Raw genomic sequence first — 57,671 nt, 5'->3', positions numbered from 1 at the left:
CGACTGCGAAGCTCCAACTATTTTGCTTCCCCTACGCTGGTGGTGGCGCTTACATATTTAACTCTTGGAAGTCTAGGTTCGCGCCTGATATTAACGTGTTGCCTATACAACTTCCAGGACGTGAAAGCCGCTCAACAGAAGCTCCAATGGATACTCTTCAGGACATCGTTCAATCGTTGATTCCCGCTATGGCCCCATACATGCATAAGCCGTTCGCTTTTTTTGGGCACAGTATGGGTGCACTGATTGCATTTGAAACAGCACGACAGTTGTACAGCAAAACTGGAAAGCTACCTGTGCATATCATCATATCTGGTAAATCCGCACCACATCTTCCATACTCCAAAAAACGACTCCATGATTTAGCAGACGATTCTTTCACCGAAGAGCTTCGTTTGATGCAGGGAACACCTGAAGAGGTGCTGCAAAATGCAGAATTGATGCAAATTATTATGCCTCGTCTGCGTGCAGATTTTAAGGTATGTGAAACTTATGTTTATCAGCCGGGAAATCCACTGGTATGTCCGATGACCGTTTTAGGCGGAATGAAGGATTTTGAGGTTAGCACAGATTCACTCCATGCCTGGCAACAGCATACGACATCACCTATGGATGTTCAGATGTTCGAAGGTAATCACTTTTTCATCCATGAACAAGAACAAGAAGTTATGAGCGCAGTCGAGAACATTCTTTCTACATCCTCGCCGATGGCCCACGCGGCAGCAGCTCATACAGCTTACAACACAAGCACCCTACAACCACGATTCAGACAGAGTTGAATGTCCCACACATCACGATACACTTCGTTATTACCATCTCAGCAACAATCGACAACCAACCCACAAACAAGATGCAAATTCCAGCATAGTTCAAAATCGCATTTTATTCTGTACGGATACTCATGCATCCAAACCCAGAGTTTATCTCAACGACGTCCACAGCCAATATAAAAAGTTCCCACTGAAAAAGTGTGGGCAACGAAAAGAGGGATGCCCTTGTTTCGATCAAATTCTGCTTTTCGGAGAGTCGCACGTTATGTAAGGCCGTATAATCTATGGGTTTTCATAACGGTGATCGCCTCCTTGTGTTTGGCAGCTATTGACATTATTTTGGGTAAGGCTATTGAGCAAATGGCACAGGGGACATTCTCCTCTACCCAGAACATGATCTATCTGGTTGTTGGTATGACGCTAATTGGAATGCCCTGTAAGTTTGTGATGAGGTACGCTTCAGCGCGTTTTAGTGTTAGTGCTCTGCGCGACTTGAGAGGCGATCTCGTACATAAGTTTTGCGATTTACCGGTTTCCAGCGTGGAAAGGAAATTTACCGGAGATTTGGTATCCCGTCTAACCAATAATACGGCAGTATTACAGAACTTTTTTATCCAGCAGTTTTCCAATCTGTTTTATTTACCGCTTGTGTTTACGGCATCACTCATATTGCTTTTACTGACAAGCTGGAAACTGATATTGGCAAGTCTTGCGCTCATGCCAATAGGAATGATCATAACATCACTAATGAGCAAGCCGATTGAAAAATATTCCGCAGATCTTCAGGAGAAAATTGCTCATTTGAACGCTGTGGGGCAAGATGCAATCGGAGGAATCCCTATCGTCAAGGCATTCAATATGCAAGCTGTGCTGTTGAAGAAGTATATGGTGATTATGGAGGAGGTCGTCAAGCGCGGCTTAAGGCTAGAAAAGCGCTATGCAGCCATTACTCCAGTAGGTGTGATGATGCTGGCAACACCAATTATTTTGGTCATTGTATACGGAGGATACCTGATACAACAAGGAGAGCTGAATGCTGGAGGCATTGTACTTTTTTTATACCTGATTTCGTTCATATTACAGCCGATTGCCATGCTGCCGACAATCATTTCGCAAATGAAGGAAGCGGGTGGAGCCGCAAAGCATTTGTTTGAGGTGCTGGATTGGCAGAATGAACGTCAGGACGGCGAAATGACCTTGGTAGATCAGAGGCGAGAGAATAGGGCGCCTCATTTGGAAGACGATGCAGATGGGGAAGCCAACCGAATGAGTGAAGGCGGAGCAGAAAGCGATGATGGCGTTGATGGTGTTGCTATAGTCAGCTTTGAGCATTTGACCTTTGGCTACGATGAAGGGAACACAGTGCTGAAGGATATCAGCTTCCAGGCAGGGCAAGGGGATATGGTGGCGATTGTCGGTGCCAGCGGTGGCGGTAAAAGCACGATTTTCAAGCTGCTTTGCGGATTTAATGAACCTGGAGAGCATGCCGGAACCATTCAACTATTTGGAAAGAGTTTGACAGATTGGAATTTAACAAGCCTGCGCAGTCATATTTCGATGGTATCTCAGGAGTCGTCGCTTTTTCCGGCCACCATTGCAGAAAATATCGGATATGGACGTCTGGAGGCGACTCGGGAAGAAATTGTCGAGGCGGCGAAAGCGGCACATGCGCATGATTTTATTGTTCAACTTCCCGAGGGCTATGAAACCCTGTTAAGCGAGCGGGGAGGCGGATTGTCTGGCGGTCAAAAACAGCGTATTTCTATAGCAAGAGCATTACTGAAAAATGCTCCGCTGCTTCTATTGGACGAGCCGACTTCAGCACTCGATAGTCAGTCGGAGGCTCAGGTGCAGAATGCGATGAATGCGGTAATGCAAAACCGGACGGTACTGGTCATTGCTCATCGACTGTCAACCGTACGTCAGGCGAACCGTATTATTGTACTCGATCAGGGGAGCATTGTGGAATCGGGTTCTCATGAGGAATTACTAGGTCGTGATGGTGTGTATCGAAAGCTGTATTTGAAAAATTTTGAAGAAGAACAGCATACGGCGGAAAACGGTAATTCGTTGCCTGAGGAAAGGAGTGAGCGTCGTGACCTTCAAGCAGGGGTTTTATGAATTTAAGCAGTTGATGTCCCTGATGAAGCCGCATCGAAAATGGTATTTTACCGGGCTGGTTGGCAATAGTCTGACCAATGCCAGCATCACGATTTTACTTTCTTTCGTGGTGCATTATTTGCTGAATTTTGCGGTTAATGGCGATGTACAGGAGCTATACCGAGCGGTCTATTTGGTCAGTGGTACATTTTTGGCATTAAGTCTTATTTCCCCCCTGTGCAGCTATATGTATAAACGGTGTGTAAAGCTGGCGATTGCCGATGTACGAATGAAACTATTTGGCCACATTGTCAAGCTATCGTACGAAAAAGCCGAAAAACACCATTCGGGTGATCTTGTATCCCGTATGACGAACGATGTACAGGCGCTGGAGCAGGCTTACACCGTTCATATCCGCTCGATTATACTAGAAATTTCGCTTTTCTTGGGCTCGTTGGTCATTTTGATGGTTCTGGATTGGCGATTTGGGATTATGGCGGTTTTACTTGGGCTGGCTTCAGCCTGGATAAACGCTCATTTCGCGAAGAAAATGCGAAAGACGAGTGAAGAGTTACAGGGACGGATGAGCAGGTTCACGGAACGATTGAGTGATTTGCTTTCCGGTTTGCAGACGGTGAAGTTGTTTGGGTTGAGGACAAAGGTAGGTGGACTTTGTAACGATGCAAGCGAGGACATAAACCGCATCAGCATTCGGCAGGGACGTCATATGGGCTTGCAGGATATGTGCAATTTTGTCATAGAGTTCATCACGCTGGGCGGTGTGCTTGTCGCCGGATTGATTCTGGTATCGCAGAAGCAAATGGAACTGGGGGTATTGGGACAGATTGTGCAGCTGCAAACCGGTATTTCAACGGTGTTTTTGGAGCTAGGGGCGGCTGTAACACTGTTACAAAACTCCTTGGCAGGCTTGGCGCGTATTCGTGAAATTCTGGATGAGTCGAAGGAAGAGGAGCAGTTCCCCGCGGCTAAAAAGAAGGGACCGCTGACTAGGCTTATCGATCCCGAGACGGCAGCTTTATCAGCCCGTGAATCTGGGGGATTCTATGGCGATGTTGAGAGCTTGCGTTCAGACCACGCCATTGAACAGACTCCGGCTGCGCTGGAGCTGCACGACATCACCTTTGGCTATCAGCCTGACCATCCAACGCTGCAAAGGTTAAACTTGGTCGTGCCAGAAGGGCAGGTAACCGCGCTTGTCGGCCCGAGTGGTGGTGGCAAAAGCACAGTCATGAAGCTGTTGCTGGGATTTTACCCACCGGACGAAGGTGTGCTGCGGGTTCGTGGTCGCTTGGCAGAAGAATTTCCGTTGGATGAGGTCAGGGATTTAATGGCCTATGTACCACAGGAGGCTACGCTGTTCCACGGTACAGTAGCGGATAATATCCGTTTTGGCTCACCGGCTGCCACGGATGAAGAAGTAGAGGCTGCGGCCAAAACAGCCTATGCCAGCGGCTTCATAGGCGAGCTGCCAGAGGGGTACGACACGATTGTCGGTGAACGCGGAGCCAATTTGTCCGGCGGTCAAAGACAGCGGATCGCAATTGCCCGTGCTTTGCTCAAAAATGCACCGATTTTGCTGTTGGATGAAGCGACCTCGGCTTTGGATGCAGAATCGGAATATGAAGTCCAGCAGGGCTTAAATGAGCTGATGAAGGATCGTACGACATTAGTTATTGCCCATCGATTGTCTACGATTGAACGGGCGGATACGATCTGTGTCCTTGCCGATGGCGAACTGAAAGAGCAGGGTACCCATGATCAGCTCCTTGCCGAGGGAGGTCATTATGCAGAGCTGTATGAGCTTCAATTTCGAAAGCATCCCGAGGAACAAACCGCATAAATATGCGAATTTCCTTTTTACCAATATCTATTTTGCGAGGAGAGAAACGGATGACACAGCAAGATGTTCAATTGTTTTCGCTAAGCCAGCCACAGCAACGGATTTGGTATACGGAGCTTCTGTATCCTAATCGGAATACATCAACAATTATTGCAACAGTAAAAATCAGGGGAACTGTTCGTATAGATGCCTTGCAGCAAGCAATGAACCGGGTGATTGCCCAAAATGATTCTTTCCGTATCAAGATCACTGCTCAGGATGGGATTCCATATCAATATGTAGAGCCGTTTACGGCGGAAAGTATAGAAACGCTCCAAGTTACCCCGGAAGAAGCAAAGGAATGGTTAAAGCGCCATAATCCACAGCCATTCTCATTGTTGGATTCGCAGCTGTACCGATTTGTTATCTTGCAGCTCGCAGCAGAAGAAACATGGTTTAATTTTAAAATGCATCATATTATTTCAGACGGTGTGTCCATGAATCAGGCCATTAATGAAATCACCGGACATTATATGGATATTGTGCATGGTACAGGTCAAGATGCACCGACCAAAGGCAATCCATATCTGGATTTTATCCAGGTAGAGCAAAGCTATGAGCAATCAGACCGTTATCAAAAGGACAAAACGTACTGGACAGAAAAGTTTGCCGATTTGCCAGAGACTACAGGTTTGAAATCATATAACCCGCTGACACTGAGCACAGCTGCACGCCGGGAGAGCTTTATACTGGAACATGAGTTGTATCGTGGTGTTACGGCTTTTTGCGAGGAACATAAAATTAGTATTTTCACGTTCTTCCTGGCAGCTCTGTATATTTATTTGCATAAAGTGACGGGAGAGCAGGACCTAACCGTGGGGACACTCTATGCCAACCGTACGTCTAAGAAGGAAAAGGATACCATCGGTATGTTCGTCAGCACCGTGGCTACGCGTCTGTTAGTCGAACCAGAATCCGAACTGCTGACCTTCTTGCAAGGTGTAGGGAAGGAGCAGGCGTCCATTTTGCGGCATCAGCGTTACCCATACAACAAAATTATTCAGGATTTGCGTGAACAGCAAAGCAGTCTGGACATTCAGCGTCTGTTTGGTGCTTCCATCCAGTATCGTACATTGAGTTTCTCCCGGTTTGATGAAGCCATTCAGCAGGTAGATAACGATTTCTGCGGAGATACGGTGAACGACTTCGATATTCACATGGTTGAAATGCTGGATGACGATAGACTCGTGCTGTACCTAGATTATCGTACCGAGCTGTTTAGTGAACAGGAAATTGCTCGAATTATTCGACAATTTTTGAGTGTGGCGGAGCATATGGTGCAGGGCCCACACAAGCGGATACAGGAATTGTCGCTGATCAGTGAGGAAGAACGGGCACAAATCGTCGACGTATTCAATGCTACTGCGGTGGAATATCCACACGAAGCAGGCATTCATGAGTTGTTTGAGGAACAGGCTGAACGTACACCGAATCAGACAGCAGTCGTGTTCGGAAATGCCCGTTTAACTTATGGCGAACTGAATGTAAAAGCAAATCGACTGGCTCACACGTTGCGCGGACACGGTGTTACCGCCGAGCAAACTGTAGGTATCGTTGCTGAGCGTTCCACGGATATGATTGTCGGCATGTTGGCGATTCTCAAAGCGGGCGGCGCATATGTGCCGATTGACCCTGATTATCCGGCTGAACGTGTCCGTTACCTGCTGGAAGATTCGAGGGCGAAGTTGCTGCTGGTGCAGCATGCAGAACAGCAACTGGAGGAATACACCGGAATCGTACTGGATCTGAGCGATGCTAAGGTGTACGGGGCAGAGAATGACCAAGGCTTGAATACCGTACATTGGGAGCAAAACGAGGCTTATCATGCGGATTATGCCGATTATACTAATCTGAAAAATGAGATTTTAAATGAATCATCCTCGTCTGTCGTAGACAGCACTGCTGGAGAACAAGAACGTAAATTTGGAAACCGACTAGCTTATTTGATGTACACTTCGGGCACGACCGGACAGCCCAAAGGGGTTATGGTAGAACATCGCAATGTCGTGCGTTTGGTGAAAAGTACAAACTATGCGCAATTAGATGCTGATACACGCATTTTGCAAACTGGCGCCGTTGTCTTTGACGCGTCCACCTTCGAAATTTGGGGTGCGCTATTGAATGGTGGACAGCTCGTGCTGGTAAGTCAGGATGTCATTTTGGACGCTCCAAAGCTCAAGGCAGCCGTGCGCAACCATGGTATCACGACAATGTGGCTGACTGCGCCGCTCTTTAACCAGCTATCTCAGCAGGACTTGGAGCTGTTCGAGGGGGTACAAGAACTGCTGGTCGGTGGTGATGTGCTGTCCGTACCGCACATTAACCGGGTGCTGGAGGCTCATCCGTCCCTGCGGATCATTAACGGCTATGGGCCGACAGAAAATACAACTTTTTCTACAACTCATGCGATTGCCAGCGTGCAATTGGAAGCGGTGCCGATTGGGCGTCCGATTCACAACTCCACAGCGTATGTCGTAGACCGTTCCATGCAGCTTCAGCCTGTCGGGGCATGGGGGGAGTTGATCGTCGGCGGCGACGGGGTGGCACGTGGCTACCGGAACCGTCCGGATTTAACGGCTGAAAAGTTTGTAGACAGCCCGTTCCGCAGCGGAGAGCGCTGCTACCGCACAGGCGATTTGGTGCGCTGGAATGAGGACGGGACGTTGGAATACAAAGGACGGATTGACGCACAGGTGAAAATCCGGGGCTACCGGATTGAGTTGGGCGAGGTGGAAGCACAGCTGCTGAAGCTGGAGGCGGTGCAAGAAGCCGTCGTCATTGCACGTGAGGATGAGCAGGGGCAAAAGCAGCTCTGTGCATATGTAGTCACCCTTGCGAATATCGCGGCTAGCGAGCTGCGAAGCGCCTTGAGCCAAGAATTGCCGGGTTACATGGTACCGTCATATTTTGTGCAGTTGGAGCAATTGCCGTTGACACCAAATGGCAAAGTGGATCGTCGGGCATTGCCGCAACCAGAAGGAAGCGTGGATTCCGGTGAGGATTACGTAGCGGCACGTAATGAGGTAGAACGTACGCTAGTGTCTGTGTGGCAATCTGTACTTGGTATTGAGCATATTGGTGTGCTGGATAACTTTTTCCATCTGGGGGGCGACTCGATTAAGGCCATCCAGGTGTCTTCAAGACTGCTGCAAAATGGTTACAAGCTGGAAATGAGGGAGTTGTTCCAGTATCCGACGATTGCTGAGCTGAATGGACGAGTGCAGCGGGTGAGCCGCGTTTCCGATCAAGGAGAAGTCAGTGGAAACGTGGCATTGACACCGATTCAACACTGGTTCATTGAACAGCAGCCATCCAATCCTGAACACTATAACCAGGCTCTGATGCTGCATCGTGAGGATCGATTGGATGAAACGGCGCTTCGTCAGGCACTGCAACGCATTGTCGAGCACCATGATGCTTTGCGCATCGTATTCCGCCAAAATGCGGACGGTGGGTATGAAGCATGGAACCGTCGCGTGCAAGAAGGAGAATTGTACAGCCTCGAAGTAGTTGATTTTACAAATGAGTCTGACTTTGTTCATTTGCTGGAGGACAAAGCCAGCGAAATTCAAAGCAATATCCGTCTAGATGAAGGCCCTTTGGTGAAGCTGGGTCTGTTCCGTTGCACCGATGGAGACCATTTGTTGGTAGCGATCCACCATTTTGTGGTCGACGGCGTGTCTTGGCGTATTTTACTGGAGGATTTGGCATCCGGTTATGAGCAGGCTTTACAGGGCGAGTCTGTCCGTTTACCCAACAAAACGGATTCCTTCCGTCTGTGGGCAGATCAGCTATCCGCTTATGCGAACAGTGGAGCGTTGGAGAATGAGCGTGCGTATTGGGAGCAGATTGAGCAAGCAGGGAAGAGTCAGACATCCTTGCCTAAAGATTACACTCGTAAATCTCAGGCTAAGCCACAGCTTCGCGATGATCGGACACTGACAGTAGCGTGGACGGTACAAGAAACGGAACAATTCTTGAAACAAGCTCATCGCGTCTACAATACAGAAGCAAACGACCTGTTGCTGACAGCTCTGGGCACTGCAATTCAGGAGTGGGCAGGCATCCGTCAGGTGCTTGTAAATCTGGAGGGGCACGGACGGGAAGCCATTTTGCCGGATGTAGACATTACGCGTACGATCGGTTGGTTTACCAGCCAATTCCCGGTTGTACTCGATATGGGCGAGGATCGGAATGTGGGACGGCGTGTCAAGAACGTCAAAGAAGGACTGCGCCGTTTGCCGCATAAAGGGATTGGATACGGGATTTTGAGATATCTTGCTGACAGGGAAGGGGAAGCCCCTTTTATCAGCGAGCCGGAAATCAGCTTTAACTATCTCGGACAATTCGATCAGGATTTAAAGAATAATGCCTTTCGCATGTCTCCTTATTCCATCGGAGCTTCCATTAGTGACACGTTAACCAAGCGGTATGCTCTGGATATCAACGGCATGATCACAAACGGTGCACTGGAGTTGACGATCAGCTACAGCAACAAAACGTTCATGAAAAAGTCAATCAAAAAGCTGGCTGATCTGCTTCAGGAGAGCTTGCGTGAGGTATTGGCTCACTGTGTGGAAAAAGAGTTGCCAGAGCTGACGCCAAGCGATTTGTCCTTCCAAGGACTGACGGCTGGAGAGCTGGATCATATTGTAGAGCAGACGGCTGCTGCGGGAGAACTGGAAAATATTTATTCGCTCACACCCATGCAAAAAGGCATCCTGTTCCACGGCTTAATGGAGCCGAAATCCGGGGCGTACTTTGAGCAGGCGACATTTGATCTGCAAGGCAGCTTTCAAGTGGAGGCTTTTGCCGAAAGCTTAAATCAACTGGTGGATCGCCATCAAATATTCAGAACTAATTTTTATAGCGGCTGGAATGAGCAGCCTTTACAGGTGGTGTACCGCCACAAACATGCCGGGTTCCGTTTTGAAGATGTGCGTTCAATGGGACAAGGAGAGCAGGACGCATACATTGCTGATTTTGCTGAGCGTGACAAAGTCGAAGGCTTTAATTTCAGCTCAGGCGAGCTGATGCGGGTGTCTGTTTTGCGTACAGGCGAGGAGTCGTACCGTTTTGTATGGAGCTTCCACCATATTTTGATGGACGGCTGGTGCTTGTTCCTGGTTGTGGGGGAAGCATTTAATACGTACTTTGCCATCCTCGAAGACCGCAAGCCGGAGCTTGTCCCGATAACGCCATACAGCGAATATATTGAATGGCTGGAGCGACAGGACAACGCGGAGGCTGAACGGTTCTGGAGTGATTACTTTGCTGGTTTCGAGCAGCAGACGGTATTGCCGCAGGCAAAACAGCTGGACGGTCACGCTAAAGAATATGAAGCGGACAAGCTTTCGTTTACACTGGGCCGCGAAGTGACGGAACGGATGAACAAGCTGGTTAAGCAAAAGCAAGTGACGGTCAACACCCTTCTGCAAGCAGCATGGGGCGTTGTGCTGCAACGGTATAACAACAGTCGGGATGTTGTATTTGGCAGTGTCGTATCCGGCAGATCAGCGGATATTCCGGGCATAGACAAAATGATTGGTTTGTTCATTAATACGGTTCCTGTACGGATTCACAGTGAGAAAGATATTACGTTTGCTGCGTTAATGAAGCAGATACAGGAGCAGGCACTGGCTTCCCGTGCTTATGAAACCTATCCGTTGTATGAAATTCAGGCCCTGACAGAGCAAAAACAGGACCTGGTGAACCATATTATGGTGTTTGAAAACTACCCAGTGGAACAGCGTATGGAGCAAATGGGTAGCCGTGGTGAGAATGGTTTTACGATTACAAATGCTTCCGTATCGGAGCAAACGAACTATGATTTCAACATTACGGTTGTGCCGGGTGATGAAATTCATGTCCATTTAGAGTACAACGCGCGAGTATTGGAACGTACAGCTATAGAGCAAATCCGCGGGCATTTGCTGCATATTATTGAAGAAGCGATTAACAGACCAGATGCGCTGGTAGATGAGCTTGAGTTGGTGACTGCTTCGGAAAAAGCGAAAATCATCGACGGTTTTGGATCAGTGGGCGTATCTGCATGGAGTGATGAAAAGCAATCAGAAGGGTTGTTCCACGCCTATGTGGAAGAACAAGCGCAGCTTGTGCCGAATCACGTGGCAGTTGTATACGAGGAGCGGCAGCTTACGTATCGCGAGCTGAACGAGCGTGGGAACCAACTTGCTCGTAGATTGCGGAATGAAGGCATTGGGCGCGAATCCATTGTTGGTATTTTGAGCGAGCGCTCGGTGGACATGCTGGTCGGCGTATTGGCGGTATGGAAAGCCGGAGGTGCATATGTACCTTTAGATGCGGATTATCCGTCTGACCGTATCCGCTTTATGCTGGAGGACAGCGGCGCTAGGGTGCTACTGACTCAAACAGGTTTGCAGGAGCGTGCCCAAGCATGGCTGAATGAAAGCCGATGGGCTTTGGCCGAAGGTGAGCTGGAAACGGCGGTTAGCATTGAAACGATGGAAAGAGACAGCCTTAATGAGGGATTAAGCTTGAAATCAGATTCGGAGTCTGATAGCGAAGCAGCATCCGAATCCGCAGCGAACTTGCGTCTGCACACCGTACTGGCGCTGGACGATGAGTCGTTGTACACCGGGGATGCCACGGATGTGGAACATATCAATGAGCCGCAGGATCTGGCGTATGTGATCTACACGTCCGGTACAACGGGGCGTCCAAAAGGGGTCATGATTGAGCATCGCAGCTTGGTGAATACGGCTGCGGCCTATCGCCGGGATTACCGTCTGAACCAGTTCCCGGTACGCCTGTTACAGCTGGCGAGCTTCTCCTTCGACGTGTTCGTCGGCGATATCGCGCGGGCGCTCTATAACGGTGGCACGATGGTCATCTGTCCGAAAGATGATCGCATTGACCCAAGCCGTCTATACGGCTGGATTCGCGACTATCAGATTACGGTGTTCGAATCAACCCCGGCCTTGATTGTACCGTTTATGCAGCATGTGCATGAACACGGGCTGGACATGAGCGGTCTGGAATTGCTGATCACCAGCTCGGATAGCTGCAGCGTGACGGATTACCGAGTGCTGCAAGAACGATTTGGTGCGGATATTCGCATTATGAACAGCTATGGCGTCACGGAAGCGGCAATCGACTCCAGCTTCTACGACGAAGAACTGTCGAAGCTGCCGGACAGCGGCAGTGTGCCGATTGGTCAGGCGTGGCTGAACGCACGATTTTACATCGTGGACAGCCAGTTGAATCCGGTGCCGATCGGCGTACTGGGCGAGCTGTGCATTGGCGGTGCCGGGGTGGCACGGGGATACCTGAACCGTGCGGATCTGACGGCCGAGAAATTCGTAGCGAACCCGTACGTAGCGGGTGAACGATTGTATCGCACAGGTGACCTCGCGCGGTGGATGCCGGACGGCAATGTGGACTTTATCGGCCGGATGGATTATCAGGTCAAAATCCGGGGATATCGGATCGAGCTGGGCGAGATTGAAACGGCAATCCAGCGGGTGCCGGGTGTGCGTCAAGCGGTAGTCATCGACCGGACGGACGAACGCGGACACAAGTATTTGTGCGGATACATCACGGGAGAAGCGGAGCTTCGGATCGAGGAGGTACAGGCGGAGCTGGAAGCCGGACTGCCAGCACATATGGTGCCGGCACGCTTGATGCGACTGGAGATGATCCCGCTGACGAGCAACGGCAAAATCGACCGCAAGGCCTTGCCGGAACCGGAAGGAAGCATCCATACCGGCGCAGCCTATGTGGCTCCACGTACTACGGTAGAACAGGTTTTAGCTTCAGTGTGGGCCGGGGTGCTGGGTGCCGAAACGGTAGGCACGCAGGATAACTTCTTTGAACTGGGCGGCGATTCGATCAAAGCATTGCAAGTATCATCCCGATTGCTGCAAGCAGGGTATCGACTGGACATGAAGGATTTGTTCAGCAATCCGACGGTAGCGTCACTCAGTCCTTTGCTTCGTACAGATGGCAAGATTGCCAGCCAGGAAGAGGCAGTAGGCCAGGTAGATCTGACACCTATTCAACGGTGGTTCTTCGAGCAGCAGCCGGTTGATCTGCACCACAGCAACCAGGCGATGATGCTGTATCGAGCCGGGCGCTTTGACGTCGACGCGCTGCGCCGTACGATGGAACGTATTGTCCAGCATCATGACGCATTGCGCACTGTATTCCGTGAGACGGAGCAAGGCTATGCCGCTTGGAACCGCAGTGTGGTGGAAGGCGAGCTATACACGCTGGACATCGTAGATTTTAGCGGAGTTGAAGATGAATCCACCGCAGTAGAAGCCAAGGCGAGTGAAATTCAAGCGAGCATTCACTTGAGCGAGGGTCCACTTGTGAAGCTCGGTCTGTTCCATTGCGCTGGAGGCGACCATTTGCTAATCGTGATTCATCATTTGGTTGTGGACGGTGTATCATGGCGCATTTTGCTGGAGGACTTGGCAGCCGGATATGAGCAGGCCGTTGCAGGTAAAACAGGCACAGCCATCCGATTGCCGCATAAAACAGATTCCTACCAGGTATGGGCCAAACAGCTGTCAGCCTACGCAAATAGTGTGACGATGGAGCGGGAGTTTGCATACTGGCAGCATATCGAACAGGCGGAAGCCAGCCTCGCGAAGCCTCTGCCGAAGGATTTTGCGAATGACAATGCTCTGCTTGGAGACAGCGAGGTAGTGACAGTCAGCTGGACGAAGCAGGAAACCGAGCAGCTGCTCAAACAAGCTCATCGCGCGTATAACACGGAAATGAATGACCTGCTGCTGGCCGCACTCGGCAAAGCCGTGTATGAATGGTCTGGTTCCGAACGGGTGCTGGTTAACTTGGAAGGCCACGGACGGGAAGCCGTTGTACCCGACGTGGATATTACGCGCACAGTCGGCTGGTTTACGAGCCAATTTCCGGTTGTACTGGATGGAAGTCTGGGACAAGGTGGAAATACCGCTCGGCTGATTAAACGGGTCAAGGAAGGGCTGCGTCATATTCCGCAAAAAGGCATCGGTTATGGTATTTTGCGATACCTGTCAGATATGAATGTTCTGGAGAAAGTAGGCGTGCAGTTAAAGACTCAGCCTGAGATCAGTTTTAACTATCTGGGCCAATTCGATCAGGATTATAAAGGTAACGATCTGAAGCCTTCCTCCTATTCCATTGGTGTGCCTGTTAGCACGAACGCGGCTATGGATTTTGCACTAGATATCAATGGATTAATCGAGGATGGCGAGCTGATGTTCACTATTCGCTACGGTACCACACAATTCCGGCACGAAACGATTGCACGGCTTGGAGAACTACTGGCATCCGGCTTGCGTGAGGTGATTAGCCATTGCATTGCGCAGGAAAGAACGGTGTTGACTCCAAGTGATGTCTTGTTAAAACATGTAACGCTGGACGAGCTGGAGCAATTGGTGAAAGATACACAAGATATGGGTGAACTAGAAAATGTGTATGCTTTGACGCCGATGCAAAAGGGCATGCTCTTCTTCAGTCTAATGGATGAGAGTTCGGCAGCTTATTTTGAGCAGGCAACCTTTGAATTGAATGGATGTTTTGATGTGGTTGCTTTCAGCAAAAGCTTTGATTTGCTCGTACAGCGTCATGAGGCGTTACGGACGAACTTTATCAGTTCATGGAAGGATGAACCTGTGCAGGTCGTCTTCCGTAATCGTAGCGGGCAATTATATTATGAAGACTTGCGCGGACTAGAAAAAGAGGAACGAGAAGCTTGTATTGAAGCTTTTGTCATCGAGGATAAAGCGAAAGGATTCAATCTTGCAGAGGATGCACTCATTCGTGTCTCCATTTTGCAAACCGGGGATGATACGTACCACTTTGTTTGGAGCTTCCATCACATTTTGATGGATGGCTGGTGCTTGTCCTTTATGACACAGGAGGTATTCGGTAGCTATCTGGCACTGCGTGCGGGTCATGAGCCAACGCTGGAGCCTGTCACGCCGTTTAGTCGATTTATTGAATGGTTGGAGCGTCAGGACCGTGAGGCAGCCTTGCAATACTGGCGTGGGTATCTGGCGGACTACGAGCAGCAAATTACGCTTCCTCAGCAAAAAACACAGCCTAAATCGATGCAAGATGGGGAATATGTTGCTGAAGATCTGGAATGTGACTTCCAGCCGGAGCTGGTTGCTCAGATCGAACGGGTGGCGAAGCAAAATCAGGTGACGGTCAACACGTTGATTCAGACCGTATGGGGCGTTCTGTTGCAAAAATATAACAACAGTTCGGATGTCGTGTTCGGTAGCGTAGTGTCTGGTCGTCCAGGCGATATTCCAGGTGTGGAGCACATGATCGGGCTATTTATTAATACGATTCCAGTGCGTGTGCAGTCTGAAGAGGGCGAAGCCTTTAACGAGCTGATGAAACGAACACAGCGGCAAGCGCTGGCGTCCAATGCCTATGATGCGTTCCCGCTGTATGAAATTCAGGCACTGACCGAGCAGAAGCAGGATTTAATCAATCATATTATGATATTTGAAAATTATCCGGTGGAGCAGCAGGTAGAGCAGCTGGGAGGCCAAGGACAGGAACCGTTCACGATTTCGAATGTGGTGGCTACAGAGCAAACCAACTACGATCTTAACGTAGCCGTTATGCCGGGAGAAGGCATAAAGATTCGCTTTATGTATAACACGCTCTGTTTTGATCGGAAAGGCATTGAGCGTCTGTATGGACATTTCACCCGTCTCTTGGAGCAAATTTCGCTCAACCCAAATGTTCGGGTTGAAGAGCTGGAATTGGTCACAGCAGCGGAAAAACAACAGATTACAGCAGCATTTAATGACACTGCTTGTGCATTTCCGTCCAAACAGACGATCCATCAGCTGTTCGAGGATCAGGTGGAGTGTACGCCAGACCAAGTGGCATTGGTGTTTGGAAATCAGAGTCTGACTTATCGGGAACTGAATGAACGGGCAAACTCATTGGCCCGAATGCTTCAAGCCCAGGGAGTAGGACCTGACAAGCTGGTGGGTCTGATGGTGCAGCGCTCAGTGGAAATGATTGTAGGTCTCCTGGCCGTTCTCAAAGCAGGTGGTGCTTATGTGCCAATCGATCCCGAATTTCCGTCCTCTCGTATTGAATACATGCTGGAAGACAGCGAGGCCGCAGTGCTTCTGACCAGTCGTGAGCTGGCAGAAGAGCACCATTGCCATGCCAATACCATGTTTCTTGAGGATGCCGCATTGTATCAGGGAGAAAGTAGCAACCTGGAGACGATTGCCCGCCCAGAGCATTTGGCTTACGTCATCTATACCTCGGGTTCGACTGGAAATCCGAAAGGAGTTATGCTCCAGCATCGCTCGGTACTCAACTTTATTACCGGGATGCGCGAAGCCATTGACTTTGAAACGAGCCAAACCATTTTGTCACTCACGACCATTTCATTCGATATTTTCGTCTTGGAAACCATCTTGCCCCTGCTGGGTGGAATGTCTGTTGTGCTTGGCGACCGCCAGCATCAGGTGAACCCGCAGGCGCTTGGTGAGTTGATTACTCAACATTCTATTGAGATGTTGCAAATGACCCCATCCCGGCTGCAAATGCTGCTGGGTCATGAAGCAGGTTCCCGCGCGCTGCGAAACGTGAAGGTCATTATGGTCGGGGGTGAAGCCCTTCCGTCCAAGCTGCTCACAGCACTGCAAGAAATAAACGGTCCCCGCATTTATAACATGTACGGACCTACAGAAACGACGGTGTGGTCGGCCGTACAGGAACTGACCCATGCTCAAGACATTAATATCGGACGTCCTATCGCGAATACCCAAATCTATATCATGAATGCGAGTGGAGAGTTGCAGCCCGTCGGTGTGCCCGGCGAGTTATGTATTGCAGGGGAAGGATTAGCCCGTGGGTATTGGAAACGTGAAGAACTGACGGCTGAGAAATTTGTAAATAATCCATTTGCTGGTGGCAAGGCAGGCCATGAGCGGATGTACCATACAGGCGATTTGGCGAGATGGACGCCGGACGGCAACATTGAATATTTGGGGCGGATGGACCATCAGGTCAAAATCCGGGGCTACCGGATCGAACTGGGCGAGATCGAATCGCAGCTGCTGGAGGTGGAGTCGGTACAAGAAGCGGTCATCATGGCCCGTGGGGACGAAACGGGCCAAACACAGCTCGTGGCGTACTACGTCGCGAGTCAAGAGCTTGGCGCCGGTGAGCTGAGACATGAGCTGGGGCGGGAATTGCCAAGCTATATGATGCCGTCGTATTTCATTCAGTTGGAGCAGATGCCGCTGACACCAAACGGTAAAACCGACCGCAAGTCCCTGCCAGCACCGGAAGGCAGCCTGCAAAGCGGAGCAGATTATGTAGAGCCGCGCACTGCACCGGAACGGGCACTCGTAGCGGTCTGGCAATCCGTCCTAGGCGTGCCAACCGTCGGAATGTTGGACAATTTCTTTGACCTGGGCGGCGATTCGATCAAGGCGATTCAAATCGTGTCCCGTGCGTTCCAGGCAGGCTACAAGCTGGACATGAAGGATTTGTTCCGCTATCCCCTCGTCGCAACCCTGGCACCGCATATGCACGAGGTCAGTCGTATGGCAGATCAGGGAGAAGTGAGCGGAGAAACGGCGTTGCTTCCGATCCAGCACGGGTTCTTTGCACAGGAGCAAGTGGATGCGCATCACTTTAATCAGGCCGTTATGCTGCACCGGGAGCAGGGCTTTGACGAAGCTGCTTTGCGTCAGGCGCTTGGCAAGCTGACGGAGCACCACGATGCTCTGCGGATGGTGTTCAGCAAGACCGAGCAAGGCTATAAAGCGTGGAACCGCAGAATACAGGAAGGCGAGCTGTATCACCTGGACGTGCTGGACTTTAGAAATTTGACGGATGAAGCCATGCTCAGCGCGGCAATTGAAGCGAAATCCACCGAAATTCAAAGCAGTATCCAGCTTCAAGAAGGACCGCTGTTAAAGGCTGGTTTGTTCCACTGTGCCGATGGGGATCATCTGCTGATAGTGATTCACCATTTGGCGGTGGACGGGGTATCCTGGCGTATTTTGTTTGAGGATTTGGCTACTGCCTATGAACAGGCTGTTCATCAGGAAGTGCTTCAGCTGCCGGACAAAACGGATTCCTTCCGTTCCTGGTCACAAAAACTTTCCACCTATGCGAATAGCACAGCTATGGACAGTGAACACACCTACTGGGAGCAACTGAACGCAGCCGCTTGGGCTGACCAAGTGCGTTTGCCTGAGGATCAAGCGCAGGCTGAGCCATTTACCTTGGCTGACACGGATACAGTGGTCGTCCAGCTTACGGAAGAAGAGACTGAACGGCTGTTGAAGCAAGCACACCGCGCATATAACACGGAAGTGAATGATCTGCTTCTGACTGCTTTGGGCATGATGCTGTACACATGGACCGGCCATGAACGCAGCCTGATCAACCTGGAGGGACACGGACGTGAGGATATTTTGCCGGATACGGACATTTCTCGTACGGTAGGCTGGTTTACGAGTCAATATCCGGTATTGCTGGACATCGGTCGTGATCACGCCTTGTCGGGACGCATCAAACAGGTCAAAGAGAGTCTGCGTCATATTCCGAATAAAGGAATGGGCTACGGAATCTGGAGATATTTGAGTGAATCCGGCCAAGCCGTTGGTCAGCAAGCAGATGCACAGCACCTTGGTCAACATCAAGTTTTTGCCGAGCCACAAGTAAGCTTTAACTATCTCGGCCAGTTTGATCAGGACTTGCAAAATAGCGATATGCGTATGTCTCCTTACTCGATTGGATCGGTCGTTAGTGACCGGACGAAGATGAAATATGCTCTGGATGTGAGCGGAATCGTAACGAACGGCATCCTGGAACTGGGCATTCGGTATAACGGCAAAGCCTTTCGTAAGGACACCGTCCACATGCTGGCTAATCTGTTAAAATCCAATCTGCTTGAAATGATCGAGCATTGTGTTACGCAGGAGCGGACCGAATTGACTCCAAGTGATGTATTGCTAAAAGGTCTGACCCTGGAGCAATTAGATACGATTAAGGAGCAGACCAAGACGGTTGGGGAATTGGAAAATATGTATCCGTTAACCCCCATGCAAAAGGGGATGCTGTTCCATAGTCTGATGAATGCAGAAACAGGCGTGTATTTTGAGCAGGCGACCTTTGATCTGGAGGGCCACTTGGAGCCGTCCCTATTCGAGGAAAGCTTGAAGCTGCTGGTTAGCCGGCATGCTATATTACGGACGAATTTCTACAGCGGCTGGTATGGTCAACCGTTGCAGATCGTCTATCGTCATAAAAATCCGAGCTTCCGTTATGAGGATGTCCGAGGCCGTGAGCACGCTATAGCTGAATTTGTGGCCCAGGATAAAGCTCAAAACTTTGATTTAGGCAAGGATGCGCTCATGCGCGTAACCGTCTTCCGCACGGGTGATAGCTCCTACCGTTTTGTATGGAGCTTCCATCATATTGTGATGGACGGTTGGTGCCTGTCGCTGGTGACGGATGAAGTGTTTGGTGCCTATGTTGCCCTGCTGGAGCACAAGCAGCCAGAGCTCGCACCTGTCAAGCCGTATAGTGACTATATCGAATGGTTGGAAGATCAGGATGCACAGGAAGCGACCCGTTATTGGAGTGAGTATTTGGCGGGTTATGAGCAGCAAACCTTGTTGCCTGGTGAGAACGCACAAGCTTCTGTAGTCGCACGGGATGAAGAACCAGACGGAAGCGGTGCGGGTTCCCGTTCCGGCTATGTTTCAGAAAAGCTGCCATTTATGTTGGGTAAAGAACGGACCGCGGCATTGAACCAAATGGCCAAGCAACAACATGTCACGATTAACACCTTGCTGCAAAGCGTGTGGGGCGTTATTTTACAGCAATACAATAATCATCAGGATGTTGTATTTGGTGGTGTGGTATCCGGTCGTCCGGCAGACATTCCGGGTGTGGAGAATATGATCGGGTTGTTTATCAACACGATTCCGGTACGCATTTGCAGTGCACCGGATGCTACATTTGCAGAAGTATTGCAGCGCACACAGGAGCAGGCTTTGGCCTCTGGTGTCTATGACACGTTCCCGTTATACGACATTCAGGCACTGACTGCACAAAAACAAGACCTGATTCATCACATTATGGTCTTTGAAAACTACCCGATCGGGCAACAGATGAAGCAGATGGGCGGTTCCGGTGAGACAAGAGCACAAAATGGCTTCTCTATTGCCAATGTGGCACTTGCCGAGCAAACCAACTACGATTTCAACCTGATTGTCGTGCCTGACGAGGATATCTCCATCCTGCTTGAATACAATGCTCTGGTGTATAGTCGGTCTGCCATGGAGCGTATCCAGGGGCATATCGACCATGTCATCGGACAAATTGTGGACAATCCGAATATCCGTTTGAATGAGCTGGAATTGGTAACACCGGTAGAACAGGCACAGATCGTTCAGGTCTGGGGGGATACGGCGGCAGCCTATCCGCAGGATCAGACGTTAAGTGTGCTGTTCGAGCAGCAGGTAGCGAACACACCGGAGCAAGTGGCGGTACTATGCGGAGCGGAGTCGTTGACCTACGCGGAGCTGAATGAGCGAGCCAACCGTTTGGCTCGGACGCTACGTGCGGAAGGTGTTGAACCAGATCAGCCTGTAGGCATACTGGTTCACCGTTCGCTGGACATGATCGTAGGCATCTACGCGATCCTCAAAGCAGGCGGAGCCTACGTGCCCATCGATCCAGACTATCCGGCGGATCGTATCCGCTTTATGCTGGAGGACTCGGAAGCGAAGCTGGTGCTGACGCAATCGCATCTGGCGGAGCAAGCATCACTGAGTTTCGACGGCCAGGTGCTGGTGCTGGATCGCGAGGACATTTACCACGAAGATGGCTCGAATCTGGAGCCACTGGCCGGACCGCACCATGTAGCCTATGTCATCTATACCTCTGGCTCCACGGGAAAACCGAAGGGCGTGATGGTGGAGCACCATTCTGTGCTGAATCGGATTTTGTGGATGCATGATCGTTACGGCTTGAGTGCGGAAGATACGATCCTGCAAAAGACGGCCTTCACGTTCGACGTGTCGGTGTGGGAGCTGTTCTGGTGGTCGCTGGTCGGCTCAAAGGTGAGCCTGCTGTCAGTCGGCGGGGAAAAGAACCCGGAAGACATCGTCGACACGATTGCTCGCGATGGTGTGAGCACGATGCACTTTGTACCCGCCATGCTGCATGCGTTCCTGGAATATGTAGAGCAGCAGCCACGGGAAGTGATGCAAGCGAAGCTGGGTACGTTGCGCCATGTCTTTGCCAGTGGTGAAGCATTGCCACCACAGCATGTCGCACGGTTCCAACGGCTCGTGTCGAGTCTAGCGGGAGCGAAGCTGGTCAACTTGTATGGCCCAACCGAAGCGACGGTGGACGTATCGTACTTCGATTGCGAGCCTAATGAAGCCTATTCGGTCATTCCAATCGGGAAACCGATTCAGAATATTCGTCTGTACATCGTGAAGGAAGGCACGGAGCAATTGCAGCCGATCGGGGTTGCAGGGGAGCTGTGCATCGGCGGTGTCGGCGTAGCACGGGGCTATCTGAACCGACCGGAGCTGACGGCCGAGAAATTCGTAGCCGATCCGTTTTCCGGTGGTGAAGCCGGGTATGAACGGATGTACCGCACAGGCGATTTGGCGAGATGGATGCCGGACGGCAACATTGAATATCTGGGCCGGATCGACCATCAGGTGAAAATCCGGGGTTACCGGATTGAGCTGGGCGAGGTCGAATCGCAGCTGCTGCAAGTGGAATCGGTGCGCGAAGCCGTAGTCACGGCTCGTGCGGATGAAACGGGCCAAAAACAAATGGTGGCGTACTATGTCGCCGGACAAGAGCTCGGAGCCAGCGAGCTGAGAAGTGAGCTGGGCGGGGAGCTGCCAAGCTACATGGTGCCGTCGTACTTTGTACAGCTGGAGCAGATGCCGCTGAGTCCAAATGGCAAAATCGACCGCAAGGCCCTGCCAGCACCGGAAGGCAGCCTGCAAACCGGAGCGGATTATGCTGAGCCGCGTACCGCGCAAGAACGTGCTCTGGCAGCGGTCTGGCAGTCGGTACTGGGACTACAGACTGTCGGTATTTTGGACAATTTCTTTGATCTGGGCGGCGATTCGATCAAGGCGATCCAAATCGCATCGCGTGCGTTCCAGGCCGGCTATAAGCTGGACATGAAGGATTTATTCCAGTATCCAACGGTTGCAACACTGGCACCGCATATGCACGAGGTCAGTCGTATGGCAGATCAAGGAGAAGTGAGAGGGGAAACCGCTTTGCTTCCGATCCAGCATTGGTTCTTTGCGCAGGAGCGCGAGCGTCCGCAGCACTTTAATCAGGCGGTCATGCTCTATCGTGCCGAGGGCTTTGATGAGACGTCGGTTCGCCAAGTCATGGATCACATCGTGAAGCATCATGATGCGCTTCGCACAGTTTTCCGTCAGACTTCCTCGGGTTATACGGCTTGGACACGCGGTGTAGATGAAGGCGCGTTGTATACGCTGGAAACCGCAGACTACCGTGAACAAGTAGCCTATGCGGAAGCGCTGGAAGTGAAGGCAAATGAAATCCAAAGCAGCATCGACCTGTCCGCAGGACCTTTGGTCAAACTCGGATTGTTCCGCACAGCAAAGGGAGATCATTTGCTCATAGCCATTCACCATTTGGTGATAGACGGGGTGTCGTGGCGGATTCTGTTTGAAGATTTCTCGACTGGCTACGAACAGGCGATCAAGGGCGAGTCGGTACGATTGCCCTATAAAACGGATTCCTTCCAAACATGGGCACGGGAGCTGTCGTCTTACGCCAACCGTCCTGCGGAGGCGTCGGATGAAATTTACTGGAAGCAGCTGGAACAGGCCAAAGCGGAAGCGGCGCCGCTGCCTAAGGATTTTGCCTATGAGGGCTCCTTGAATGCAGACAGCGAAGTGCTGACGGTAGAGTGGACCGAAGCTGAAACTCAGCAGCTGCTGAAGCAGGCCCATCGCGCCTATAACACCGAGGTCAATGATTTGCTGTTGACCGCGTTAGGATTGGCAATGCACAACTGGACAGGCGCGGGACAGGTGCTGGTGAACCTGGAGGGACACGGTCGTGAAGCGATCTTGCCAGAGGTGGATATAACACGTACGGTAGGCTGGTTTACGAGCTTGTATCCGGTGCTGCTGGAAATGGGCAAGGGAATGACACTGGCACAGCACATCAAAGAAACGAAGGAAGGTTTGCGCCGGATTCCACATAAAGGGCTGACGTATGGAACTTGGCGCTACTTGTCTCCTGCGTCCCATGCGTTTGCAGCAGAACCGGAAATCAGCTTTAACTATTTGGGACAGGTCGATCAGGATGTGCAAAACAGTGGAATCTCATTGTCATCCTATAGCGCAGGGGAGACAGAGGATGCCCATTCACCGCTGCAATATACGCTGGATTTGAATGCGATGATCTCGGAAGGCACGCTGCGCTTGACGATCGCTTACAGTCGTAAGCAGTATCGCAAAGAAACGCTGGAACGTGTGGCGGGACTTCTGCAATCCGCTTTGCAAGAGGTGATTACACATTGTGTCGCTCAGGAACAGCCGGAGCTGACGCCGAGTGATGTGTCCTTCCAGGGTCTGACGACTGGAGAGCTGGAGCACATGGCAGCCCAGGCCGCACATATAGGTGAGCTGGAAAATGTATACGCGCTGACGCCGATGCAAAAGGGCATGCTCTTTTACAATCTGATGGACTCGCAATCGGGAGCTTATTTTGAACAGGCCTCCTTTGATCTGCAAGGACATTTTAATATCGATGCGTTTGCGGCAAGTTTGGATGTATTGGTGCAGCGGCATACAGCACTGCGCACGAACTTCTACAGTGGCTGGAAGGATGAACCGCTGCAGGTCGTGTACCGCAATAAGCACAGTGAACTCTATGTGGAAGATTTGCGGGATATGGAGGAAGTGCAGCAAAACGAGTACATCCTCGAATATACGCGCAAAGACAAGCAAAGAGGCTTTGATCTGGCACAAGATGCCTTGATGCGTGTCGCTGTTTTGCGCATAGGTGAGGATGCGTACCGTTTTGTGTGGAGCTTCCACCATATCGTGATGGACGGCTGGTGCTTGTCGCTGGTGACAGGCGAAGTGTTTGCGAGTTATTTTGCAATACTGGCCCATAAGCAGCCTGAACTGGCCCCTGTAACGCCATACAGTCAATATATTGAATGGCTGGAGCAGCAGGATCGTCAGGCCGCATCAGGTTACTGGAGCAAGGTTTTGGAAGGATATGAGGAACAGTCCCGCCTGCCACAGGCTAAAATTCAGGGCAAAACGGGCTATCAGGCGGAGCGTTTGGATTTTGACTTGGGCGCGGAGCTAACGGCAGGCATTCAGCGCATAGCCAAGCGTTATCAGGTAACGATCAATACGTTGATGCAGACCGTTTGGGGCATTTTGCTGCAAAAATATAATGGCACAGATGATGTGGTGTTTGGCAGCGTGGTATCTGGACGTCCGGCAGACATTCCGAATGTGGAGCACATCATTGGTCTGTTTATCAATACCATTCCTGTACGCATCCGCAGTCAAGTGGACAGCTTATTCTCAGACGTGATGAAGCAAACCCAAGAGCAATCGATTGCTTCCCATGCCTATGATACGTACCCGTTGTATGAAATTCAGGGGCTGTCGGAGCTTAAGCAGGATTTGATCAATCATATTCTTATTTTTGAGAACTATCCGGTAGAGGAACAATTGGAGCAATTAGGCAACGACGATGAGTCCAGCTTCAGTATCACAGGAGCCGAGTCTGTCGAGCAGACCAACTATGACTTTAACCTGGTGGTACTGCCGGGGAACACCATTCACATGAGTTTTGGTTATAATGCACTGGCCTTTGAACGGGAAAGTGTAGAGCAAATTCGAGGGCATCTGGTACAGCTGCTGGAACAGGTGACAGCGAAACCAGACATTCGTGTACATGAGCTGGATATGTTAAGTGAGCAGGAACGCAAGCAAATCGTCGAGGTTTGGGGCAATACAGCGGTAGCCTATCCAAACGAGCAAACGATTCATGGCTTGTTCGAGGCGCAAAACGCGAAAACGCCGGAGCAGACAGCCCTGTTCTTCGAAGGAGAGCAGTTGACCTATCGTGAACTGAATGCACGCGCCAATCGATTAGCTCATACCTTGCGCAGTCAAGGTGTGACGAAGGATCGACTGGTGGGTCTGATGACCGAGCGTTCGGTGGACATGATCGTAGGTATCTTCGGGATTTTGAAGGCTGGTGGCGCGTATGTCCCAATCGATCCGACGTATCCAGAAGAGCGTATCCGCTATATGCTGGATGACTCGGGTGCGAAGCTGTTGTTAACGCAAAACCATCTGGTGGATAAAGCAGCTTTTGACGGTAACGTGCTGGTGCTGGATGGAGCACAGAGTGTGTATCACGAGGATGGTTCCAATCTGGAGTCGTTGTCTGGTCCGAACGATCTGGCGTATGTCATTTATACGTCGGGTACAACGGGGCAGCCGAAGGGTGTAATGTTGGAGCATCACGGGCTATGCAATCTGAAAACGTATTTTGATCAGACGCTTCGGATGAGCACGTCGGATCATGCGTTGCTGTTCGCCAGCTATTCGTTTGATGCGGCTTGCTGGGAAATCTTCCAGGCGCTGTTCTGCGGAGCCACGTTGTATGTGCCAACGTCAGAGACGATTCTGAATTACGAGCGGTTTGAGCAATATATGGCGGATCACCAAATCACGGTAGCAGCTTTGCCGCCAACCTATGCGGTGTATCTGGAGCCAGAACGGATGCCAAACTTGCGTATTCTGTTTACTGCGGGTTCAGCATCCTCAACCGAGCTGGTATACAAGTGGAAGGATCAGGTGGCGTACTACAACGGCTACGGTCCAACTGAAAACTCGGTGGCGACATCCATCTGGCCGGTATCCGAGGATGAGAGAGCCGGACAACTGATTTCCATCGGACGCCCTGTGCCGAATCATCGGGTATACATGGTGGATGTGCATGGACATTTGGCTCCGGTGGGCGTAGCGGGTGAGTTGTGCGTGTCCGGTCCGGGTCTGGCTCGGGGTTATCTGGATCGTCCAGAGCTGACGGCTGAGAAATTTGTATCGAATCCGTTTGCGGCTGGCGAAGCGGGCTATGAACGAATGTACCGTACAGGTGACTTGGCGAGATGGATGCCAGACGGCAACATCGAATATTTGGGCCGGATCGACCATCAGGTGAAAATCCGGGGCTATCGGATCGAGCTGGGTGAGGTCGAGGCACAAATTTTGAAAGTGGAGGACGTACAAGAGGTCATCGTACTGGCACAAGCGGACGAACAGGGGCAAAACCAGCTGGTGGCGTACTATGTTGCTGAACGGGAAGTGAGCACTGGTGAGCTGCGCAGCTTACTGGGCGAGGAACTGCCAAACTACATGGTGCCTTCGTATTTCATCCAGCTGGAGCAGATGCCGCTGACACCGAACGGTAAAATCGACCGCAATGCCCTGCCGGCACCAGAAGGCAGCCTGCAAAGCGGAGCGGACTATGTAGAGCCGCGCACAGCGCTGGAGCAGACGTTGGTGTCCATTTGGCAGGCTGTATTAGGAACGAAGAGAGTCGGGATTTTGGATAATTTCTTTGATCTGGGCGGCGATTCGATCAAGGCAATCCAGGTATCCTCCCGTTTGCTGCAAGCGGGCTACAAGCTGGACATGAAGGATTTGTTCCAATATCCGTCCATTTCGATGCTGAGCGGTCATGTACACAAGGTCAGCCGTACAGCCGATCAGCAGGTGGTTTCGGGGGCAGTTAAATTGACCCCAATACAGCAATGGTTCTTTGGACAATCCTCAGTAGAGCTACATTATTTCAATCAGTCGGTGATGCTGTATAGAGCACAAGGCTTTGATGAAGCCGCATTGCATCAAACGGTGACCAAGGTAACGGAGCATCATGATGCGCTACGTATAGTCTTCCGTCAGACCGAACAGGGCTATGAAGCGTGGAATCGTGGTTTGAACGAAGGTCAGCTGTACAGTCTGGACGTTGTGGATTTGACGGATGTGCAAAACATTACAGATGTTGCAGCAGCAATTGAGGTGAAGGCGAATGCCATCCAAGGCTCCATTCGTCTGGGCGAAGGACCGCTGGTGAAGCTGGGACTTTTCCGCTGCATGGATGGGGATCATTTACTGATTGCGATTCACCATTTGGTGGTAGACGGCATTTCATGGCGGATTGTGTTTGAGGATTTTGCCGCGGGATATGAGCAGGCGGTTCGTGGAGAAGCCATTCGTCTGCCCTATAAAACGGACTCTTTCTCCGCTTGGGCAGAGCGCTTATCACAATATGCGAATAGTCCGGCCATCGAAGATGAACGCGAATATTGGCAGCGTCTTGCCCAAATAGAAATTGCATCGTTGCCTAAGGATCAAGAAAGAGCGGAAGGGCAGCATTTTCTGATCAGAGACAGTGAGACTGTGACTGTGGCTTGGAGCGAGCAGGAAACACGACTGCTGCTACAGGAAGCACACCGTGCGTACCACACCGAGGTCAATGATCTGCTGTTAACCGCACTCGGCACAGCGTTATATAACTGGAGCGGTCAAGAGCGCGTGCTGGTCAATCTGGAGGGACATGGCCGGGAAGCCATTGTTCCAGATATCGACATCACCCGTACCGTGGGCTGGTTTACAAGCCAATATCCGGTGCTGCTGGGTGTGGACGGAAAGGCAGAAGTAGGGCAGCGAATCAAACGGGTGAAGGAAGACCTGCGTCATGTGCCACAAAAGGGCATTGGCTACGGCATTTTGAAATATATGTCTCAGGATGATGCCCATCATTCCCTTGCCTTGCAGCCTGAAATTAGCTTTAACTATTTGGGACAATTTGATCAGGACTTGGAAAATGGGGATATCACGCTGTCTTCACATCCAGGTGGAGAGCCGATGAGTGATCATACCGTACTGGAGCATCCTTTGAATGTGAACGGAATGATTACAGCGGGCGCCCTGACACTGGAAATTCGCTATGACAGTAAGGTATATCATCAGCAAAATGTAGAAAACTTTGCGCAGTTGCTGCAGGAAAGCTTGCAGGAAGTGATCACTCATTGTGCCTCCAAAGAGCGGAGTGAGCTAACACCAAGCGATGTATTGTTCAAAGGCTTGACACTGGAGCAACTGGAGCAATTGACGGAGCAAACGGCTTCTTTGGGCGAGCTGGAAAATGTATATGCTCTTTCGCCAATGCAGAAGGGGATGCATTTCCATAGCTTGATGGAGCCGCAGTCAGGCGCCTACTTCCAGCAAGCCTCGTTTGATCAAAAAGGAAGCTTTGATGTTGAAATTTTCCGCAAGAGTCTGGATGTACTGACACAGCGTCATGAAGCGCTGCGCACGAATTTCCATATGTTTGAGACAGGGCACAGTCAGGAGCCATTGCAGATCGTGTTCCGTCACAAAGATAGCGACCTTTCCTTCCAGGATGTACGCGGCATGCAGGAAGCGGAGCAACAGGCGTATATCCAGGCGTTTAAGCTGGAGGACCAAGCTAGAGGCTTTAATCTCGGAACCGATGCACTCATGCGCGTACAGGTATTGCAAACAGATGAAGAAACGTATCATTTGGTATGGAGCTTCCATCACATTGTCATGGATGGCTGGTGCTTATCGCTGGTTACAGGCGAAGTGTTTGGTACGTACTTTGCACTGCTGGAGCAGAAGCAGCCGGAGCTCGCTCCTATCACACCGTATGGCCAATATATCGAATGGCTGGGACGTCAGGATGAACGTGCGGCAAAAGAATACTGGAGCAGCTATTTGGCGGGCTTTGAACAGCAGACGTTATTACCTGGATCGGATACTTCACCGAAAGACCAAGTGGCGGACAGCGGAGATCATACTGTATCCACTACAACAAGCGACACCAGCGAATATATCTCTGAAAAAATAACGGTAGATCTGGATCCAACGTGGAGCGAAGCCATACACCGGATTGCGAAGCAGCAGCAGGTCACGATTAATACGCTGATGCAGAGCGTGTGGGGCCTTATTTTGCAGAAATATAACAACAATGAGGATGTTATTTTCGGTAGTGTTGTATCTGGACGTCCAACAGATATTGCCGGCGTAGAGCATATGATCGGTTTGTTCATTAATACGATCCCGGTGCGGATTCAAAGTGAACGGAATGCCACTTTTGTGGAAGTGATGCGGAAAACGCAGGAACAGGCACTGACCTCGGGAGCCTATGACAGCTTCCCGCTATACGAGATTCAGGCGCTGACCGAGCAGAAGCAGCATCTGATTAACCACATTATGGTATTTGAGAATTATCCGGTAGAGGAGCAAGTTGAGCAGCTGGGTGAAGTTCGTCCGTCCGCTTTTGAAATTACGAATGTAGAGGTTGTTGAGCAAACGAATTATGATCTGGACTTGATTGTGATGCCCGATGAGCTTTTCCGCATCATGTTCAGATATAACGCCAATGTATACGACCGGTCTACGATAGAGCGGATGCAAGGACATGTACTGCATGTCATCGAGCAAATTATCGACAATCCGCATATCCGATTAAATGAGCTGGAATTGGTGACACCGGAAGAGCAGGCGCAGATCGTTCAGGTGTGGGGAGATACGGCGGCAGCCTATCCGCAGGATCAGACGCTAAGTGCAACGTTTGAGCAGCAGGCGGCACGAACACCGGATCAGGTGGCAGTGTTGTGCGGAGCGGAATCGTTGACCTACGCGGAGTTGAATGAACGCGCGAACCGTTTGGCTCGGACGCTGCGTGCGGAAGGTGTTGAACCGGATCAGCCTGTAGGCATACTGGTTCACCGTTCGCTGGACATGATCGTAGGCATCTACGCGATCCTCAAGGCAGGCGGAGCCTACGTGCCCATCGATCCAGACTATCCAGCGGATCGTATCCGCTTTATGCTGGAGGACTCGGAAGCGAAGTTGGTACTGACGCAATCGCATCTGGCGGAGCAAGCATCACTGAGTTTCGACGGCCAGGTGCTGTTGCTGGATCGCGAGGACATTTACCACGAAGATGGCTCGAATTTGGAGCCACTGGCCGGACCGCACCATGTAGCCTATGTCATCTATACCTCTGGCTCCACTGGGAAACCGAAGGGCGTGATGGTGGAGCACCATTCTGTGCTGAACCGGATTTTGTGGATGCATGATCGTTACGGCTTGAGTGCGGAAGATACGATCCTGCAAAAGACCGCCTTCACCTTTGACGTGTCGGTGTGGGAGCTGTTCTGGTGGTCGCTGGTCGGCTCAAAGGTAAGCCTGCTGTCGGTGGGTGGGGAAAAGAACCCGGAAGACATCGTCGACACGATTGCCCGCGATGGCGTGAGCACGATGCACTTTGTACCCGCCATGCTGCATGCGTTCCTGGAGTACGTGGAGCAGCAGCCACGGGAAGTGATGCAAGCGAAGCTGGGTACGTTGCGTCACGTCTTTGCCAGTGGTGAAGCATTGCCACCACAGCATGTCGCACGGTTCCAACGGCTCGTGTCGAGCCTAGCGGGAGCGAAGCTGGTCAACTTGTATGGTCCAACCGAAGCGACGGTGGACGTATCGTACTTCGATTGCGAGCCGTCAGAGGAATATACGGTCATTCCAATCGGGAAACCGATTCAAAACATTCGTCTGTACATCGTGAAGGAAGGCACGGAGCAATTGCAGCCGATCGGGGTTGCGGGTGAGCTGTGCATCGGTGGTGTCGGCGTAGCCCGAGGCTATCTGAACCGTCCAGAACTGACGGCCGAGAAATTTGTGAAAGATCCGTTTGCTGGCAGGGAAGCAGGCTATGAGCGGATGTACCGCACAGGCGATTTGGCGAGATGGATGCCGGACGGCAACATTGAATATCTGGGCCGGATCGACCATCAAGTCAAAATCCGCGGGTACCGAATTGAGCTGGGCGAGGTCGAATCGCAGCTGCTGCAAGTGGAATCGGTACGCGAAGCCGTAGTGCTGGCGCGTGCGGATGAAACGGGACAAAAACAAATGGTGGCGTACTATGTCGCCGGACAAGAAATGGGTGCCAGCGAGCTGAGAAGTGAGCTGGGCCGGGAGCTGCCAAGCTACATGGTGCCATCGTACTTTGTACAGCTGGAGCAAATGCCGCTGAGTCCAAATGGCAAAATTGACCGCAAGGCCCTGCCAGCACCGGAAGGCAGCCTGCAAAGCGGAGCCGATTATGTCGCACCGCGGACGTGGGTGGAAGTGAAGCTGGCACACATTTGGCAGGATGTGCTGGGCCTCACGCAGGTCGGTGTGAAGGAAAACTTCTTCGAGATTGGCGGACACTCGCTGCGGGCGACGACACTGGCCTCGAAGATTCACAAGGAGCTGAACAAGCCACTTCCACTGCGCAGTATTTTTGAAGCACCAACCATTGAACAGTTGGCAGTCGTACTGGAACAGCTGGATCAAGTAACATACGCGTCCATTCCGGTAACGGAAGAACGCAGCTTCTACCCGCTATCTTCGGCGCAAAAACGACTGTATGTGCTGCATCAGTTCGACCCGAATGATGTGAACTACAACATGCCGTCGGTGCTGCAAGTGAGCGGCCCGCTGGATGTGAAACGAGTAGAAGATGTGTTCCGTCAATTGATCGATCGCCATGCAACCTTGCGTACCCGTTTTGAGCTAGTGGACAATGAGCCGATGCAATGGGTTGAGGACACCGTGCCGTTCGAGGTGGAATATACGAAGGTACAGGCAGAGCGTGCGACTTCGGATACAGATCAAGACACAGCTACGTACACGACGATCAGCCAGGAAGCACAAGAACGGGTTCGGCAGTTTGTCCGTCCGTTTGATCTGCAAGCTGCACCGCTGCTGCGGGTAGGCTTGGTGGACTTGGGCGTACAAGGAGCAGAGCAAGCACCACAGTATCTGCTCATGCTCGACATGCACCATATCGTTTCGGATGGTGTGTCGATGGAGGTACTGACCGATGAATTTGTCCGCTTGTATGGCGGTGAAGAGCTATCGCCATTGCGGATTCAGTACAAAGACTATGCGGTCTGGCAGCAAAGCGAAGCCCATCAGGAGTGGATGCAGCGTCAGGAAGCGTACTGGCTGGGTACCTTCCGGGGCGGAGTGCCTGTGCTGGATCTGTCAACCGACTTTGCCCGCCCGGCGGTGCAGAGTACGGCAGGGGATACGATCGAATTTGCACTGGAGCGTGAAGTTAGCGAACGCCTGAAAGAACTGGCTTCGCAAACAGGTTCAACCTTGTATATGGTGCTGCTGGCGGCGTACACTACGCTCTTGCATAAATACACAGGCCAAGAAGATATCGTAGTGGGAACGCCGATTGCCGGAAGACCGCATACGGAACTGGAGAGCCTGGTAGGTGTCTTCATCAACACGCTGGCAATCCGCAATTATCCGTCTGGCGACCAATCGTTCCTGGATTATCTGCAAGAGGTGAAGGAGCATGCACTCAGTGCTTATGAGCATCAGGACTATCCTTTTGAAGAGCTGGTTGAAAAGCTGAATTTGACGCGGGATACGAGCCGGAATGCGCTGTTTGACACGATGTTTGAGTTGAAAACATTGGAGCAACAGGAATTGCAGCTGGAAGGTCTGACCTTACATTCGTATCCGATAGCCAATAATACGGCCAAATTTGATCTGACCTTGGATGCAGTGGAGCAACCGGAGGGTATTCTGTGCAGTCTGGAATACAGCACGGCGCTGTACAAGCCTGAGACCATCGCGCGATTGGCGCAGCATTTTACCGAGCTTGTTCGTGCAATTACACTGCATCCACAACAGCCACTGACAGCTTTGGAGATGGTACCTGCCGAGGAAAAAGCACAAATCATCCATGGATTTGGAAATGTGGGGGTATCGGATGTTGCTGCTGTTGAAGCAGAAGCCTTATTCCATACCTTTGTGGAAGAACAGGCACAGCTTGTGCCGGATCACGTGGCGGTGGTGTACGAGGAGCAGCAGCTTACGTACCGCACACTGAACGAGCGTGCGAACCAATTGGCGCGCAGACTGCGGAATGAAGGCATTGGCCGCGAGTCGATTGTCGGCATTTTGAGTGAGCGTTCGGTAGATATGCTGGTCGGCGTATTGGCCGTGTGGAAAGCTGGAGGCGCCTATGTACCGCTGGATGCAGACTATCCGTCCGAACGTATTCGTTTCATGCTGGAGGACAGCGGTGCGACGGTACTGTTGACCCAGACGGGCTTGCAGGAGCGCGCACAGGTATGGCTGGAGGAAAGCCGTCAGGCCTTGACGGGAGGGCAGTTTGAGGCCGAGTTTGAAATAGCGGCTGGAGCTGAAACGATGGAATCAGGTACTCTCCATGGAACCCTGAATGGAACAGCAGATTCGCCACCTAGCGAAGCAGCATCCGAATCCGCAGCGAACTTGCGTCTGCAGACGATGCTGGCGCTGGACGATGAGTCGCTGTACATCGGGGATACCACTGATATCGAGCCTATCAACGAACCGCAGGATCTGGCGTATGTAATTTACACCTCCGGGACAACGGGACGTCCGAAGGGCGTCATGATCGAGCATCGCAGCTTAGTGAATACGGCTGCGGCGTATCGTCGGGATTACTGTCTGAGCGAGTTCCTGGTACGACTGCTGCAGCTGGCAAGCTTTTCCTTCGACGTATTCGTCGGGGATATCGCGCGGACGCTCTATAACGGCGGCACGATGGTTATTTGTCCGAAAGACGACCGGATTGATTTTAGCCGCTTGTATGGCTGGATTCGCGATTACCAGATTACAGTATTCGAATCGACCCCGGCCCTGATCGTACCGTTTATGCAGCATGTGTATGAACAGGGGCTAGACATGAGCAGTCTGGAACTGCTGATTACCAGCTCGGATAGCTGCAGTGTGACAGATTACCAGGTACTGCAAGAACGATTTGGCGCAGATATCCGCATTATGAACAGCTACGGCGTCACGGAAGCGGCGATTGACTCCAGCTTCTACGATGAAGAGCTGTCGAAGCTGCCAAGCAGCGGCAATGTGCCGATTGGTCAGGCGTGGCTGAACGCACGCTTCTACATCGTGGACAGCCAGCTGAATCCGGTGCCGATCGGTGTACTGGGCGAGCTGTGCATTGGCGGAGCCGGGGTAGCACGTGGGTACCTGAACCGTGCCGACCTGACGGCCGAGAAATTCGTAGCGAATCCGTATGTACCAGGTGAACGATTGTACCGCACAGGCGATTTGGCGCGGTGGATGCCGGACGGCAATGTGGACTTTATCGGCCGGATGGATGATCAGGTCAAAATCCGGGGCTTCCGGATTGAACTGGGCGAGGTGGAAGCACAGCTGCTGACCGTGGATGGCATTCAGAAAGCCATCGTCACCGCCTGGGAAAACGAAGACGGAGACAAGGATTTGTGTGCGTATGTCGTAGCCTCTGAGGCGCTGAATTTGCCCGAGCTGCGCAACATGCTGCAGCCCAAGCTGCCGGGTTATATGATCCCGACGTATGTCGTACAACTGGATCATTTCCCGCTGACACCGAACGGAAAAATTGACCGCAAAGCGTTGCCTGCGCCGGAAGCGCGCCTCGAAGGAGGCACGGCGTACGTGGCGCCGCGGACACTGCTGGAAGAGCAACTGGTACGTATTTGGCAAAGTGTTCTGAATCATCCGCAGATCGGTATTAAGGACCATTTCTTTGAAGTGGGAGGACATTCTCTGCGCGCCACAACACTGATGGCGAAAATCCATCAGGAGCTGAATTACAAGCTGGCCCTGCGAGATATTTTCCAATATCCGACGATTGAGCAACTAGTGCAGGTGATGGGAGAAGATCAGACACAGCAAACGTATGTATCCATCCCTGTGGCGGAGGAGCGTGCATATTATCCCGTTTCCTCGGCGCAAAAACGGATGTACGTGCTGAGTCACCTGGAAGGCGGAGAGGTTAGCTACAATATGCCGGGCGCTTTGATTATTGAAGGTTCCTTGGATAAAACGCGACTGGAGCAAGCCTTCCGCCAGCTGATTGCCCGTCATGAAGCCCTGCGAACCCGATTCGACATGGTGGATGGCGAGGTTATTCAACGGATTGAATCGGGCGTCGCATTCAACGTGGAGCATGTGCAGGCAAGCGAAGAAGAGACCCAGCAGTACGCACAGGACTTTGTACGTGCATTTGATCTCGCACAAGCACCGTTGCTGCGGGTTCAGTTGGTGGAAACCGGACCGGAGCGTCACGTCATGCTCTATGACATGCACCATATTATTTCGGATGGCGTGACTGAAGGCATTATCGTGCAGGAGTTCTCTCAATTGTATGAAGGCAAGGAACTGCCGTCCCTGCGCATCCAGTACAAGGACTATGCCGTTTGGCAGCATGCCGATATGCAAAGTGAACGTCTTCGTGAGCAGGAAAGCTACTGGCTGAACACGATGGCTGGTGACATTCCGGCGTTGGATATGCCAACGGATTTTGCAAGACCAGCCGTACAGCGTCTGGAAGGAGCTCGATTGGAATTTGCGATCAGCCTGGAGGACAGCGAGCAGTTGAAACAGCTGGCCGCGCAAACCGGCTCCACCTTGTACATGGTGTTGCTGGCCGCGTATAGCACACTCTTGCATAAATATTCGGGGCAGGAGGACATCATCGTCGGCACGCCGATTGCCGGAAGACCGCATGCGGAACTGGAGGGCTTGGTAGGCGTATTCCTCAACACGCTGGCGATCCGCAATTATCCGTCTGGCGACAAAACGTTCCTGGATTACTTGCAAGAGGTGAAAGAGCATGCGCTCAGTGCTTATGAACATCAGGAGTATCCTTTTGAAGAACTGGTTGAAAAGCTGAATTTAACGCGGGATACGAGCCGGAATGCGCTGTTTGACACGATGTTTGAGTTGAAAACATTTGAGCAGCAGGAGTTCGAACTGGAGGGTCTGACCTTTAAGACGTATCCGACGGACAATCATACGGCCAAGTTTGATCTGACTTTGGATGCAGTGGAGCAACCGGAGGGTATTCTGTGCAGTCTGGAATACAGCACGGCGCTGTACAAGCCTGAAACCATCGCGCGATTGGCACAGCATTTTACCGAGCTTGTTCGTGCAATTACCCTTCATCCGCAGCAGTCACTGGCAGCTTTGGATATGGTAACCGTCGAGGAAAAGGCACAAATCATCTACGGTTTTGGAGATGTAGGGGTGTCGGATGTTGCTGCGGTAGAAGCAGGAGCACTGTTCCATACCTTTGTGGAAGAACAAGCGCAGCTTGTACCAGATCACGTGGCGGTGGTGTACGAGGAGCAGCAGCTTACGTACCGCACACTGAACGAGCGTGCGAACCAATTGGCGCGCAGACTGCGAAATGAAGGTATTGGCCGCGAGTCGATTGTCGGCATTTTGAGTGAACGTTCGGTCGACATGCTGGTCGGCGTATTGGCAGTGTGGAAAGCTGGAGGCGCATATGTGCCGCTAGATGCAGACTATCCGTCCGAACGCATTCGTTTCATGCTGGAGGACAGTGGTGCTACGGTGCTACTGACCCAGACGGGATTGCAGGAGCGTGCACAAGTCTGGTTGGATGAAAGCGAAGCTACAGTCGAACCCGCAACGCACTTGCGTCTGCATACCGTGCTGGCGCTGGACGATGAGTCGCTGTATACCGGAGACACCACCGATATCGAGCACATCAACGAACCGCAGGATCTGGCCTATGTGATCTACACCTCCGGTACAACGGGACGTCCGAAGGGCGTCATGATTGAGCATCGCAGCTTGGTGAATACGGCTGCGGCGTATCGTCGGGATTACCGTCTGAACCGGTTCCCGGTACGATTGCTACAACTGGCAAGCTTCTCCTTCGACGTGTTCGTCGGCGATATTGCGCGGACGCTTTATAACGGCGGCACGATGGTCATCTGTCCGAAGGACGACCGGATTGATCCAAGCCGTCTGTATGGCTGGATTCGCGATTACCAGATTACGGTATTCGAATCGACCCCGGCCCTGATCGTACCGTTTATGCAGCATGTATATGAACAGGGACTGGACATGAGCAGTCTGGAATTGCTGATCACCAGCTCGGATAGCTGCAGCGTGACGGATTATCGGGTGCTGCAGGAACGGTTTGGCGCAGATATTCGCATCATTAACAGCTATGGTGTTACGGAAGCGGCGATTGATTCCAGCTTCTATGATGAAGAACTGTCGAAGCTGCCAAGCAGCGGCAGTGTACCGATTGGCCAGGCGTGGCTGAACGCACGCTTCTACATTGTGGACAGCCAGCTGAATCCGGTGCCGATCGGCGTACTGGGTGAGCTGTGCATTGGCGGAGCCGGGGTAGCACGAGGCTACCTGAACCGTGCCGACCTGACGGCCGAGAAATTCGTAGCGAATCCATATGTAGCCGGTGAACGATTGTATCGCACAGGCGACTTGGCGCGGTGGATGCCGGACGGCAATGTGGACTTTATCGGCCGGATGGACTATCAAGTGAAAATCCGGGGCTACCGGATCGAGCTGGGTGAGATTGAAACGGCGATCCAACGGGTGCCGGGTGTGCGTCAAGCGGTAGTCATCGACCGGACGGATGAGCGTGGACACAAGTATTTGTGCGGATACATCACAGGAGAAGCAGAGCTGCGGATTGAGGAGGTACAGGCCGAGCTGGAAGCCGGACTGCCAGCACATATGGTACCTGCACGCTTGATGCGTCTGGAGACCTTGCCACTGACCCACAACGGCAAAATCGACCGCAAGGCCTTGCCGGAACCGGAAGGAAGCATCCATACCGGTGCAGCCTATGTGGCACCGTGTACCACGGTGGAACAAGTATTGGCTGCGGTATGGGCCGGGGTGCTCGGTGTGGAAGCGGTAGGCACGCAGGATAACTTCTTCGAACTGGGTGGCGATTCGATCAAGGCCTTGCAAGTATCCTCCCGATTGCTGCAAGCAGGTTATCGACTGGAGATGAAAGACCTGTTCAGTCATCCAACCGTGTCTGCATTGGCACTGAAAGTCCAAACGGTGACCCGATTGGCGGATCAGAGTGAAGTGGTGGGCGCCGTGAAACTGACACCTGTTCAACAATGGTTCTTTGAGCAGAACCTGACGGATGCTCATCATCATAACCAGTCCATTATGCTGCATAGCAAGGACGGTTTTGATGAAACGGCCCTGCGCACAGCGATGGATCACGTCGTGAGCCATCACGACGCACTGCGCATCATTTTCCGTCCTACGGAGTACGGATATGAAGCTTGGAACCGTGCGGTTGGGGAGGGCGAGCTGTATACGCTGGATCGGGCCGACTTCAGAAATGAGTCTGAGGTATCTGCGGCGATCGAGGCCAAAGTAAATGAAATTCAGGCGGGTATTCATGTAAGCGAAGGACCGCTGGTGAAGCTGGGGCTGTTCCATTGCCCGGATGGAGATCATTTGCTGATGGCGATTCATCACTTAGTGGTGGATACCGTATCTTGGCGCATTTTGTTCGAGGATATTACGACCACCTATGAGCAGGCATTGAACGGACAAGCGGCTCGTCTTCCGCACAAAACGGATTCGTTCCGCACCTGGGCTGATGGGCAGTCTCAATATGCGAACGGCCCGGCCATGGTAGCAGAACTCGCATTCTGGCAAGAAATTGAACAGGGAATGTATGAGCCGCTTCCAAAAGACGAATCCCATTCTCATTCCTTGAATAGGGACAGCAAGAACATTACGGTCACGTGGACAGCTCAGGAAACGGAGCAGCTGTTAAAACAGGCGCATCGTGCCTACAACACGGATATGAATGATTTGCTGCTTACCGCATTGGGACTGACTATTTATCGCTGGGCGGGCCTGGAACGAGTGCTCGTGAGCCTGGAAGGTCACGGACGGGAGTCCATTTTGCCAGAACTGGATATTACGCGCACCGTGGGCTGGTTTACGACCCAATTCCCAGTTGTGCTGGATATGAGCGTGGGGCAAGACCTTTCACAACGCATCAAACATGTGAAAGAAGGACTACGCCGCATTCCGCAAAAGGGCATTGGCTACGGGATGTTGAGATACCTGTCCGCAGCACGTGAGCAAGAGCGTTTTGTAACCGAACCTGAAATCAGCTTTAACTATTTGGGACAATTTGACCAAGATATGCAAAATCAGTCCATTGGCGTATCTCCTTACTCTAGCGGTGCAGAGCTTAGCGCCCATGCAGCTAGAACGCACACGCTGGATATGAACGGACTGATTTCCGAAGGCGAGCTGCAATTGACGATCAGCTACAGCAAGCAGGAGTATCGCCATGAAACGATGGAGCAGCTAGCTGAAGCGTTTAGAATCAGTTTGCAGGAAATCATTACGCATTGCACAGGCCGCAAACAGCAAGAGCTGACGCCAAGCGATGTCATGCTTAACAATGTAACCATGGCCGAGCTGGATCAATTGGTAGAACGGACTCGTGACATGGGGGAACTGGAAAATGTATATGCGCTGACGCCGATGCAAAAAGGCATGTTGTTCCATAGTTTGATGGATGCAGAGTCAGGAGCTTATTTTGAACAAACGACCTTTGATTTGCATGGACGCTTCCAAGCGGATATTTTCCAAGATAGCTTGAATCATTTGGCGCAGCGGCATGAGATATTTAGGGCCAATTTCATCAGCGGTTGGCAGGATGAGCCTGTGCAGGTTATTTTCCGCCGCAAGGATGTTGGTTTCAAATGTGAAGATTTGCGTCATCTGAATGATCAGGAACGTGACGCGTATGTGCAGGAATTTATTCGCAAGGACAAGGCAGCCGGATTTGATTTGTCCCGGGATGCGTTGATGCGCGTGGCGATTTTACGAACAGGTGATGAGGATTATTATTTTGTGTGGAGCTCTCATCACATCTTGATGGATGGCTGGTGTGTGGCGTTAGTCACGGATGAGGTGTTTGAGGCTTATTTTGCAGCCGTGGAGCATAGAGAGCCGAAGCTTGCCCCCGTTACTCCATACAGTCAGTATATTGAGTGGCTTGAAGCACAGGATGTAGGGGCTGCAGCTTCCTATTGGAAGGATTATTTGCTCGGCTATGATCAGCAAACTTCGATTCCGACCGGAAAAGTAGGCGTGAAAGCGGACGGTGCACAATTTGAGCATATCCTGTGCGATCTGGGCAAGGACTTGACCGGACGTATGGAAATGGTGGCCAAGCAGCACCACGTGACCACCAATACATTGCTGCAAACAGCTTGGGGCTTGCTGCTCCAAAAGTACAACGGTAGTGACGACGCTGTTTTTGGCGGTGTAGTGTCTGGTCGTCCAGCGGATATTTCGGGGATCGAAAATATGGTGGGCTTGTTCATTAACACCATTCCAATACGGATCCGCAGTGGGGCTGAGGACACCTTTGCCGACATGATCAGAACGAATCAGAAGCAGGCGCTGACTTCTCAAGATTATGAAACGTATCCGCTGTATGAAATTCAAGCCTTGAGCGAGCAAAAGCAAGATCTGATCAACCACATTATCGTGTTTGAAAACTATCCGGTGGAGGAGCAGGTCGAGCAACTTGGCGAAGGTGCAGAGTCGGATTTTGAAATTCGCAATGCCGGCATGATTGAACAAACCAACTATGATTTCAATCTGGTCGTTATGCCGCAGGAAGCGATGAAAATCCGATTTGAATACAATGCGAAGTTATATGATCGTGAAGCCGTTGAACGGACTCAGGGCCATCTGATACAGCTGTTGGAGCAGGTGGTGACGAAGCCGGACATTCGAGTGCAGGAGCTGGATATGTTAAGTGAGCAGGAGCGTGAGCAAATTCTCAGCGTATGGGGAAATACAGCTGCTGAGTATCCAAGCGGGCAAACGATCCATGGCTTGTTCGAGACACAAACGGCGCAGACACCGGAGCAGGCAGCGTTGTTCTTCGAAGGAGAGCAACTGACCTATCGCGAGCTGAATGCACGTGCGAATCGTCTGGCTCGTACCTTGCGTAACCAAGGCGTGACGAAGGAGCGTTTGGTGGGTCTGATGACCGAGCGTTCGGTGGACATGATCGTGGGCATCTTCGGGATTTTAAAAGCCGGGGGTGCATATGTACCCATCGATCCGACGTATCCAGAGGAGCGTATCCGCTACATGCTAGACGACTCGGGTGCGAAGCTGCTGTTGACGCAAAGCCATCTGGTGGACAAAGCAGCTATCGACGGTCACGTGCTGGTGCTAGATGGGGAGCAAACGGTGTATCACGAGGATGATTCCAATTTGGAGTCGTTGTCTGGTCCGAACGATCTGGCGTATGTCATTTATACGTCGGGTACAACGGGGCAGCCGAAGGGTGTTATGTTGGAGCATCGCGGTCTATGCAATCTGAAAACGTATTTTGATCAGGCGCTCAAGATCCGCACGTCGGATCATACGTTGCTGTTCGCCAGCTATTCGTTTGATGCGGCTTGCTGGGAAATCTTCCAGGCGCTGTTCTGCGGAGCCACGTTGTATGTGCCAACGTCAGAGACGATTTTGAATTACGAACGGTTTGAGCAATATATGGCGGATCATCAAATCACCGTGGCCGCTTTGCCGCCGACCTATGCGGTGTATCTGGAGCCGGAGCGGATGCCAAACCTGCGTATTCTGTTCACTGCGGGTTCTGCATCTTCAACAGAATTGGTGTACAAGTGGAAGGATCAGGTCGCGTACTACAATGGCTACGGTCCCACCGAAAACTCGGTGGCGACATCCATCTGGCCGGTATCCGAGGATGAGAGAGCAGGACAACTGATTTCTATCGGACGCCCTGTGCCGAATCATCGGGTATACATGGTGGATGTGCATGGACATTTGGCTCCGGTGGGCGTAGCGGGTGAACTGTGCGTGTCCGGTCCGGGTCTGGCTCGGGGTTATCTGGATCGTCCAAAGCTGACGGCTGAGAAATTTGTATCGAATCCGTTTGCGGCTGGCGAAGCGGGCTATGAAAGGATGTACCGTACAGGTGACTTGGCGAGATGGATGCCGGACGGCAACATCGAATATTTGGGCCGGATCGACCATCAGGTGAAAATCCGGGGCTACCGGATCGAGCTGGGTGAGGTCGAGGCACAAATTTTGAAAGTGGAGGACGTACAAGAGGTCATCGTACTGGCACAAGCGGACGAACAGGGGCAAAACCAACTGGTGGCGTACTATGTTGCTGAACGGGAAGTGAGCACTGGTGAGCTGCGCAGCTTACTGAGCGAGGAGCTTCCAAACTACATGGTGCCTTCGTATTTGGTGCAGCTGGAGCAGATGCCGTTGACACCGAACGGTAAAATCGACCGCAAGGCACTGCCAGCACCGGAAGGCAGCCTGCAAAGCGGAGCGGATTATGTAGCACCGCGGACATGGGTGGAAGTGAAGCTGGCGCAAATTTGGCAGGATGTGCTGGGTCTGGCACAGGTCGGTGTGAAGGAAAACTTCTTCGAGATTGGCGGACACTCGCTGCGGGCGACGACGCTGGCCTCGAAAATTCACAAGGAGCTGAACAAGCCGCTTCCACTGCGCAGTATTTTTGAAGCGCCAACGATTGAACAACTGGCAGCGGTCATGGAAGGTCTGGACCAAGTGGCGTATGCGTCCATTCCGGTGACGGAAGAACGCAGCTCCTACCCGCTTTCCTCGGCGCAAAAACGACTGTATGTGCTGCATCAGTTCGACCCGAATGATGTGAACTACAACATGCCGTCAGTGCTGCAAGTGAGTGGTCCGCTGGACGTGAAGCGAGTGGAGGACGTGTTCCGTCAATTAATCGCCCGCCATGCGACCTTGCGTACCCGCTTTGCACTGGTGGACAGTGAGCCGGTGCAATGGATTGAGGACACCGTGCCGTTCGAGGTGGAATATACGAAGGTACAGGTAGAGGGTGCGACTGCGGACACGATGGTCAGCAAGGAAGCACAGGAACGTGTGCAACAGTTTGTACGTCCGTTCGATCTGCAAGTCGCTCCGCTGCTGCGGGTAGGCTTGGTAGATTTGGGTGTACAAGAAACCGAGCAGGAACCGCAGCATTTGCTCATGCTCGATATGCACCATATCGTCTCGGATGGTGTGTCCATGGGAGTACTGACCGATGAATTTGTCCGCTTATACGACGGTGAAGAGCTTTCGCCAATGCGTATCCAGTACAAGGATTATGCGGTATGGCAGCAAAGCGAAGCCCATCAAGAGTGGATGCAACGTCAGGAAGCGTACTGGCTCGACACCTTCCGGGGTGAACTGCCTGTGCTGGATCTACCTACGGACTTTGCCCGTCCGTCGGTACGAAGTACGGCAGGTGATACGGTGGTGTTCGGGCTGGAGCGCGAAGCTAGCGAACGTCTGAAGGAACTGGCGGCGCACACAGGCTCTACGCTGTATATGGTGCTGCTGGCTGCGTACACCGCGCTCTTACACCAATACAGCGGGCAAGAAGATATTGTGGTCGGCACACCGATTGCCGGACGACCGCATGCAGATTTGGAACCGATCCTCGGGATGTTCGTCGGTACGTTGGCATTGCGAAACTATCCGACAGCGGAACATACCTTCCGCAGCTACGTGGAAGAAGTGAAAGTTTGTGCTCTGCAAGCCTATGAACATCAGGACTACCCATTTGAGGAACTGGTGGAAAAGCTAAATGTTAAGCGGGATATGAGCCGCCATCCGCTGTTTGATACGATGTTTACCCTGCAAATCACCGAGGAAGGCGAGTTGCAGCTGGCAGATCTGAGCTTCCGTCCATACGGCTTGGAACAAACGCCAGCGAAGTTTGATTTGACGCTGGAAGCCAGAGAGGAAGAGGCAGGTATCCAGTTCGGATTGCAGTATGCAACTGCGTTGTACGAGCGCGAAACGGTAGAACGGATGACGCGTCACTTTGTTCGCTTGGCCGAAGCCGTCGCGGCGAACCCGGATGCGAAATTGGGTGAGCTGGAGTTGATTACGGCAGAAGAAACCGAGCAGATTCTGAAGGTGTTCAATGATCCGAATGCGCACAGCCTGCTTGGAGCATTACAAGGCCGTTCGCTCAGCGAGCGCTTTGAAGAGCAAGCGAAGCGCAACCCTGAGCGGATAGCAGTTGTGTCTGGTGCCACCGCGCTGACCTACACTGAGCTGAATGAGCGTGCGAACCAATTGGCTCGTGTGTTACGAGCGGAAGGGGTCGAAGCAGATCAACCGGTTGGCGTATTGCTGGAACGTTCTGCGGATATTCTGGTGAGCATTCTGGGGGTACTTAAGGCCGGAGGCGCATATGTACCAATGGATACGGTGTATCCACAGGAGCGCATCGACTACATGCTCCAAGACAGTGGGGCCAAGGTCGTGATTACAAGCAGAGTCGCCAACCTGTCGCTCAGCTTGCCATCCACAGTTCGAGCTGTAGTCTTGGATGACGAGGACGTTCAAGCTCAGTTGGGAGCACAGGATGCGGGCAATCTGATCCCTGTCGCCGGTCCGCACAACCTGGCCTATATGATTTACACGTCAGGTACCACCGGTCAGCCGAAAGGGGTCATGATCGAGCAGGGCAGTGTTAGCAATCTGGTAGATGCTTTATTGGAACGAGTATACAGCCGTTATGAACAGCCGCTTCATGTCGCATGGCTGTCGGCATTTGTATTTGACGCTTCAGTGAAGCAAATCTTTGCCAGCTTGCTGTTAGGCCACACCCTGCATGTGGTGTCCCGTGACGTCAGTCTGAGCGGAGAGCATTTGATCGCCTACTACCGCACGCACCGGATTGATCTGTCGGACGGCACACCTGCACATCTGCATATTTTGAACGAAAGCGTCAGTGTGACGGAAGCGCCGGAAGTGAAACATTACCTGATCGGTGGCGAAGCATTATCCGTGCAGCTGGTAAATGTGTTCCTGCACAAGTGGTCTGGGTATCGTCCGGTCATTACAAACGTGTACGGTCCGACCGAAACCACGGTAGATGCGACCGCTTATACGATTGAAGATGTGGAAGCCCTGAACGCACTGCTGGAAAAAGGGGAGCATACGGTATCCATCGGAACGCCGATAGCGAACCAGTCGGTGTACATCCTGAACAGCCAGCAACAGCTGGTACCGATCGGTATCGCAGGTGAGCTTTATATCGGAGGTGCAGGCGTGGGACGAGGATACCTGAACCTGCCGGAACTGACGGCAGAGAAGTTCATCCCGAATCCGTTCGCTGATGCGGCAGCAGCCGATCCAGCGGACAGCACTCACGCAAGCCGGATGTACCGGACGGGCGACCTGGCACGGTGGATGCCAGACGGCAGTATTGAGTATTTGGGCCGGATCGACCACCAGGTGAAAATCCGGGGCTACCGGATCGAGCTGGGCGAGGTGGAAGCGCAGCTGCTGACCGTGGATGGCATTCAGAAAGCCGTGGTCACAGCATGGGACAACGAAGACGGACACAAGGATCTGTGTGCCTATATCATAGCTTCAGAGTCCCTGAGTTTGCCGGAGCTGCGCAATGCGCTGCAGCCGAAGCTGCCGGATTACATGATCCCGACGTATGTGGTACAACTGGATCGTTTCCCGCTGACACCGAACGGGAAAATCGACCGCAAGGCGTTGCCGGCACCGGAAGCACGCCTCGAAGGAGGCCTGGAGTACGTTGCACCGCGGACGCCGCTGGAAGCCAAGCTAGCCCAAATCTGGCAGGATGTCTTGAAGCTGTCCAGCGTAGGAGTCACCGACTCATTCTTTGACGTGGGCGGACACTCCCTGCGGGCAACGACGCTGGTGGCCAAAATCCATCAGGAACTGGACAGCCGGATTACGCTGCGTGAGGTGTTCCAACACTTCACGATTGAGCAGCAAGCCCAGCTCATCGCAACGCACGGTACAGACACCTATACGGTGATCCCTGCGGCGGCGCAACAGGCGTACTACCCGGTTTCCTCGGCTCAAAAACGACTGTACATTTTGAGCCATCTGGAAGGTGGGGATCTCAGCTACAATATGCCGGGTGTATTAACCGTGGAGGGACCGCTTCAGGCCGATCGGCTGGAGGATGCGTTCCGTCAGTTAATAGCCCGTCATGAAACGTTGCGGACTTCCTTTGAAATGCTGGAAGGCGAGGTCGTTCAGCGGATTTACGATCAAGCGGAGTTTGCAGTAGAGCACCTGCAGGCCAGAGAGTCCGAAGCCGAAGCCTATATCGAGTCCTTTGTACGCAGCTTTGATCTTCGCCAGGCACCACTGCTGCGTGTCCGTCTTATTCAAACCGGACCAGAGCGCCATCTCCTGATGTACGACATGCACCATATTATTTCAGACGGTGTATCGTCTAACAATATCGTGCAGGAGCTGGTACAACTGTACGAAGGGCAGGAATTGGAGCAGCTGCAAATTCAGTACAAGGACTATGCCGTATGGCAGCAGCAGGAGACGCAGCGTGAGTCATACCAACGCCGGGAACACTTCTGGCTGGAGCATTTAGCTGGAGAATTACCGGTACTGGATTTGCCAATTGCTTATCCTAGACCTGCTGTTCGCAGCTTCGAGGGTGCGATGTATGAATTTACAGTGGACGCGAATGTATCTGAGCAACTTCGCCGAATTGCGGCACAGACCGGAAGTACGATGTACATGGTGCTATTGAGTGCCTACACCGTTCTGCTGTCCAAATACAGCGGTCAGGACGATTTGATCATCGGTACGCCGGTAGCAGGCCGCTTGTTGCCTGAACTGGAGCCACTGATCGGAATGTTCGTCAACACGCTAGCCATCCGGCATCAGCCGAAGGGCAACCAAACGTTCCACAGCTACTTGCTGGAAGCCAGAGATCGTACGCTGCAAGCCTTCGAGCATCAGGATTATCCACTGGAAGAGTTGGTGGAAAAGCTGGATGTAGCACGGGATGCAAGCCGTAACCCGTTATTCGACACTATGTTTGTACTGCAAAATACGGAGTCACAGGAAGCGAAGCTTGAGACGCTGTCCTTCAGCCCGTATGTTCAGGAGCATCGTATCTCTAAATTCGATTTGACTTTGTCCATGAGTGATGAAGATGGGGAAATCAAGGGTTCCTTTGAATATTGCACGAAGCTGTTTGGGGCCAACGCTATTGAGAGATTAACCAGAGATTTGATAGCGATCCTGTCCCAGGTTGGGATCAATCCAGATTTGCTGTTAAGCGGTATTCAGGTGAACACGGACGAGCAGCCAGAAGGCTTCTCGCCGGATTCCATCGACTTTGTTTTCTAAATCAGTTTTCTAAGATGCAATGATTTCACTTTGCTGTGCAGAGGGCGGCGGCTTGTCCGACTGCCCTTGCCTGCAAAGTATTCTTTTTCTGACACAACGCTCATGTACGTAACAACGCACCATCCAACCGGGGGAACAGGCCCCGAGAAGCAGGAGGGATGTCATTGAAAGCCTTATTTGAGAAGGAAAAAAATTACTGGAGTCATAAACTGGAATCTGAGGATCATATCATCTGCCTACCATACACCAACCATGTGTCCAGAAGTACAACTGTAACGAGTTTAAATTCCCATACGTACACACTCACATTTCCAACTGAAATTTCCCAAAGAATATCATCTATAACAGGTGGCGCTCCATGGGCCGTGTTTATGGTCCTGCTTGCTGGAGTAGAGAGCTTATTGCATAAATACACAGGTGAGGAACGTGTGCTGCTGGGCATCCCGGTAGCCAAGTCTGGCAACGGTGCTACAAAGCCGATCAACCATCTGCTTTTATTGAAAAATACGCTGGATTCCAGCACAACCTTCAAAGCTTTGCTGTCTCAAATCAAAACCTCTGTCGGCGAAGCTATTGAACATCAAAACATTCCTTTTTGGAACTATTCTGAATTACTTGACATTCAACGTAATGAGGATGAAAAGCCTCTTATTCACACCACAGTATCCTTGCAAAATATTCATATTTCTGATTTTTTAAATCACGTACAATCTGAACTGGATTTCCAGTTTCAATGGGAACATGAAGCGGTCTCCCTGAACGTAAAGTATAGTAGCGACCGTTATAGCGAGACGACGATTGAGCACTTTGTTGAGCAGCTTCTGCGGCTGTACACTATTGTTTTGCAGCAGCCAGAGTTGGCGATTTCCACAGCACAAGTACTGTCAGAGCAAGAAGTAGAGCAGCTGGTCCATACCTTCAACGATACAACTGTGGATTATCCACGTCATGCGTCTATTCATGAATTGTTCGTGAAACAGGCGAAGCAGGCACCACAGCAGGTGGCGGTAGTGTGTGGGCAAGATAGCCTAACCTATGCAGAATTGAATGAAAAGGCCAACCGACTGGCTCATTCTTTACGTAAGCAGGGAATCCGCACCGAGCAGACGGTCGGCATTGTAGCTGAACGCTCGATTGAGATGATTGTCGGTATGCTCGGAATTCTCAAAGCAGGTGGAGCGTATGTACCCATTGATTCTGATTACCCGGATGAGCGTATACGCTATTTGCTGCAGGATTCCGGTGCGGACATACTGCTCGTGCAGCGAATGGAACATCGGCCCACTGATTTTAAGGGAATGGTGCTTGACCTTAGCGATGCTGCAATTTATGGAACGGATGATGCTGATCGTTACGATCCAATTTTGCCGAATGATCACGGGACGAATACTGATCCGGGATACGTGGACTGCCTAGATCCGTTCTACTCCATTTTCGCCAGTCCCGAACTTGCTTCTACGACAACCATACAACCAGAAACCATGCAACCAAAAGCTACGCAATCAGAACAAGCAGAACAAATACAGCAGGCTTATGCAGCTGGAGAACAACCGAAGGCGAGCGCAGCTGGTCGTTTGGCCTATATTATGTACACCTCAGGGACTACAGGCCAGCCCAAAGGGGTTATGGTGGAGCACCGTAATGTCGTGCGTTTGGTGACAAACACAAATTATGCACGCTTGAATGCCGACACGCGCATTTTGCAGACCGGGTCTGTTGTCTTTGACGCGTCCACCTTCGAAATTTGGGGTGCGTTATTGAACGGTGGACAGCTGGTGCTGGTGAGTCAGGATGTTATTTTGGACGCTCCCAAGCTCAAGGAAGTTGTTCGCAATCACGGCATTACCACGATGTGGCTGACCGCACCACTCTTTAATCAGCTATCCCAGCAGGACTTGGAACTATTTGAGGGGATGCGGGAGCTATTGGTTGGTGGTGATGTGCTGTCCGTACCGCATATTAACCGGGTATTGGAGGCCCATCCGAATCTACATATCATTAACGGCTACGGTCCGACGGAAAATACGACCTTTTCCACCACACATGCCATTACCGGCGTTCAATCGGCATCTGTGCCCATTGGTAGCCCGATCCATAACTCGACGGCATATGTCGTGGACCGTTCGATGCAGCTTCAGCCTATTGGAGCGTGGGGGGAGCTGATCGTCGGCGGTGACGGGGTGGCTCGCGGATATCGCAACCGCCCAGACCTGACGACCGAAAAGTTCATCGACAGCCCGTTCCGTGGCGGCGAACGCTGCTATCGTACAGGGGACCTGGTGCGTTGGAATGCGGATGGGACGCTGGAATATAAGGGACGAATCGACGCGCAGGTGAAAATTCGAGGCTACCGGATTGAGCTGGGCGAGGTGGAAGCACAGCTGTTGAAGCTGGAGGCAGTCCGAGAAGCTGTTGTAATTGCACATGAAGATGAGCAGGGGCAAAAGCTGCTCTGCGCATATGTGGTCACCCATGCGGAAGTAGCGACAAGTGAGCTGCGTAGTGCTTTGAGTCAGGAGCTGCCGGGCTACATGGTACCGTCGTATTTTGTACAGCTGGAGCAATTGCCACTGACGCCCAACGGCAAGGTGGATCGCCGAGCGTTGCCACAGCCAGAGGGAGGTGTAAGCTCAGGCGCAGAATATGTACCTCCTCAAAATCAATTACAAGCACAACTGGCTAGCATCTGGAAAGATGTGCTGGAGCTTGAGCGCATTGGGATTAAGGATAACTTTTTTGAGGCAGGAGGACATTCCCTGCGGGCGACACATGTCATATCACTCATCTATAAGGAATTGCATAAAAATGTGCAGCTAAAGGATTTGTTCCAGCATCCGACAATTGAACAGCTGGCGCAGGTTATTGAAGCACTGGAGCAAACCACCTATGAATCCATCCCTGTTACGGAGAATAAGCCATTTTATGCGGTCTCTTCGGCTCAAAAACGGATGTATATCCTCAATCAGCTTGATGGAGCGGGAATTAGCTATAACATACCTGGTGCCCTGACTCTGACCGGTTCACTTGATCACAAGGCACTGGATAACGCGTTCCGTCAGCTTATTGAACGCCATGAAACATTGCGCACAAGTTTTGAGACCATGAACGGTGAACCTGTCCAGCGAGTGCATGACGAGGTTCCTTTTCGCATGGAATTGACCTATGCTCACGGAGCTGCCCCAAAGGAAACGGATGAGCTGGTACATAACTTTGTTCAGCCGTTCGATCTGGGGCAAGCTCCGTTATTCCGAGTTGGTTTGATTGAAACAGACCCAGAGCATCATATTTTGCTCATAGATATGCATCATATCATTTCGGACGGTACCTCTATAAATGTACTGATTCAGGACTTCATTCATTTATATGCAGGCGACACGCTGCCATCGCTGCGCATTCAGTATAAAGACTACGCCGCTTGGCAACAGAAGCAGCAGCAAAGTGAACGCTACCGGGAACAGGAAAACTACTGGCTCAATACCTTCGCAGGAGAGCTACCTGTGCTTGATCTACCGACTGATTATTCACGCCCAGCGGTGAGAAGCTTTGAAGGAGATGTGCTGGAATTTACGCTTGACCAACGACAAAGTGAAGGCTTAAAAAGCATTGCGGTGCAGACGGAATCGACATTATATATGGTGCTGTTGGCTGCCTATTCGGCTTTGCTTAGCCACTATAGCGGGCAGGAAGATATTATTGTCGGTTCGCCAATTGCAGGGCGGCCCCATGCAGATCTTGGCAGTCTGATCGGGATGTTCGTGAATACACTGGCAATCCGTAATTATCCAGAAGGCGGGAAAACGTTCCGCGAGTATGTGTTGGAGGTCAAGGATAACGCGTTAACAGCTTTTGAACATCAGGATTATCCGTTTGAAGAGCTGGTGGAGAAGCTGGGCGTGGATCGAGATTTAAGCCGTAATCCGTTATTTGATACCATGTTTGCACTGCAAAACTTAGAGCAAAAAGAGCAGCAGCTGGCGGGGTTGCAATTGGCATCCTATCCAAGTGAACAAACGACGGCCAAATTTGATTTGAGTCTGTTCGCAGTGGAGGATGGAGAACAAATTTCCTGTGCTCTTCAATACGGAACTCGGCTGTACAAACGGGAAACCATTGAACGACTGACTGAACATTTGCAGCAGCTTATCAATGCGGTTATAGAACAGCCGGATATCGTTCTTTCGGCTATTGAAATGGTTTCGGCCCAAGAAAAAGAGCTGCTTGTGCAGAGATTCAATGATACGGTAGCAGACTATCCGTATCCACGAGATCAAGCACTGCATGTGCTGTTCGAGGAACAGGTAGTGCAATCACCAGATCGGCTGGCCGTCACCTTTGCGGACACGCAGCTTACCTACCGCGAGCTGAATGAACGTGCCAACCGTCTGGCACGCATACTCGCTTCCCATGGGATACGGCGCGGGTCCGAGCCAGAGACACAGCGAGTAGGGATTATGGCTGAACGCTCCATTGAAATGGTCGTCGGTATGCTGGCGATTTTGAAGGTCGGAGGGGCTTACGTTCCCATTGATCCTGATTATCCTGAGGAGCGTATCCGTTATTTACTGGAGGATTCCAGTGCTGGGCTGTTACTGTTACAGCGACGTGAGCAGATTCCTTTTGAACCCGGCATTCCGATCATCGATTTGAGTGATGAACAGCGATGCAATAGCAAATCTGAATGTGACGCTCAGACGGATGGAACAATTGCGATTACAACAGGGGGATCTTCCTCCGATCTTGCGTACGTGATCTACACCTCTGGTACGACAGGCAAGCCGAAGGGCGTGATGATTGAGCACCGTAATGTCGTGCGCCTAGTGAAAAACAAAAGCTATGCCATGCTTGATGAAAATACACGTATGCTGCAATTGGGCGCAGTTGTGTTCGATGCCTCCACATTTGAAATTTGGGGAACGCTGCTGAACGGGGGACAACTGTATGTGGTAAGTCATGACACTATTCTGGATGCCTCCAAGCTCAAGCAGGCGATTGACAAGTATCGTGTTAACACGATGTTCATGACCACGGCTTTATTCAATCAGTATTCGCAGCAAGAAATCGGAGTGTTTGCGTCCTTGAAGGAGTTGCTCGTGGGTGGTGATGTATTGTCTGTACCACACGTCAATCGTGTGTTGAAGGAGTACCCGCAGCTTCGCCTGGCCAATATTTATGGGCCGACGGAGAACACCACCTTTTCCACCATCTATGACATTACAGAACCGCAAACCCAGGCTATTCCCATTGGACGTCCAATTGATCACTCGACCGCTTATGTGGTCAATCGTTCGTTGAAGCTGCAACCTATCGGAGCCTGGGGAGAGCTGATCGTCGGTGGCGACGGCGTTGGGCGAGGATATCTGAATCGGCCCGAGCTTACGGCGGAAAAATTTATTGAAAGTCCATTCCGGTCTGGAGAATATTGCTATCGTACAGGGGACTTAGTGCGTTGGCGTGCTGATGGTGTACTGGAGTACAAGGGAAGAATGGATGAACAGGTCAAAATTCGCGGCTACCGCATTGAACTGGGTGAAATTGAAACCCGTTTGTCCACGATTCCAGGTGTGAAGGAATCGGTTGTTACCGTGCGGCAGGATGATCACGGACAAAAACAGCTGTGTGCCTATTTTGCAACAGACAGTGAATTGAGCGCCAGCGACTTACGTAACATTTTGTCGCAGGATCTGCCTGGCTATATGGTGCCGTCTTACTTTGTGCAGCTCTCCAGACTGCCTTTGACGCTGAATGGCAAAGTAGACCGCAGGGCACTGCCCGCACCTGAGCACAATCTCGATACAGGTATGGATTATATGGCACCTGAGACGGATGTCCAACAGGCACTGGCTACGGCTTGGGGAGCCATTCTTGGTATCCCGAAAGTCGGAATACAGGATAACTTTTTCCATTTGGGTGGTGACTCCATCAAGGCCATCCAAGTATCGTCTCGCTTGTTTCAGGCTGGATACAAGCTGGAAATGAAGGACTTGTTCAAATACCCGACAATTGCGGGACTAAGCACATATATTCAGCCTGTTAACCGAATAGCCGAGCAGGGCGAGGTTACAGGAAATGTAGTGCTTACACCGATTCAGCGCTGGTTTTTTGAACAGCCAACGGGAGAACCACACTATTTTAACCAATCTGTCATGCTCTATCGTCAGGAAGGCTATGACGAACAGGCACTACGGCGGGCGATCCATCAGATTACATCGCACCATGATGCATTGCGTATGGTTTTTAGTTTGTCGGAGAACGGATGTACAGCATGGAACCGCAGTATAGAGGAAGGCGAACCGTACCATCTGGAGTGCTTTGACTATAATGACAGCGATGTAAACAAGCAAGATTTGACGAAGATAATTGAAGCGAAATGCAATGAAATTCAATCTGGTATTTCCCTAAGCGAAGGTCCGCTGATGAGACTGGGGCTGTTCCGTTGCCCGGATGGAGATCATCTGCTGGTCGTGATTCATCATTTGGCGGTGGACGGGGTATCCTGGCGCATTTTATTCGAGGATTTGGCGACTGCCTATGATCAAGCCTCCAAGGGTGAACAGGTGATTCAGCTGCCTCATAAAACAGATTCGTTCCAAACGTGGGCCGAGCAGCTGCACGCTTACGCCAACAGTCCAGCTATGGAACGTGAGCGAGCGTATTGGGGGAAACTTGCACAAGCGGAACTGGCTCCTTTGCCGCAGGATTACGGGCATAACGAGCACGAAAAGCCATTGATTGGCGATAGTGAGTCGGTTACTGCTTTGTGGACACATGCTGAGACAGAGCAGCTGCTCAAGCAGGCCAATCGTGCCTACCGTACAGAAATTAATGACCTGTTGTTGACGGCGGTAGGAATGGCATTGCAAGCATGGAGCGGACATGAGCGTTTCCTGATTAATCTGGAGGGACATGGACGTGAAGTCATTTTACCAGAGGTGGACATTACCCGAACGATAGGGTGGTTTACAAGCCAATATCCTGTTTTGCTCGATATGCCGGAAGAACTGGCACTTTCGCAACGGATCAAGGGTGTGAAGGAAGGACTGCGCGGCATCCCGCAAAAAGGGATTGGCTATGGTGTACTGAAATATTTATCCGACCGTCAGACACAGGCACTGGAGGCATCTCCAGCCATATTTACGACAGATCCCGAAATCAGCTTTAACTATTTGGGACAGTTCGATCAAGATATGAAAGGGAACGACTTGCAATCATCCTCATATGAGGGTGGGATGCCGCTGAGCCCGACCATGGCTCGAACGTATACACTGGATTTTGGCGGCATCATTTCGGGAGGCCAACTGGGTCTGACGATTAGCTATAGCCGTACCAGCTATAGACCGGAGACGATCGAGCGATTGGCGAAATTATTGGAATCGAGCCTGCGTGAAATTTTGGAGCATTGCATCCATAAAGAACACCCGGAGCTTACCCCAAGTGATATTTCCTATAAAGGAATGAGTGTGGAGGGCTTGGACAGTCTCTTATCTGAAATGGGTGCTGCGGGTGAGATTGACAATGTATATGCACTGACCCCGATGCAGAAAGGGATGCTGTTTCACAGCCAGCTAGATAGTCAAGCAGCTGCGAATGACGCGTATTTTGAGCAGGTTTCTTATGATATGCGAGGTCAGATGGACATTCGGGCTTTTGCAGAAAGCCTGAATATTCTGGTTAGGCGACATGAGGCGCTACGTACACATTTTTATTTTGGCAGAGATACGGAACCGTTGCAGGTGGTGTATCGAAATCGGGATTGCGGCTTTCAATATGAAGATTTACACCATCTAGATGAGGATGAAATAGATTCCTGGGTGAAAAATTTCAAGCTACAAGATAAAGCACGGGGCTTTGATCTGCGTCGGGATGTCCTGCTGCGTGTAGCGATTTTACGTACCGGAGAAGACAGCTATCATTTTGTATGGAGCTTTCATCATATCGTCATGGACGGCTGGTGTCTGTCCCTTATAAACAAAGAAGTGTTTGAAAGCTATGCAGCACTTCAGGAGGGCAGAGTACCAGAACTGGCACCGGCAGTGCCGTACAGCCGCTTTATTGAATGGCTGGAAGCACAGGATCGCAAGGCGGCAACCGACTACTGGAGCAGCTATTTATCCGGATATGAGCAGCAAACAGCGTTACCAGCTGTAAAATCCGGTCGCAAGAGTGAAGGCAACACGGCTAGTGATTGGGTGACGGTTTTGGAACGTGAGTTGACCCTCCGGGTGGAGGAGACGGCTAAGCGATATCAAGTGACCATGAATACGTTATTACAAACCGCATGGGGGATTGTGCTGCAAAAATATAACAACCACAGTGATGTCGTATTTGGCAGTGTCGTCTCAGGCCGTCCATCAGATATTATCGGGGTAGAGGATATTATCGGCTTGTTCATTAATACCATTCCCGTTCGCATTCTTAGTGAGGCAGGGGAATCTTTTGCAGAAGTTATGAAGAAAACGCAGGAGCAGGCGCTGGCTTCTCATGCATATGATACGTATCCACTGTTTGAGATTCAGGCATTGACCGACCAGAAACAGGATTTAATTAACCATATTATGGTGTTTGAAAATTATCCAGTAGATGAGCAGGTCGAGGAACTGGGAAGTGACGGGCAGGATACATTCTCGATTTCCAATGTGGTGGCTGCAGAGCAGACTAACTATGATCTGAGCTTAGTCGTTATGCCGGGAGAATGCATCAAGATTCGTTTTATGTATAACGCGTTAAGTTATGATCAAACAGGCATTGAGCGTCTGCATGGACATTTTGTGAACCTGTTGGAGCAAGTTTTGCTTAACCCGAATGTTTGCGTAGAAGAGCTGGAACTGGTTACAGCGGCGGAAAAACAACAAATTACAGGAGAGTTTAATGACACTGCCTCTGCATATCCAAGCAATCACACGATCCAAAAACTGTTTGAGGAGCAGGCAGAGCGCACGCCGGATCATATTGCCGTAGCTTTGGGTCATCAATCATTGACCTATCGGGAACTCAATGAGACAGCCAACCGTTTAGCGCATACGCTGCGTGATGCAGGGGTGAAATCCGATGAACCTGTGGGCATTTTGACGGAGCGCTCACTGGATATGATTACGGGAACACTCGCTATTTTGAAGGCTGGTGGCGCGTATGTGCCGGTAGACTCTCAATATCCGGAGGACCGTATCCGTTATATGCTAGAGGACTCGGGAGCCAAGCTGCTGCTGGCCCAGCAGGATTTACTGGATCGTTGCTATTTTGACGGACAGATTGTCAATCTGAATGAGGATACGTCCTACAGTGCAGATGCTTCCAATCTGGGTATAGATGGAGCGGGTAATCATGCTGCTTATGTCATTTATACCTCAGGTTCAACAGGTAAGCCTAAGGGTGTCGTTGTTGAGCATCAAAGTGTCGTGCGCCTTGTCCGCAATACGGATTATGTGCCATTTGATGAATCGACCCGAATGCTGCAGACTTGCGCGTTTGTATTTGATGTATCTACGTTTGAAATTTGGGGCGCGCTGCTGAACGGCGGTCAGCTTGTTCTTGTGCATAAGGATGATCTATTGGACGCGGCCAAGCTTAAAGAGACGATACGGGATCATCGCGTCACCATGATGTGGCTGACCACACCGTTATTTAATCAGCTTTCACAGCAGGATAGTAAACTTTTCGGCGATGTGAAGTATTTGCTCGTTGGTGGTGATGTTTTGTCTGCACCCCATATTAACCGGGTTCTGCGCGATAATCCGGACATCAACATCATTAACGGCTATGGGCCAACGGAAAATACAACCTTTTCGACGACGTATCACATTACGGAAGAACAGCTGGATTCTGTGCCGATCGGACGCCCCATCCGCAATTCGACGGCGTATGTTGTGGATTCGTCATTTAACCTGCAACCGGTCGGAGCTTGGGGTGAGCTGGTTGTCGGCGGAGACGGAGTTGCACGTGGTTATCTAAACCGTCCTGAGCTGACGGCTGAGAGATTTCTTGCTAACCCGTGGGTGGACGGAGATCGCCTGTACTGTACGGGAGACCTTGTTCGCTGGCGTGAAGACGGCATACTGGAATACGCTGGACGGATTGATCAACAGGTTAAAATTCGCGGTTACCGGATTGAGCTGGGCGAGGTGGAGGCGCGGCTGGCAAGTGTACCGTCCGTGCGGGATAGCGTTGTTATCGCTTTGCGGGATGGAGCAGGTCAGCAGCAATTATGTGCTTACTTCACTGCCGATGAACAGCTGACCATCCGTGAGATTCGAGCTGCTATGTCGGCCAGTCTGCCGAGCTATATGATTCCATCCGCATTTGTACAGCTGGATCGGTTTCCGCTGACGACAAACGGCAAAATCGACCGCAAAGCTTTACCTGTGCCGGACAAAGGGCTGCACACGGGTATAGAATATGTCGCACCGCGAACCGATGTGGAACAGTTGCTGGCAGCCATTTGGCAGGAAGTACTTGAAATTCCACAAGTGGGTATCCACGATGACTTTTTCACGTTAGGTGGACATTCCTTAAAAGTACTGGAGCTTATACGCAAAGTTCACCTTGCTACAGATATTGAGCTTCCCATCCGTAGTGTTCTGGACTTCCCAACTATAGAAGCGCAGGCGCTCACATTATTGAAAGCCGATCTGGAGTACAAGGCCGATAGTCCAATCATTCGGTTGAATGAACACGGTCCGATCT

5 protein-coding genes (2 of these 5 cut by a window edge) are annotated in these 57,671 nt (G+C 51.4%); all 5 read left to right on the top strand.

From position 1 onward, the window contains the following. Positions 1-779, top strand: partial view of a thioesterase II family protein gene (locus tag MKX59_RS16065; protein WP_028541396.1) — the 3' portion only. The gene continues 46 nt to the left of window position 1, outside the view; 779 of the gene's 825 nt are visible here — the last part of the coding sequence; the start codon falls outside the window, past its left edge; its stop codon occupies positions 777-779. Positions 780-995: 216 nt separating this feature from the next. Then, complete coding sequence (locus MKX59_RS16060) at positions 996-2,891, top strand: ABC transporter ATP-binding protein (RefSeq protein ID WP_081365948.1); 1,896 nt, start codon at positions 996-998, stop codon at positions 2,889-2,891. After that, positions 2,866-4,731 (top strand): ABC transporter ATP-binding protein, encoded by a 1,866-nt coding sequence (locus MKX59_RS16055; RefSeq protein WP_028541394.1) that lies wholly within the window; start codon positions 2,866-2,868, stop codon positions 4,729-4,731. Before MKX59_RS16060 ends, MKX59_RS16055 begins: the two co-directional genes overlap by 26 nt. Positions 4,732-4,781: 50 nt before the next feature. After that, positions 4,782-46,994 carry a non-ribosomal peptide synthase/polyketide synthase gene (locus MKX59_RS16050; protein ID WP_340858538.1) on the top strand — a complete coding sequence of 14,071 codons (42,213 nt, stop codon included), beginning with the start codon at positions 4,782-4,784 and terminating at the stop codon, positions 46,992-46,994. Positions 46,995-47,158: 164 nt separating this feature from the next. After that, positions 47,159-57,671: the 5' portion of an amino acid adenylation domain-containing protein gene (locus MKX59_RS16045; RefSeq protein WP_340858537.1), read on the top strand. Its footprint extends 701 nt past the window's final position; only the first 10,513 of its 11,214 coding nucleotides appear in the window; its start codon is at positions 47,159-47,161; its stop codon lies beyond the right edge, outside the window.

The sequence above is a fragment of the Paenibacillus sp. FSL R7-0340 genome, from assembly GCF_038002205.1.
Classification (GTDB): domain Bacteria; phylum Bacillota; class Bacilli; order Paenibacillales; family Paenibacillaceae; genus Paenibacillus; species Paenibacillus polymyxa_B.
Note: the sequence above shows the minus strand (reverse complement) of the source record. Positions and strands in the feature narration are given on the sequence as shown.

What these genes read in the sequence shown, in the direction of transcription:
- MKX59_RS16050 (WP_340858538.1), top strand. Translation starts at nt 4,782, where the DNA reads ATGACACAGCAAGATGTTCAATTGTTTTCGCTAAGCCAGCCACAGCAA.